This window comes from Streptococcus infantis, from assembly GCF_047460685.1.
Lineage (GTDB): Bacteria > Bacillota > Bacilli > Lactobacillales > Streptococcaceae > Streptococcus > Streptococcus infantis_AD.
Map to the genome: position 1 here is coordinate 1 of NZ_JASHFS010000009.1, position 57,671 is coordinate 57,671.

Sequence of the window (57,671 nt, forward strand, 5' to 3'; positions counted from 1 at the left end):
TTACTCAAAGTTAAGTGACGATAGCCTAGGAGATACACCTGTACCCATGCCGAACACAGAAGTTAAGCCCTAGAACGCCGGAAGTAGTTGGGGGTTGCCCCCTGTGAGATAAGGAAGTCGCTTAGCTAAAGGGAGTTTAGCTCAGCTGGGAGAGCATCTGCCTTACAAGCAGAGGGTCAGCGGTTCGATCCCGTTAACTCCCATAGGTCCCGTAGTGTAGCGGTTATCACGTCGCCCTGTCACGGCGAAGATCGCGGGTTCGATTCCCGTCGGGACCGTTTAAGATAACGTAAGTTATTTTAGACTCGTTAGCTCAGTTGGTAGAGCAATTGACTTTTAATCAATGGGTCACTGGTTCGAGCCCAGTACGGGTCATCATTGCGGGTTTGGCGGAATTGGCAGACGCACCAGATTTAGGATCTGGCGCTTAACGGCGTGGGGGTTCAAGTCCCTTAACCCGCATAATAGAAATAAGCCGGCTTAGCTCAGTTGGTAGAGCATCTGATTTGTAATCAGAGGGTCGCGTGTTCAAGTCATGTAGCCGGCATTTTTTTAATATAACCAAGAGGTCGATGCGAACGTAGTTCAGTGGTAGAACACCACCTTGCCAAGGTGGGGGTCGCGGGTTCGAATCCCGTCGTTCGCTTAGAGAGGCCGGGGTGGCGGAACTGGCAGACGCACAGGACTTAAAATCCTGCGATTGGTAACGATCGTACCGGTTCGATCCCGGTCCTCGGCATATAATGAGCACCCTTAGCTCAACTGGATAGAGTACCTGACTACGAATCAGGCGGTTAGAGGTTCGACTCCTCTAGGGTGCATTTTTTCTATTTAACTCGGGAAGTAGCTCAGCTTGGTAGAGTACTTGGTTTGGGACCAAGGTGTCGCAGGTTCGAATCCTGTCTTCCCGATTGATATTAAAAAGTAAGAACACTAGTTGTTCTTTTTAGTGTTCTTTTCTACTATTTGTCAAGTATATTAAGGGCTTTAAGTAAAAAAAGAGATGAGACAGTAGCTATTCTGAGGTTACTGTCTTATTTTTACCACTTATTGATCCATAAAAGGGCATGCTAAAAAACACCTCATCTGGTATTTTTTGAAACAAGGTGTTATAATAATACGGCCTAGATGACCTTATCGATTTTGGGTCAAAGAGTAATCGTAAAGTTTGTTATGCGTAATGAGGTAATGCATTGTTCGAATGAGACGATGTATAGAGGCAATCGCATGTGGCTTGGTTGAAGCTATTGTCGATTGTCTTTTTCGTTTCTCATAAAAGTCGGCGATATGGCAGGGATTGGTATGACTAGCTGAAGCGATGTTATGAATGCACTTGAACAAGATTTTTCTGCATAGGGATTACCTCACTTAGTAATGTGTTCCTTGGCGAGAAAGTTCCCAGATTCATAGTGTCTCAGGTCAATGCCAATAAAAGCATTGATTTGATTGGTAGACTGAAAGCGACGAATATCTCCCAATTCGCCAATGATAGATGTCGCTGTGGTTTCTGCGATGCCAGGAATTGATCGTAAGATGTCATACTCTGGTAAAGGCTGAGCTAGAGCTACCATGTCGTCTAAGACAACCTGTCTGTGCCCAGAAAGACGAAGCAATTCTTGAGCATAGTAACGAACCTCTTCAAGCATTGGGGAGATTTTCTTGACCGCACAAAAAGATTGTTTAGCGAGTTTTATAAGTTTATCAGTCAGATAAGCAATACGCTTTTCAGAGATTCGTTTGGAGGTAGATTGACAGATAATCTTACACAATTCATTTTGAGATAGGTTTAATACAAACTCTTTGCATGGAAAAGCCATCACTAAATTCCAATATTGCTCTCCAGTTGGTGTGGATAAGAGATTTTCCAATTCAGGAAAGGTGACTTGTAAGACCTTGTGTAGACGGTTTTTAGCTCTAACAATGTCTTCTGTAAGATTTTGATAGAAACGGCTTAAATCACGCAGGTGTTGATAAACTTCTTCCTGCGCATAAGTTGGTTTACGATTGAGTATAAACTGAGAATGAGCCAACTTTTCAGCGTCAATTTTGTCTGTTTTACGAACTCGCAGACTGTCCAGTTGCTTCTTAGCTTCCAGAGGATTCAGCTGTGTATAAGCGTAGCCGTATTCTTCAAGAAAGGCTCGAAGACGCCGAGAATAGACACCAGTAGCTTCAAATATAATCTCAGGGTTATGAACAGTTTTCAAGTCATTCAAAAGACGATTGAAGCCAATGGCGTCATTGAGCATAGTGTATCCATGAATCTTTTCACCGTTGACTAAAATTGCCACCTCAGAACTTGCCTTACTCACATCAATCCCAAATACTGTACGCATGATATTACCTCTTTTGTCTTGAATAATTCCGTATTTTAGTGATTTTATTTTCAATACGCGACGTCTAGCGTCCCACATACTTTGATCAAATTCCACCTAAAACAGGTGTCTTGCCAGTTTGTCAAGCGACATCTAGCGCCAAAGAGCCCTACGACTTTACAAGACACCTCTACTTTAACATAAAGAAAAAGTAGTGAGTACTCTCTCCCGTCGGAGATTTTCTCACTACTAATCTTAGTATGTTTTCTACAACAAAATAGGCTCCATAATATCTATAGGGGATTTACCCACTACAAATATTATAGAGCCACTATAAAAAGCTAGAGTTCCACAATTGGGAATATCTAGCTTTTTTGTGGCTGAGAACTATTTTGTCGCAGACTTTTTTAAATGATTTTATAGGTAGAACTATCGGCCTAAACAGAAAAGACTTGCTAAGTTTTATGAAAGTAAGTATACTAGAAGGTAACAAGCGCTTTCAGCTAGTTGCTTTGGAGTTTATTTAGAAATTGAGAGGGAGTTATGGGGACTAGAAAATTTCGACTATTGATGTCCAAGTATGGTTTTAGCATTGCGATTATTCTGATAGAATTATTTGTAGTTTTTGCAGTCATTCTTTACATGAGCCAGATTGCTCCACTTGTTTGGGTTGCTCTTGTATTTCTTGTCAGCGTGGCGACTGTTTTAGCCATTGTCAATCGTTCTATGTCTCCTGAAAGCAAGGTGACGTGGTTGATTGTCACTTTTGTCCCTGTTTTTGGCCCCTTGCTTTATATCATGTTTGGTGAGCGTCGGTTATCAAAAAAGGAATTTAAACAATTACAGGAACTTCGTTCTATCACATCTCATGAAAAGCGCGAACATAGTCTTCATCAAGACATACAGAAAACTGATAAATCTGCCTACGGGATTATCAATGCCTTATTGCATATGGACAGTAATGCAGAAGTTTATGATCAGACAGACTCACAATTCTTTTCAAATGGTAAGGAAATGTGGCAGCAGATGCTGGAGGATTTGAAGAGGGCTGAAAAATTTATTTTTCTAGAATACTACATTGTCGAAGAAGGCTTGATGTGGGATAGTATGCTCGAAGTTCTAGAAGAAAAAGCTGCTCAGGGTGTTGAAGTTAAGATGCTCTACGACGATATCGGCTGTATGGTGACCCTGCCAGGTGATTATACAGTGCATCTCCGATCTCGAGGAATTGAGGCTCATAAGTTTAATAAGGTAATTCCTCGTATGACAGTGGCCTATAATAACCGAGATCACCGCAAAATTTTGGTCATTGATGGGCAGATTGCCTATACTGGTGGCGTCAATCTTGCGGATGAGTATATAAATCAGATTGAACGTTTTGGACATTGGAAAGATAGTGGGATTCGGATCGATGGTCCGGCGACTCAAGCCTTTACAAGACTATTTCTCATGAACTGGTACATCAACCGTGGAGAAATCAGTGATTTTGATCAGTATCATTTGGAAAATCAGACACGACTAGGTGGCGGGCTATGTATCCCATATGGAAGTGGACCAAAGCCTATCTATAGAATGAAGGTGGGTAAAATTGTCTATCAAAACCTGATTAATCAAGCGGAAGATTTTGTCTATATCACCACGCCTTATCTCATTATTGATTATGATTTGACAGAGGATATCAAAAATGCGGCTATGCGAGGCGTAGATGTGAGAATTATAACTCCATTTATCCCAGATAAAAAGCTCATACAGTTAGTAACTCGAGGTTCTTATCCTGATCTTTTGTCTGCTGGTGTACGTATCTACGAGTATACTCCTGGTTTTATCCATAGTAAGCAAATGATTGTTGATGATCGATTTGCGGTTGTTGGAACCATAAATCTTGATTATCGCAGCTTGGTTCACCACTATGAAAATGCAGTTTTATTATATGAAACACCATCGATTGTAGATATTCGTAAGGACTTTGAAGAAATTTTTGAAGAGTCGCAAGAAATTTTTCCTGGAACAATCAAGCCTACCTGGTATCAAACATTAATCAAAGAAGTAGTTCAATTATTCGCCCCTATGCTTTAATTGGAAGAATTAACTGAGAATAAATGATTAGAGGGAGAGGTGGAGAACCGCCTCTTTTTCTGTAAGCAGTTTCCTTGACATCTTGTTTATTTTGCGTTATCATATGTCCATATAATATATGGGAGTCTGTGTACAGTCTGAGAGGAAGTGTTAAACTTCGACCGCACCTGATCTGGGTAATGCCAGCGTAGGGAACGAATACTTGGCCTAATTTTGCACCTTTTTCATATATGAAAGAGGTTTTTCTTTTTTTACAAAGAAAAACTGTAACTTAGAAGGAGGTTTTTATGAAAGCAAGCATTGCTTTACAAGTCTTGCCCCTGTCACAAGGGATTGACCGCATAGCCCTTATTGATCAAGTTATTGCTTATCTGCAGGCTCAAGGAGTGTCCATGGTGGTGACACCTTTTGAAACAGTCCTAGAAGGAAACTTTGAGGAACTGATGCGTATTCTCAAAGAAGCTTTAGAAGTGGCAGGTCAAGGGGCAGATAATGTTTTTGCCAATGTCAAAATAAATGTAGGAGAGATTTTAAGTATTGATGAGAAACTTGAAAAGTATCATGAGACGGCATATTAGTCTGCTAGGATTTTTGGGTGTCTTATCTCTTTGGCAGGTGGCAGGTTTCTTAAAACTCCTACCAAAGTTTATCTTGCCGACACCACTTGAAATCCTCAAGTCTTTTGTTCGTGACAGAGAATTTCTTTGGTACCATAGTTGGGCAACCTTGAAAGTAGCCTTGTTAGGTCTAGTGTTAGGTGTCTTGATAGCCTGTATCATGGCCGTCCTTATGGATAGTCTGGGCTGGCTCAATGATCTGATTTATCCTATGATGGTGGTTGTCCAGACCATACCGACCATTGCCATAGCCCCTATCCTGGTTTTATGGTTAGGTTATGGAATCTTGCCCAAGATTGTCTTGATTATCTTGACGACAACCTTCCCTATTATCGTCAGTATTCTAGATGGATTTAGGCATTGTGACAAGGATATGCTGACCTTGTTTAGTCTGATGCGAGCCAATCCTTGGCAAATTCTCTGGCATTTTAAAATCCCTGTCAGCCTGCCTTACTTTTATGCAGGACTGAGGGTGAGTGTCTCCTACGCCTTTATCACAACAGTGGTATCTGAGTGGTTGGGAGGCTTTGAAGGACTAGGTGTCTACATGATTCAGTCTAAAAAACTGTTTCAGTATGATACCATGTTTGCGATTATTATTCTGGTATCGCTTATCAGCCTTCTGGGTATGAAGCTGGTCGATGTCAGTGAAAAATATGTGATTAAATGGAAACGTTCATAGAACAATAACGTTTGAGAAAAAGAAAAGAGGAAATAAAAATGAAGAAAACATGGAAAGTGTTTTTAACGATTGTAACAGCTCTTGTAGCTGTCGTGCTTGTGGCTTGTGGTCAAGGAACTGCTTCTAAGGACAATAAAGAAGCAGAACTCAAAAAAATTGATTTTATCCTAGACTGGACACCAAATACCAACCATACAGGGCTTTATGTAGCTAAAGAAAAAGGTTATTTCAAGGAAGCTGGAGTGGATGTTGATTTGAAATTGCCACCTGAAGAAAGCTCGTCAGACTTAGTTATCAATGGCAAGGCGCCATTTGCTATCTATTTCCAAGATTACATGGCTAAGAAATTGGAAAAAGGGGCAGGAATCACTGCCGTTGCCGCTATAGTTGAACACAATACATCAGGAATCATCTCTCGTAAGTCTGACAATGTTAGCAGTCCAAAAGACTTAGTTGGTAAGAAATACGGAACCTGGAATGACCCGACTGAGCTTGCTATGTTGAAAACCTTGGTAGAATCTCAAGGTGGAGACTTCGAGAAGGTTGAAAAAGTACCAAACAATGACTCAAACTCGATCACACCGATTGCCAACGGCGTTTTTGACTCTGCTTGGATTTATTATGGTTGGGATGGAATTCTTGCCAAATCTCAAGGTGTGGACGCTAACTTCATGTACTTGAAAGATTATGTCAAGGAGTTTGACTACTACTCACCAGTTATCATTGCAAACAACGATTATCTGAAAGACAACAAAGAAGAAGCTCGCAAAGTCATCCAAGCCATCAAAAAAGGCTACCAATACGCTATGGAGCACCCAGAAGAAGCTGCAGATATCCTCATCAAGAATGCACCTGAGCTCAAGGATAAACGTGACTTTGTCATCGAATCTCAGAAATACTTGTCAAAAGAATACGCAAGCGACAAGGACAAATGGGGACAATTTGATGCGGACCGCTGGAATGCCTTCTACAAATGGGATAAGGAAAATGGAATCCTCAAGGAAGACTTGACAGATAAAGGATTTACCAACGAATTTGTAAAATAATGACAGAAATTAGACTAGAACACGTAAGCTATGCCTACGATGATGAAAAGATCTTAGAGGATATTAACCTACAGGTGACTTCAGGTGAAGTTGTCTCTATCCTAGGCCCCAGTGGTGTAGGAAAGACCACACTCTTTAACCTGATTGCAGGGATTTTAGAAGTCCAGTCTGGGCGAATCATTCTTGATGGAGAGGAAAATCCTAAGGGGCGTGTGAGCTATATGCTACAAAAGGATCTACTTTTGGAACACAAGACCGTTCTTGGCAATATCATCCTGCCCCTCTTGATTCAAAAGGTCGATAAGGCAGAAGCTATTGCCAAAGCGGATGAAATCCTTGCTACCTTCCAGTTGACAGCTGTACGGGATAAGTACCCTCATGAACTTAGTGGTGGGATGCGTCAGCGTGTTGCTTTACTTCGTACCTACCTTTTCGGGCATAAGCTCTTTCTTCTAGACGAGGCCTTTAGTGCCTTGGATGAGATGACTAAGATGGAGCTCCACGCCTGGTATTTGGAGATTCATAAACAGCTAGGCCTGACAACACTCATCATTACGCATAGTATCGAGGAGGCCCTTAATCTTAGTGACCGTATCTATATCTTGAAAAATAGGCCTGGGCAGATTGTTTCTGAAGTCAAACTCGACTGGTCTGAAGATGAGGATAAAGAAGTCCAAAAGATTGCCTACAAACGTCAAATCTTGGCAGAATTAGGCTTAGATAAGTAGAAAAATAGGGAGTTGGTGAGTATTATTCATTACCAGCCCCTTTTTCTTTTAAAAATGAAAAAATTTCGGTATAATAGTCAAAGATGGTCAAGGTTCAAAGAAAGAGGTGGCGTTCTATGAGATTTAAAAATACATCAGACCATATAGAGGCCTATATCAAGGCGATTTTGGAGCAGTCGGGTATGGTTGAATTGCAGCGAAGCCAATTAGCGGATACCTTTCAAGTCGTGCCTAGCCAGATCAACTATGTGATTAAGACTCGATTTACTGAAAGCAGAGGTTATTTAGTTGAAAGTAAGCGGGGAGGTGGCGGTTATATTCGCATTGGTCGGATTGAATTCTCAAACCACCATGAAATGCTTCGCGATTTACTGTATTCGGTAGGTGAAGAAGTTAGCCTAGCTATCTTTGAAGATGTTTTAAAACTCTTGTTTGAGCAGGATTTAGTGACTCGTCAGGAGATGAATCTATTATTAGCAATGGCGACAGACCGAGTTTTAGGCGATGATGCCAATCTTATTCGTGCCAATATGCTCCGGCAGTTATTACAAGAGGTAGATAGAAAAGGAAAATAGAACTAAATGAAATATTCAAAAGCATTGAGAGAATGTATAGAAAGTGCCTTTCTGGTCGCCAGTCATTTTGGGGCAGAATACCTAGAGTCATGGCACCTATTGATTGCTATGGCCAATCATGGTTACAGTGTAGCTGGGGCGACTTTAAACGAATTTCCATATGAGATGGATCGTCTGGAGGAAGTTGCTGTAGAGCTGACGGAAACAAAGTATAGCGATAAGGAACATTATCAGGAGCTTCCTTTTTCACACCGGTTGAAGGTATTGCTGTTGGAAGCAGAGCACGTAGCGTCTGTCGTTCATGCCAAGGTATTGGGAACAGAGCATGTTCTTTATGCTATCTTACATGATGGCAATGCCCTAGCTACTCGCATTTTAGAAAAAGCAGGATTTTCTTACGAAGATCAGAAGGATCAGGTCAAGATTGCTGGACTTCGTCGAAGTCTTGAAGCGCGTGCTGGTTGGACTAGAGAAGATTTGAAGGCCCTTCGCCAGCGTCATCGTACGGTAGCGGATAAGCAAAATTCCATGGCTAATATGATGGGGATGCCTCAGACACCAAGTGGGGGGGTGGAAGATTATACGCATGACCTTACGGAGCAAGCTCGTTCGGGTAAATTGGAACCAGTCATCGGGCGCGACCAAGAAATCTCTCGTATGATTCAAATCTTGAGCCGTAAGACAAAAAATAATCCAGTCCTAGTTGGAGATGCTGGTGTCGGGAAAACAGCTCTGGCGCTTGGTCTTGCCCAGCGTATTGCCAACGGAGATGTTCCAGCTGAAATGGCTAAGATGCGAGTTTTAGAACTTGATTTGATGAATGTGGTTGCGGGAACTCGGTTCCGTGGTGACTTTGAAGAACGTATGAACAATATCATCAAAGATATTGAGGAAGATGGAAAGGTCATCCTCTTTATCGATGAGCTTCATACTATTATGGGATCAGGAAGTGGGATTGATTCAACCTTGGATGCGGCCAATATCTTGAAACCTGCCTTGGCACGTGGAACTCTGAGAACTGTCGGTGCGACCACTCAGGAAGAGTATCAAAAGCACATCGAAAAAGACGCAGCCCTTTCTCGTCGATTTGCTAAAGTGATGATTGAGGAGCCGAGCGTGGCTGACAGTATGGCTATCTTACAGGGCTTGAAAGTAACCTATGAGAAGCACCACCATGTCCAAATTACAGACGATGCTGTCGAAACAGCTGTCAAAATGGCACATCGTTATTTGACGAGTCGTCATTTGCCAGACGCAGCCATTGATCTTTTGGATGAAGCGGCAGCAACAGTGCAAAATAAATCGAAACACGCTAAACAAGAAGAGTCAGGTTTAACACCAGCTGATAAGGCCTTGATGGACGGAAAATGGAAGCAAGCAGCTCAGCTCATTGCAAAAGAACAGGAAGTTCCAGTCTATAAAGACTTGGTGACAGAATCAGATATTTTGACCACCTTGAGTCGCTTGTCAGGTATTCCAGTTCAGAAATTGACCCAAACAGATGCCAAGAAGTATCTCAATCTTGAAGCTGAACTGCATAAACGTGTTATCGGACAGGAACAAGCTGTATCTAGTATCAGTCGTGCCATTCGCCGAAATCAATCGGGTATTCGCAATAACAAACGTCCAATTGGCTCCTTTATGTTCCTAGGACCAACAGGTGTTGGTAAAACCGAGTTGGCCAAGGCCTTGGCGGAAGTTCTCTTTGATGATGAGTCTGCTCTTATCCGCTTTGACATGAGTGAATACATGGAGAAATTTGCAGCCAGTCGTCTCAATGGAGCTCCTCCAGGTTATGTAGGCTACGAAGAAGGCGGGGAGTTGACCGAGAAGGTTCGTAACAAACCGTACTCAGTTTTGCTTTTTGATGAGGTAGAAAAGGCACACCCAGATATCTTTAATGTGCTCTTGCAAGTCTTGGATGACGGTGTCTTGACAGACAGTAAGGGTCGCAAGGTTGACTTCTCCAATACCATTATCATCATGACTTCAAACCTTGGTGCGACAGCTCTTCGTGATGATAAGACAGTCGGCTTTGGAGCTAAGGACATTCGTTTTGACCAGGAAAATATGGAAAAACGCATGTTTGAAGAACTGAAAAAAGCTTATAGACCTGAGTTTATCAACCGTATTGATGAAAAGGTGGTCTTCCATAGCTTGTCAAGTCAAGATATGCAAGAAGTAGTTAAGATTATGGTCAAACCATTGATTGCAAGCCTAGCAGAAAAAGGAATTGACTTGAAACTCCAAGCATCAGCCCTTAAACTCCTAGCTCAGCAAGGCTATGATCCAGAGATGGGAGCTCGTCCACTTCGTAGAACCCTACAAACGGAAGTGGAAGACAAACTTGCAGAACTTCTCCTTAAAGGTGAATTGGAAACTGGTAAGACTCTGAAGATTGGTGTCAAAGCTGGTCAGTTAAAATTTGAGATTGTTTAAAATTGTGAGGTTGGAACAGATTGTTTCAGCCTCTTTTTTGAAAAGTTATTGCCCAAATAGCTACTTGAATTGTGCAATTAGTTTAAGGAGTTCAAAAAGGGATTTTTCCTAATCAAGTTTTGTATGTTACGTAAAAAATTCTTATCATACAGCAATGTTTTTATAAAAAATAATAAAAAAGTCTTGACAAACAGAACAAGATAGAGTATGATATAAAATATAAAAAGTTATAAAAAGGTTGAAAAGACATGAAAAAACAGATAGCAGTGGTTTTTGGAACCTTTGCTCCCTTGCATCAGGGGCATATTGATTTAATCCAAAGAGCAAAACGACAATGCGATGCTGTATGGGTGGTAGTTTCAGGTTATGAGGGAGATCGTGGTGAAGAGGTTGGACTTACACTACAAAAGAGGTTTCGCTATATTCGTGAAGCATTTCGAGATGATGAGTTGACCTCTGTTTGTAAACTTGACGAAACCAATATTCCACGCTATCCAATGGGCTGGCAGGAGTGGTTGGATCAGATGTTGCAGGCCATTTCCTATGACCAGACTGGTGAGGAACTAATCTTTTTTGTAGGAGAGTCCGAATACCAACAAGAATTGTCAGAACGTGGTTTCGAGACTGTTCTACAGGAAAGAAAATTTGGAATTTCAGCTAGCATGATTCGTGAAAATCCAAGCAAATATTGGAAATACATCGCTCAACCTTTCCGCCGTCAGTTTACGAAAAAAGTGTTGATTATGGGAAGTGCTAGTAATGGTAAAACAACTCTAGCCAAGGATTTAGCTCGCTTTTATGATGCGCCAGTCAGTCTGGAATATGCTCGTGAGTATCAGATAAAAAATAATGTCCGAGATGATGAGCTTACCCCCAAAGATTATTATTACCTTCTTTTGGGCCAATATGACCAAACTTCCAAGTTAATCGATAGCAATGCCAATCGAGGCTTGGTCATTGCAGATACCAACTCACTAGTAACCAAGGGCTACTACGATTACTACATGGAAAGCGAAGAGCAGGAGGACTTGTCCGTAGAGACCTTTGATAATCTCTTTGTTTCCATCTTAGCCAAGGAAAAGTGGGATTTAATCCTCTTTGTGCAACCTGTTGGCTCTTATGTCAATGATGGTTTTCGCGACATGACCATGGCAGAAGACCATATCCGTCACAGTTTTTCTCAGTATTTGGATATGATGAGGGAGCAATATCTAGCCAATATCCCTCATGTTTATCTAGCTGATGACTATCTAGGAAATTATGAAGCAGCAAAAGTAGCTATCGATGCCATTTACCAAGCAGATTAGGAGAAGAAAATGAAAAAAATAACTGAAAAAATCACTCGATTTATTGAAAACTTTAAAAATGTCCACGCAGAAGCTCGTAAAATTGGTTTTGCAGGAGTTATGCGTTTGCTTTGGAAAGACCTCTTTGTGGGCCGTAGTCTTTTCCAGTGGCTCTATTTGATTGCTTTATCAAGTGTTCCTCTTATTCTGGAGTTTACACAAAACACAGAAAGTCATGACTGGATTGGTCTCTTGGCCTCTTGGACAGGGATTGTCTGCGTTATCTTAGTAGCTGAAGGTCGAGCTAGTAACTACCTTTTTGGAGCTATTAACTCTGCAATCTATTTGGTCCTAGCTATGAATGCGACTTTCTATGGTGAAGTTTTGACGACTGTTTACTTCTTTGTCATGCAGCCTATTGGTCTCTATACTTGGTTGTCTAATCGGATCAATGAGCAAGGAAAACCAGAGGAGTCTCACTTTGAAGCTAAGAAACTCGGTCTGATTGATTGGCTCAAGTACTTGGCCTTGACTGCTATCATCTGGATTGGCATGGGATTAGCCTACCAAAGTATCAGCAGTGCTCGTCCTTTCCGTGACAGTGTTACCGATGCGACCAATGGTGTTGGTCAACTCTTGATGACACGTCTTTACCGTGAGCAATGGATTTTCTGGATTGCAACCAATCTCTTTAGTATTTATCTCTGGTGGGGTGAAAACATCCATATCCAAGGAATGTACTGGGTTTATACCATCAATAGTCTAGTCGGTTGGTACCAATGGACTAAGGCTGTCAAGGAGGGATAAGATGACTGAAACGATAATCCCGGCTGGAATGACAGAAAGAGAATATTTTGAGATTCATGCGACTGAGAAGGAATTTTTAGACTGGTACTGCAAACAGGATCTTCCTCAGTATGAAAAACCGAGCGTGACGGTGGATATGGTAGCTTATTGCTTTGTGGAAGGGAAAATCAAACTCTTGCTAATTCGTCGCAAGGCCCATCCTTATCAAAACTGTTTGGCTTTGGTCGGTGGTTTTATGGATAAGAGCGAAGATGCAAGGCATGCTTGTCAGCGTGAAGTAAGAGAGGAGGTCAACCTCGACCTTCCTTTAGAAAAAATCGAGCAGTTGATGACAGTATCTACTCCAGGTCGTGATCCGCGGGGCTGGACGGTTACTATCGCCCATTTGGTGTATCTACCTAGCCGCGCACTTGATCTCGTTCAAGCTGGTGATGATGCCAAGGATGTGGTTTTTGTCGATGTTGATTTTCAGACGGGCAAGTGCTTCCTAGAGGGACTAGAGCTGGGGGAGCAATCCTTCGCCTTTGACCATTATGCCATTATTCAAGAGTCTATCAAACGAATCCAAGGCCGTCTCGACTGGAATCCGACCTTTCTCTATCTGCTAGAGGAGGAATTCACTGTCTATGAAGGAACCGAATTAGTCAATCTCATCAACCCAGGACGTCCAATCGTCAGCAATAACTTTCTCGTAAAATACGGTGAGTATGTAGAAGAAGTTGGGCTCAAACGAGTTCCTAAAAAGAAACCAAGAAAAACCTATCGATTAAAATAAAAAAGCTTGGGAGCAGAGATCGATAGCCCAAGTCTCGATTTTTTAGTTTCAGTCCTGAGAAGTTTCAACAAGTCCGATGACTGGTTGAGCTTGAGAATAGAGAAAATAAAGTTTGTGTCAAAAGTCAATTCAGCCATCGTGTCAAAGACTTATTAGTCATAAAAAAGCGAGGTCGGGATTTTTCCCGACCTCTTTTTGACTACTAAGGATGTTTATCTTTCTTTGAATTGCTCATGATTCGAATGAATAAATCCTTGTATTTATATTTTAAATAGGTTTCGTGTAAATACAATAAAGCTACATAGACAATCATGAAAATGGCAGTTAGGTAGAACAAATCAAATGTTGTTTGAGCGTAATGAGTAGCTGCCCCATAAGAAACGAAAGCATCTAAAATCACCCAAGGAAGATACTTGTAATATTTGCTTAACATAAGTCTACACCTCCAATATCTATTTCAATTTTATTATAGCCCTTCAGGAAAAAAATGCAAGCGATTACACTTTGAAATATAGCACTTTATCAGGAAGAACTTTTGTGTTTTTTAAAATTCTTTACGAATAAAAGATATAAGAGGGGTAAGAAAATAAATGTACTAAAAAATAATTCTAAAAAATTTTAGATAAATAGTTGACAGATTTAAAAACAAATATTACAATAATGTTACAAAAATATTTCTTAATATTTCAAAAATGTTACAAAGGAGCATAACATGAAAACTAAAACTTCTATCAGATTAATGGCCGTAACTGTACTCGCTTCAACATTACTATTGGGGGCTTGTGGTAATAAGAAAGAAAATACCACAAGTGATAGTTCTAGCAAGACAACACAAGCATCTTCTAGTTCTAAGGCCAGTTCTTCAAGTAAAGAGAACAAAACTCAGAAGTCCTCAAGTTCAACTTCATCAGAAAAAGCTAAGACCTCCTCTTCTGACCAGTCAGAAACTACTGCAAATCAATCCCCAACAACACCAGCACCAGCACAAGAAACAAGACAGAGCCAAGAAGCTTATAACCAACAGGCATCTTCGCAAACTCCCTCAAATCAACAAGGTTCTCAAGCACAGACTAGCCAGTCAACTTATGATCCAACTACTGACCGCAAACTTCAAGATAAGCAAGCAGAACACAACAAACGTTACAAGGGTGTTCTAACCATGGTTGATGGAGATTTCTCTGCTGCAGCTGGCAACTGGAAGGGGGCTAATGGCGAGACTATCACTGTTTCATCAGGTGGTCAATTTACAGTAGAATCTGCTGATGGTAAGAAAGAAAACTACTCGATCCAAGGCTATGCCTATACCCTTGATGATGGTAAATATAATGCCAAAATTGGTGGTGGAAAAGTCATTCAAATTACAACAGGTGCAGATGGTACTGTTTCAAGTGTTACTTTGATTAAGCCATAGACTTCAGTACAGAAACAATTTGTTTAAAATAGTTTAGTTGATAAGTACCTACAGCATTTGAAGTTGATAAGACATCATAAATGAACTCCAGAGATGAGATTAACTTAGGAGTATATGTAATTATGTCTACCTGAACTGACCGTTTTTCACTTAGTTTCTCCGAGAGAAGTGGTATAATGAATGCATTAAAGGAAAACGAGTGATGAATCAATGCCAGATAAATTAATTTTACCTCAAAACACACGACTCATGGGAGTGTTCCTGGGTTTTATAGGTGGTTCTTTGGATGTATTCTGTCATATCCAGTACCATAGTTTGGTGGCAACGCAGACAGGGAATATTCTTCTACTGATATCAGATTGGCACGATTCACATGTTATCAATACCATATTGCGATTCTGCTCGATTATATTCTTTTCCCTAGGCTTTCTTTTTGCCTTGCACATGAAAGAATATCGCAAAACAGCCTATTGGCGGGTTAAGATGCTACTTCCCTTATTTATCGGGACCCTTGTTCTTCCCTTCTTTTCCCGCTTTCCTCTATTAGAAGTTCCTTTTATTGCTTTTGGAACTGGAATGATGATGCTAACATTTACGGGTAGTTTGATTGAAGATCATCCCTATGTCATTTTTATGACCTCTGGAAATTACCGAAAAATGTTGACTGCTTTGTATCGCATCGTTAGAGGAGAAGGAGATGTTCAAGAATATCGTCGTCAAGCCTTGAACTATGGCATTGTTGTAGGCAGTTTCGTAGTGGGCGCTATTAGCTTGGCTGTATCTATGCATTTTTTCCATGAATGGTCTATTTGGATTGTCAGCTTCAATCTGTTTTTGATCATGTCCTACTATATTGCTAGAGTGAAGCAGCTCGATTTGCAAGATGAAAATATATAAAAATGGCAAATCTCTCAAATTGAGATTTGCCATTTTTGGTATGATGGCCATGTCGTACATCTGAGGTGAAAGTCCTCCGTGGGCTCCTCGCTACCAGTGAACTTTTGAGTAACTGAATTTGTCCATTCGGGGATGGATAAACTATTTCTCATTGGGAAATATGAGGCGCATAGTCACCAGCGTAGATGAGCGATTGCGAACTCGCCTACAAGTGATTATCCGGAAGTAATGGAAAAAGAAACCTAGTTAACTGTGGGTCCTACTTAAGTTAGGAATTACTAAATGGATAGCAGATAAGGTATCTGGCCGGGGTGACCACTATCAATTAGGGCTCAGAGGTCGGTACTTAAACGTGATATATCAAAACCAGTCCTCGAAAACGTGGACTGGTTTCTTACTTGGTTTACTACCTTGAACGACATGTGTTAAAAGTTAGTTGGACCGCCGTATGCCGAATGGTACGTACCGTGGTGGGAGAGGGGCTAGTCTTAGTCCATGTTCTATATGATAATATGTATTTAAATAGAAATATTTACTTCATTTTTCTAAAATTCAATGTTTACTCAGTATGAGGATTTTGAAAGATCGAGATCTAGATTTAGATACATTTTTTCTGAAGACAAATCATTTTGACCACTGAGCAAGAGATTTTCAAAAAAAGCTGTTAAAAACTCAGGACGTCGCTGTAAAATCTTTGCATTATCTAATACCAAGGCATCACGAAAATACTTGGAATGTTGCTGAAATGGTGTATTATCGATATCAAAACCAAACTCACGAAGATACTGAATCAAAAAGACTGTTACCGTCCGAGTGTTTCCTTCGCGAAATGGATGAATCTGCCAGATTCCTGAAATAAAATGCTGGATTTTTTTAACCATATCCGCCTGGGTTAGTGTCGCATATGCAACTTGTTTTTCCTGATTAAAATCATAATCCAAGGTTATTTGAATCATAGAGTAATCAGAGTATACAACACTTTCACCATTCAAAACAGGTTCATTCTTTGTGATATTGGTCTGACGAAATTGCCCCACCGGAATAGAGGCTTCAAATATATCTTGAAACAACTCCTTATGAATAGCAAGTAAGGTCGCAGGACTGAAGCTAAAGCCTCTTCGAGACAATAGTTCTACAATACGTAGAGAAACCAAGTCTGCCTCCTCTGTACTTGCATCAATGGTATGATGGTAATTTGTTGCATCTTCATAAACCTGCTCGTAAGTCAGTTCACCCCGGGCCTGTTTCTCAGCCAAAGATTCCATATAAGCTGATGGAAATAGATTATCAACCTTCTGTAGACCAAAACCGATCTGCCATAAATCACGCTTAGCTTCATAAGACAAGTTTGGATTGTCAATATTGTAAGTTGATTGCATAGAAAGATCCTTTCAATTGTTTTTCTTTAGTGACTGAATAATATGATTATCAAGATATATCTGAATAAATGGGCTAGTAAGTCTAACGCGCAGACTTATCGAAGTCATTGGCATACACCACTCTGAACTCGTTGGTCTGTTCAAATCCCAACTCAATTCCCCCAACACCTGAGAAGAAGGCTGCAATTTTGTACTTCTCAGGTCGGTTCGAACTTAGAGGATTTGTTGTGTAGTGAGCTGGTTTCTAGAAATTCTTAGCTTTATTACGATCAACTAAACTCAGTAATTTTTCAATTATCTTATCTTAAAAATATCCTGATTTATAAAACGAAGCAATGATTTCTCAGGAACTTCAAGTAACTCACTTCGGTGATTAAACTTATCTTCAAATATATAAGTCACAACATCATTTTTTAATTCAATCCAGTATCGACCGTGCATAATTGCATTTCTAATTCTTTCAACTATATAAGCTGTTCTTAAGTCTCTATGAGTTTTGATTTCATATTTATCTTTATTTGTTTGATAGTAATTATATAGTGCAAGAGGATTTTTTAAAAAGATACCTTGTACGCTAATTTTAGAATAGTTAATTTTAGGTAAATCATCATCTTCAATACGAGATGCAATATTAAACATTCGTAAAATTTCAAAAGAAAATTTAAAGCAAAGGGATTTATCAGCATCCTCCTGTAGCTCTTTTAAACTATCTATAATCTGCCCTAATCTATTGACTCCAAGATGTCTATCTCTTAAATAGTCAATCAATCGGTCATTCAACTGAATTAAGTGAACCAAAAAATTTGAAAATTCCGTTTCAAAATCAAATAAGAATTTTATTTGATTGAGAAAATCGTGTACATCGCTCCATGTGTATCTGTTTAAATAGAATTTAAGATAGTGACTTAAATCATCATCGTTAATATCTTCAATTCGATAATCTAGATTATATTTTTCAATAAATTGTTTGATTATATTTTTATCATTACTCTGCAAAATATCTGTAAATTGATTCATTGGGTGACTTTTATCGAAACCAGAGTATTTTATATTAAAATTTTTCGGGAGTGTCACTTCGTTAAATTTAGTTTCTCTTTTTTGAAAATCTACCTCAAACCAAGAGTGTTTATATGATATTCCAGAGGAGGAATAATTTGAAAAGAATTGCTGAATAAAAAGATGCAAAATTGGTTCAAAAACAAATCCAATTTCTTTAGTATGTCCGTTATCATGATTATAAATTGAAAAATTACTTAGAAACCCCGTAGAATCATTTGCATAAAAACCGTATTGCATATGTGAGTAGGCATTTCTTACTATCTTGAACTGATCCCAAACTCGTCTGTCTTCTCCATCTAGTGAGTAAAAAAATGAATCAAATTTATTAATGTGTATTTTTAAAAGATTGTTCAAATACTTCTTATAATCATTTAAAAATTGTTGTTCTCGTATGAAGAGTTTTGGATTATTCAATCTGTCAAAAAATGGTTGAAAGACAAACTTATCTTTCAAATAAACATTATAAACTTTCTCATTATTGAAAGTTAACAAGACTGCATCTAGGAATATTCTAAATCTATTTAAATCAATAATACTTAAATTATCAAATTGACCTTGTTTTAATTTGTTAATCAGATCATCTATTACAATCCCGTCATAGTATAGATTCTGATAATAATCAATCATTTCGAAATTATTATTTAAATAGTCAAGAATTGAGCCTTTTGACTCTAATATATTCAGTGGTTTATTAAACCACGACTTATAATTTTCGTAATCTTTACCCACTATTTAACCAACTTCTTCATCTCATCAATACGTGCGACAGTCGCGTCGTATTTCGCTTGGTAGTCGGCTTGTTTGTCGCGTTCTTTTTGGACGACTTCTGGTTTAGCATTGGCTACGAAGCGTTCGTTAGAGAGCTTTTTGCCGACCATATCCAGTTCTTTTTGCCATTTAGCGAGTTCTTTGTCGAGACGAGCCAATTCTTCTTCGACATTAAGGAGGTCAGCGAGTGGCAAGTAGATTTCTGCTCCAGTGATGACGCTTGACATAGCGAGTTCAGGTGCAGGGATGGTTGATGCGATCTCCAAGTGTTCAGGATTTGTGAAACGTTTGATGTAGTTGACATTACTGTTAAAGAAGACTTCCAAGTCGCTATCGCTTGTCTTAACAAGGATGGTGATAGGCTTGCTTGGTGCTACGTTCACTTCCGCACGCGCATTCCGAACAGCACGGATCAAGTCTTTGAGGCTTTCTACTCCAGTGTGGGCCGCAAGGTCTTCAAAGGCTGGGTTGACAGTTGGGTATGCTGCTGTGACGATAGAGCCTTCTGAGATTTGTCCAAAGATTTCCTCTGTCACGAATGGCATGATTGGGTGAAGAAGACGAAGGATCTTGTCCAAAGTGTAAAGGAGAACAGAACGTGTGATGACTTTCTCTTCTTCGATATCGCTATAAAGGACTTCCTTGGTCAATTCAACATACCAGTCCGCAAACTCGTCCCAGATGAAGTTGTAGAGGATGTGACCAGCCACACCAAATTCAAACTTGTCAAAGTTAGCCGTTGCTTTTCCGATTGTTTCATTGAGGTTGTGGAGAATCCAGCGGTCTGTGACGTTTCCAGCTTCCTTGTTAACAACTTTTTCGACATTGGCAGTTGCTTGCTCGAGGGTCAAGCCTTCATTGTTCATGAGGATGTAGCGAGAGATATTCCAGATTTTGTTAATAAAGTTCCATGAAGCATCCATTTTCTCGTAAGAGAAGCGCACGTCTTGACCTGGTGCAGAACCGTTTGAAAGGAACCAACGAAGGGCATCTGCACCGTATTTCTCGATAACATCCATCGGGTCAATCCCGTTACCAAGAGATTTCGACATCTTGCGTCCTTGCTCGTCACGAATAAGACCGTGGATCAGCACGTTTTGGAATGGCTGACGGCCAGTGAATTCCAATGATTGGAAGATCATACGAGACACCCAGAAGAAGATGATGTCGTAACCTGTTACCAAGGTTGAAGTTGGGAAGTAACGTTTGAAGTCTTCTGAGTCGACATCAGGCCAGCCCATGGTTGAGAATGGCCAAAGGGCAGAACTGAACCAAGTGTCCAAAACATCTTCGTCTTGAGTCCATCCGTCCCCTTCTGGAGCTTCTTCACCTACGTACATTTCCCCCTCAGCATTGTACCAAGCAGGGATTTGGTGACCCCACCAGAGCTGACGAGAGATTACCCAGTCATGTACATTTTCCATCCATTGAAGGAAGGTATCGTTGAAACGAGGTGGGTAGAATTCTACCTTGTCCTCTGTATCTTGGTTGGCAATGGCATTTTTAGCCAATTGGTCCATCTTGACGAACCATTGCGTAGATAAGCGTGGCTCAACCACGACACCTGTACGCTCTGAGTGACCGACACTGTGGACACGTTTTTCGATTTTAACGAGGGCACCGATTTCTTCCAACTTAGCAACGACTGCCTTACGAGCTTCGAAACGGTCCATACCTGCAAATTCAAAGGCCAAGTCATTCATTGTTCCGTCGTCGTTCATAACATTGACTTGTGGCAAGTTATGGCGTTGACCAACCAAGAAGTCGTTTGGATCGTGGGCAGGTGTGATTTTTACGACACCTGTACCAAATTCAGGATCTGCATGTTCATCCCCAACGATTGGGATGAGTTTATTAGCGATTGGAAGGATAACATTTTTACCGATCAAGTCCTTGTAGCGTGGGTCTTCTGGATTGACCGCAACTGCAACGTCCCCAAACATAGTCTCAGGACGAGTGGTCGCAACTTCAAGGGCGCGTGAACCATCTTCTAGCATGTAATTCATGTGGTAGAAGGCACCTTCAACGTCCTTGTGAATAACCTCGATATCAGAAAGGGCTGTGCGAGCTGCTGGGTCCCAGTTGATGATAAACTCACCACGGTAAATCCAGCCTTTCTTGTAAAGATCCACAAAGACCTTGCGAACAGCTTTTGACAAACCTTCGTCAAGCGTGAAACGCTCGCGAGAGTAGTCTACAGAGAGCCCCATCTTGCCCCATTGTTCCTTGATAGTAGTGGCATATTCGTCTTTCCATTCCCAGACTTTGTCAAGGAATTTCTCACGACCGAGGTCATAACGGCTAATGCCCTCACCACGCAAGCGTTCCTCAACCTTAGCTTGGGTGGCAATCCCAGCGTGGTCCATACCAGGAAGCCAGAGCGTGTCGAAACCTTGCATGCGTTTTTGACGGATGATGATATCTTGCAAAGTCGTATCCCAAGCGTGACCAAGGTGGAGTTTCCCAGTTACGTTTGGTGGTGGAATGACGATTGAATAAGGCTTAGCCTTTTTATCGCCTGAAGGCTTGAAAACATCTTCGTCAAGCCATTTTTGGTAACGACCAGCCTCAACCTCGGCTGGATTGTATTTAGGTGAAAGTTCTTTAGACATTATTTTTTCTCCTTTTATTTTTTTCAAATTTATAATATCTTTTTGATGGATCTAAATAGAAATATTTTAACAACCAAATCATGCCCCTTCCAATAATTAATGATAATATGAAACAAAAGAAAACAATTATAGTTGAGGCAATAAATTCAGATGTCCAATCAGCTGACAAATTTATTAGTTTGGCCAACTCTACTTTAATCTTCCATCCCCATATAATTTCAATTAACTTTGGAATAATACTCAACATTAATAAAGTAAGAAAACAATATATTTGAACTCGATAGAGGTGTCTATCCATTTTATCAGTTCTTATTGGTTTTTTCTTATATTTATTTGTATCAAACTGAGAATTTATTTCCCCGATTAGATTTGGAATTAGTATTGGTAAAAACCAGCTTAGAGCATTGATTAATTCGTTTTCAACTTGATTAAATACTGTCAACAATAATATACTCATTGTTGCAGTTAGCCATGAAGCAATCACTTCTTTTATATCTTTTGCACCATATCCAATCATATTATAAATTTGCCACCAAAAGAATGAATAAAGTACTATATATAAAATGAATGTAAGAATGTCAATTACTAAAACAGTCTCAGAATTCATAGCTTTAGAAAAAAAGTAATAAAGATAGATATAATACCACAAAAACGAAGTAATAAACATCGTGGCATATACATTCCATAGTGTCCTTCCCTTAGGAACATCTACTTTATTAACTTTTTTAAATATCTTAATTGATACTATACTTTTTATGGTAGATAATATAGATGGTAGTATTAATATTGTTAAAATACTGAACCAGTTGTTTATTTGATTTTCACTTATACCATAATTAGTTAAGAAATACTGAGATACGTTAATCAAAATTGATTCAACTAAATTCAGATTTTGTAAAAAGTAAATCAATATTCCGCAGAATATTCCATCAAAAACATTTATAAAAGCCAAGGATTCAGTACTTTTAGTAAGAAAGTCTCTAAACTTATTAAATCGATTTATATATTTAAGTGCATATATCAGTATCAATGCAAACTGGAAAATTATAACTAATTTTAAATCGATTAGGAAGAATATAATCAAAGTTGAGATAGAAATACACCAATAAGTAAGAATAGCAATTTCAGAGATCCTTCTTTTAGAGAATAATTTAAGATAAAAACATATCAAAGACAAAAAAGTTATTATCTCCAGAATAGAAAATGCAATATCCCTGTTAAAAAATAAGCTTAATAAAAATGCGGGAAGTGTTAATCCTAAAATAGATACAAGGGACAGTATAGGAAAAAAAGCAAGCGCATTCAAACATATTTTCCAAACATGAACAAAAAACTTCCTTACTCTATCATCGGTCTCAAGAAAACACATTAATTTCAAAAATTACCTCCCTCATTTAACAGTTTAAACTCTCCCACTCACTCTTCAGCAAACCATATATGAGACTGTCACAGCGGTTACCTTGAGCATCTTTGCGGTCTCTTATGCGAGCTTCAAGGGAGAAACCAAGCTTCTCAGCGACTCGTTGACTTTGGACATTGTAACCAAAACAAGTTAGTTCAATCTTGTGTAGGTTCAATTCTTTAAAAGCTAAATCAATCAAGGCACGTGCTGCTTCGGGCACATAGCCTCGGCCCCAATAGTCTGGATGCAAGGTATAGCCAATCTCCAGCACATCGTCTTCGTAGCGACGGGGGAAATCGACAGAACCAATGATTGTATTGGTCCCTTTAATCCCAATTCCATAGCCTGCTGGGAGATTGTCCTTTTGATTACGCTCGGGAAGGATATGTTCTAGGTAATAAATCTCATCTTCCAAGGTTTTGACAGGTGGAACCCCTGCTGGGTAAGAGACTTCTGGACGACTGGCATAGCCAAAGATATCCTCAGCATCCGCCACTGTACGTACTCGCAAGACCAGTCGCTCCGTTTCGATTTGTTCTGGCAGTTCAGTTCTTGTCATTCTTCTTCCTCGCTTTCTTGATGAAGCTCCCCATAGGATCGACTCGGTCATCTAGATAACGATAAACGCGCTGATGGCCATCCCCCATAAAGTAAGTAGGCGCAAAGTGGTCATTTTTAAAATGGCCCTTGTCATCTAAGAGCTCTTGGTCAGCCAGTCGCTCGAGAATTTTGGCAAAGATATGACAGATGCCATCTTCCTCGATAATCCGATCAATCTGGCAATCCAAAACGACTGGGCAAGCCTCTAAAATCGGTGCCTGAGTCCGTACAGAAATCTCGTAGTCAAGCCCTAGGTGTTTTAACTTTTCCCGATGGCTGATAAAGCCAGCCTGCTCCATTTCGAGCATGAAGTTTTCATCAGGGATGTTTACGGTAAACTGTTGATAATGCTTAATCTGGTCAGCCGCATTTTCCTCAGCACCAACCCCGATGACTAGCCAATCGCCTAGACTATAGGAGGAACTGCAGGTCGTAATATTGTGCCCAAAGTTCTGGTCCTGATATCCCAAGATGAAGATTGGAAAACCATAGTAGAGTTTACTGGTGTTAAAAGACTGTTTCATGACAACCTCCTTTGGCTAGGGGTGTAAAAGAAAAATCGTCCCTGCCATCAATCTGACAGGGACGAATGTGTTAATCCGCGGTACCACCCAATTTCGGGCAGATGCCCGCAACTCTTGTCTTTAAAACAAAAAGACATTTTTATTTCAATTTTTCATCCATTAGCAACCAGTTTTGACACATTTGTGGACTTCTCAGCACCGCCACTTTCTGTAAAATGTGGGACTCAAAACACCTCTAATGGCTATATTTTAACAAGTTTTTGACGGAAAAGCAAGGAACAAGAAAGATTACTTGAACTTAATGCCATTTTCTTTTAATTTCTTGATCGTAGCTGGACCGATTCCTTTCAAGGCAAGGAGTTCTTTTTCTGTCCAGTTTTTGAAGTCAGCAGCAGACTTGATCCCTTCATCGTAGAAAGTTTTAGCACGGTCAAGTGGAAGTCCGCCTAGGTTAGCTGCGAACTCTTCAACAGAAGTCGTAACCTTGTGGGCTTGCTCTTTAGTTACTTCTACAGCTTTTTCTACTTGCTTAGAGACAGCTTTACCTGCATCGCTTGCTGCTTTTTCAGCATGTTTTACAACTTTTTTTGTTTCTTCGACAACCTTGTTTACAGCGCTTGAAAATGCACCTGAGCGACGTAGGCTGTTTCTCAATTGTTTTTTACGTTGTAGTGTCTTTGACATCATAAAATCCTTTCAATAAAAAATCCCTGTGGCTGAACAAGGATCGAATCTCTATGGTTTTATTGTATCAACTTTCTTTAGGAATTGCAAGGCTTGATATACTGGAAATATAGGAGATATATGGGAAATTTCGCCGTAGAATGATAGACGATAATAGAAGAAAATTGAAAAATATGGTATAATGAAACGATAGATTTTTGAATAGGAATACAATCATGTTTGGATTTTTAAAAAAAGATAAAGCAACAGAAGCCCCCACAATGGTGCCCGACCACATCGGTGTTATTATGGATGGGAATGGCCGTTGGGCTAAAAAACGGATGCAGCCACGTGTCTTTGGGCATAAGGCTGGGATGGATGCATTGAGAAAGGTAGCGATTGCTGCTAGTGATATGGGTGTCAAAGCCTTGACGGTCTATGCCTTCTCAACTGAAAATTGGACACGTCCAGACCAGGAAGTCAAGTTTATCATGAACTTACCTGTTGAATTTTATGATAAGTTTGTTCCCGAATTGCATCAGAAGAACATGAAGATTCAAATGATTGGGGAGACTGATCGTTTGCCGAAGCAGACTTTTGATGCTCTTAAAAAGGCAGAAGAGCTGACTAAGTTAAATACAGGATTGATTCTCAATTTTGCCCTTAATTATGGTGGACGAGCTGAAATTACACAAGCGGTCAAGTTGATTGCACAGGATGTTTTAGATGCTAAGATCAATCCTGGTGATATCACAGAGGAATTGATTGGGGAATACCTCTTTACGGGACATTTGCCAAAAGTCTTGCGTGATCCTGACTTGATTATTCGGACCAGCGGTGAACTTCGTTTGAGTAATTTCTTGCCTTGGCAGGCTGCTTATAGCGAGCTCTATTTCACGGATGTCTTGTGGCCTGACTTTGATGAGGAAGCCTTGAAAGATGCTATCATCGAGTACAATCGTCGCAACCGTCGTTTTGGAGGAGTTTAGGAGATATTATGATACAGGATTTACAAAAGAGAACCCTTTTTGCTATCTTGGCCTTGGCTATCTTTATCCCAATCTTGGCGATTGGTGGCTTATGGCTCCAGATTGCCATGGGGGTTGTGGCTATGTTGGGAGTACATGAGTTACTGCGCATGAAGGGTTTAAATACCATGACGCCTGAAGGTCTCTTGACTTTACTAGCGACTTTTGCTCTGACCGTACCTTTGGAAAACTACTGGAAGTTTTTACCTGTAGATGGGAATGTTGTAGCTTATAGTGTCGTGATACTGATTTTACTAGGGGCAACAGTCTTCAGCAAGAACTATACTATTGAGGATGCTGTTTTTCCGATTGCCATGAGTTTTTATGTTGGCTTTGGTTTTAATGCTTTGGTCGATGCTCGTATTGCAGGTTTGGATAAGGCGCTTTTGGGACTGTGTATGGTCTGGGCAACCGATAGTGGTGCTTATCTGGTAGGAATGAAGTTTGGTAAGAGAAAGCTAGCTCCGAGAGTTTCCCCTAACAAGACCATAGAGGGTGCTATGGGGGGTATCGTGGCTGCTATGCTAGTGACTTTGATTTTTATGCTAGTTGATAGTACCGTTGCTTTACCTTATGGAATTTACAAAATGATGGTCTTTGCTATTTTCTTTAGTATAGCTGGTCAGTTGGGCGATTTGATTGAAAGTGCTATGAAACGTCACTTTGGTGTCAAAGACTCAGGCAAGTTTATCCCAGGTCATGGTGGGGTATTGGATCGTTTTGATTGCATGCTGGCTGTCTTCCCGATTATGCACCTCTTTGGCTTATTTTAAGGAAAGGTAAATAGAAATTAAATGATAGGATTACTAACATTTATCCTAGTTTTTGGGATTATCGTGGTGGTTCACGAATTCGGGCATTTTTACTTTGCTAAGAAGTCCGGGATTTTAGTTCGTGAATTTGCCATCGGTATGGGTCCCAAAATCTTTGCCCATATCGGAAAAGATGGGACTGCTTATACTATTCGTCTCCTGCCACTGGGTGGTTACGTTCGTATGGCAGGTTGGGGTGAAGATACGACAGAGATTAAGACTGGAACCCCTGCAAGTCTAACATTGGCAGCGGATGGTAAGGTCAAACGTATCAATCTCTCTGGGAAAAAGGTTGACCAGACTGCTTTACCCATGCAGGTCACTCAGTTTGATTTTGAGGATAAACTCTTTATTAGAGGCTTGGTCTTGGAAGAGGAAAAGACTTTCTCAGTTGACCATGATGCAACCATTGTGGAAGCTGATGGAACGGAAGTTCGTATCGCTCCATTAGACGTCCAATATCAAAATGCGACTGTCTGGGGGAAATTGATTACCAACTTTGCAGGTCCTATGAATAACTTTATCCTAGGAGTTATCGTCTTCTGGATTTTGATTTTCATGCAAGGTGGCGTTCGTGATACGCAAACGAACAATTTCAGTATTATTCCAGATAGCGCTTTGGCTAAGGTTGGAGTTGAAAATACGGCCCAAATCACTAAGGTCGGAAGTTATGAGATTTCAAACTGGTCAGATTTGATTCAGGCGGTCGATGCAGAAACCAAGGACAAAACAGCGCCCGTTTTGGATGTGACGGTTTCTGAAAATGGCACTGAAAAACAAGTCAGTGTGACGCCTGAGGAGAGTCAAGGGCGTTATATCTTGGGTGTCCAGCCGAGACTCAAATCAGATATCTGGTCTATGTTTATGGGCGGATTTACAAGTGCAGCTGATTCAGCTTTGCGAATCCTCAATGCTTTGAAGAGTCTGATTTTCCAACCGGATTTGAATAAGCTGGGCGGTCCCGTTGCCATCTTTAAGGCAAGTAGTGATGCTGCTAAAAATGGTCTTGAGAATGTCTTGTTCTTCTTGGCTATAATTTCCATCAATATCGGAATTTTCAACTTGATTCCGATTCCTGCACTAGATGGTGGAAAAATCGTGCTCAACATCCTAGAAGCTATCCGTCGCAAACCACTAAAACAAGAAATTGAAACCTATGTCACTCTGGTCGGAGTTGTCATTATGGTCGTCTTGATGCTCGCCGTGACATGGAACGACATCATGCGTACCTTCTTTTAAGAAATAGAGGAGTCATTATGAAACAAAGTAAAATGCTTATCCCAACGCTTCGCGAAATGCCAAGCGATGCTCAAGTTATCAGTCACGCCCTTATGTTGCGTGCTGGTTATGTTCGTCAAGTATCAGCAGGTGTTTACTCTTATCTACCACTTGCTAACCGTGTTATCGAAAAAGCTAAGAAGATCATGCGTCAAGAATTTGACAAGATTGGTGCTGTTGAGATGTTGGCTCCAGCCCTTCTCAGTGCTGACCTTTGGCGTGAATCTGGTCGTTATGAAACTTACGGTGAGGACTTGTACAAATTGAAAAACCGTGAGAAGTCAGACTTTATCTTGGGTCCAACTCACGAAGAAACTTTCACAGCTATTGTCCGTGATTCTGTCAAGTCTTACAAGCAATTACCACTGAACTTGTACCAAATCCAGCCTAAGTATCGTGATGAAAAACGTCCACGTAATGGACTTCTTCGTACGCGTGAATTCATCATGAAAGATGGTTATAGCTTCCACGCTAACTACGATAGCTTGGATGTAACTTATGATGAGTACAAGGCAGCCTATGAGCGTATCTTCACTCGTAGTGGTTTGGACTTTAAAGCCATCATCGGTGACGGTGGAGCCATGGGTGGTAAGGATAGCCAAGAGTTTATGGCTATCACACCTGCTCGTACAGATCTTGACCGTTGGGTTGTTTTAGACAAGTCCGTCGCATCATTTGACGAGATTCCTGCAGATGTACAGAAAGAAATCAAGGCAGAATTGCTCAAATGGATGGTTTCTGGTGAAGACACCATTGCCTACTCAAGTGAATCAAGCTATGCAGCTAACTTGGAAATGGCTACCAACGAGTATAAACCAAGCAACCGTGTTGTGACTGAAGATGAAGTGGCTCGCGTGGAAACACCAGGTGTCAAATCGATTGATGAAGTCGCAGCCTTCTTGAATGTTTCTGAAGAGCAAACAATCAAGACCTTGGTTTATATGGCAGACCAAGAACCAGTTGTAGCTCTACTTGTCGGCAATGACCAACTCAATGAAGTCAAATTGAAAAACTACCTTGGAGCAGATTTCTTGGAACCTGCAACTGAGGTAGAAGTGAAAGAATTGTTGGGAGCAGACTTTGGTTCTCTTGGCCCAGTAGATCTTCCAGAAAATGTTAAGATTATCGCTGACCGCAAGGTACAAGATAGCCGCAATGCTGTTGTTGGTGCCAATGAAGATGGTTACCACTTGACTGGTGTCAACCCAGGTCGTGACTTCACTGCTGAGTATGTGGATATCCGTGAAGTCCGTGAGGGTGAGATTTCTCCAGACGGACAAGGTATTCTCAACTTTGCGCGTGGTATCGAGATCGGTCACATCTTTAAACTGGGTACTCGTTACTCAGCAAGTATGGGGGCAGATGTCTTGGATGAAAATGGCCGTGCTGTGCCAATCATCATGGGATGCTACGGTATCGGTGTCAGTCGTCTCCTTTCAGCCGTTATGGAGCAACACGCTCGCCTCTTTGTTAACAAAACTCCAAAAGGTGAATACCGTTACGCTTGGGGTATCAATTTCCCTAAAGAATTGGCGCCATTTGATGTACACTTGATTCCAGTCAATGTTAAGGATGAAGACTCTCTTGAATTGACTAATCGTATCGAAGAAGCCTTAGTCAACAAAGGCTATGAAGTATTGACAGATGACCGTAACGAACGTGTCGGAGTTAAATTCAGCGATAGCGACTTAATCGGTCTTCCAATTCGTATCACTGTTGGTAAGAAAGCAGCTGACGGTATCGTAGAAGTGAAGATCAAGGCGACAGGAGATACAATCGAAGTTCACGCAGATAACTTGCTTGAAACTCTTGAAATCTTAACCAACAAATAAAATCTATAATCAGAAGAAAAACAAGACAAAAATGTAACTAGTTTTTGCCTTGTTTTTTCTTTATAATGAGAGAAAGTAAGACTCAATGAAAATCAAAGAGCAAACTAGGAAACTAGCCGCAGGTTGCTCAAAACACCGTTTTGAGGTTGCAGATGGAAGTTGACGCGGTTTGAATTTGATTTTCGAAGAGTATAAACATTAAAAGCGTAAAAAGAGGTAGTACTATGCTAAAATTTCCAAAGGATTTTGTCTGGGGTTCCTCAACTTCTGGGCCGCAGACAGAAGGACGAGTGCCTGGTGATGGCAAGGGAGATAATCTCTGGGATTATTGGTTTCAAGTAGAGCCAAATCGTTACTACAATGGTATTGGACCAGACAAAACGTCGACCTTCTATGAAAACTGGGAAAAGGATATCGAACTCTTGTTAGAAACTGGCCACACAGCCTTTCGAACTTCTATCCAGTGGTCTCGTATTTTCCCACAGGGCCGTGGGGAAGTCAACCCTCAAGGGGTGGCTTTCTACCGTCAGGTATTTGAAGCCATCAAGGCCAAGGGTATTTGCCTCTTAGTCAATCTTTATCACTTTGACCTGCCTTTTGCCCTTCAAGAAGATGGGGATGGTTGGGAAAATAAAGCAACTATTAAAGCTTATGAAGACTATGCTCGTTTCTGTTTTGAGACCTACGGTGACCTTGTGGACCAATGGATTACCTTCAATGAGCCTATCGTTCCTGTAGAGTTTGGCTATTTTTATGATGCCCATTATCCACATAAGGTGGATGCCAAAGCAGCGGTTAAGGTTGCCTATCATACACAACTGGCGAGCACTCTTGCAGTTAAGGCTTGTCATGAAGTCTTGCCTAGTTCTAAGATTGGGATTGTCCTCAACTTGACACCAGCCTATCCACGTAGCCAACATCCTGCCGATGTAAAAGCTGCTCGTATAGCTGACCTCTTCCAGGCACAATCTTTCCTAGATCCATCTGTTTTAGGAGCTTATCCAGAAGAGTTGGTGGAGATTTTAGCAGACCATGACTTATTACCAGAGTACACAGCCGAAGAGTTGGAGCTAATACGTGAGAACACCGTTGACTTCCTAGGAGTCAACTACTATCAACCTTTGCGTGTTATGGCGCCACGTTTTGCTAAGCATCCTGATAGTCCACTCTTACCAGAACATTTCTATGAACCTTACGTCATGCCAGGTCGTAAGATTAATCCACACCGCGGTTGGGAAATCTACGAGCAAGGAATTTATGACATTGCCCAAAACATCAAGAAAAACTATGGGAATATCGAGTGGATGCTGACAGAAAATGGGATGGGTGTTGAAGGTGAAGACAAATTCCGTGAAAATGGCATGATTCAGGATGACTACCGTATTGACTTTGTCAAAGGTCATCTGCGTGAGCTTCATCGTGCAATTGAAGACGGTGCCAACTGTAAAGGCTATTTGATCTGGACCTTTATTGATTGCTGGTCATGGCTCAATAGCTATAAAAACCGTTATGGTTTAGTCGAGCTTGACCTTGAAACGCAAGAACGCCGTCTGAAAAAATCAGGCCACTGGTTTAAAGAACTCAGCGATAACAATGGGTTTTAAGAACTTTGCAGTCTAACAAATGATATGAAAAAACCATTGGACCTCAACTCTTTTCGAGTTTTTCCAATGGTTTTTCTTGTTCTTATAATAGTCCAATAAAGAGTAGTAGAGCTGATAAACCAATAAAGGTTAGAGTTGCAAGACCACGTTGGCCTGGATTGTATATCTTTCGTTCTCCTCGAACTGGGAATACGATAGCTAGTAATGCGCCACCGACAGCTCCACCTACGTGTCCAGCAAGGCTAATACCAGGCATAAAAACACTACCTACTAGGTTGATAACTAAGAGGGAGAGGTAAGATTGACCGAGCTGTTGCAGATAGGGATTGCGTGAGGCATAACGGAGAACGACAATAGAAGCGAACATACCGTAGAGGGCAGTTGAAGCACCTGCAGTAATGGCATTGGGACTAAAAACGAGGACAAAGAGATTTCCCATCATACCTGATAGAAGGTAGATAAAGAAAAACTGTTTGGAGCCAAAGATTTGTTCCATCTGACGTCCCAAGAAGTAAAGGGATAGCATATTGACTAAAAAGTGCTCCAAGCCAATGTGGACAAAGGTTGCCGAAAATAAGCGCCAGATTTGTTCAGGCATGGCCTTGATAGCAGGAGGATAAACAGCTCCAAACCGATACAAGGTAGCTGCACTTGTGTAATTGAAACCGCTGGTTAGAAACATGATGATAAAAACTAGGGTTGTCACGAGGAGAAAGAAGCTCGTGACAGGATAACGACGATCAAAAATCTCTTTCATAGATGAGTACCTCCTCAACGGGAATATCATGTGTATCAGGATGGAAATCCTGAATCTGACAAGGATAAAGTGTACTAATGGTGTGACCAGTAAAATGCTCCAAGTAGCGGTCGTAGTAGCCACCTCCATAGCCAACTCGATAACCAGAGGGATTGAAAGCTAAACCAGGAACATGGATCAAGTCAATCTGAGAGGGCACAAAGACAATAGCTTCCCCCTGCGGTTCAAGAAGTCCAAAAGAATTTCTTTCGAGTTTCTCTGGTTCATATAGAACAAAGTCCATTTTTCCATGTGGATAGGTTTTGGGAATGAGGAGTGTCTTCCCATCTTTTTGAGCTTGTTCGATCAGTTCAGCTGTCTGAAATTCATGAGGAAAAGACAGGTAAGTGGCGATAGTCTTTGATTCTTTATAAAAAGGATGTTGAAAAAACTGATCTGTGAGCCAATAATTTATGCTCTGCTTTTCTTCTTTGGATAGAGACTTGAGTTCTTGCAAGACCTGCTTGCGTAAGCTTTTTTTCATAGTTTACTCCGCAGCTTTCTTGGCTAAAAAGCTTGATACAGCCTCGACACCGATTGCCAGAGCTTCTTCCTTAGGACTCATCTTTGGATGGTGAAGAGCATAGGGACTATCAATTCCAAGCCAGAACATGACACCAGGAATCTTGGAGAGAAGATAACCAAAGTCTTCTCCTGTCATGGCAGGTTCGATGTCGATTAATTCAATTCCCTCTTTTTCATCAAAGAAGGTCATCAATTCACAGGCTAGTTCAGGGTTGTTTTCGACTGGCAAATAGCCTCCCTGTTTGAGTTCAATCTCTACATCCATGTCAAAGGCAGCTGCTACACCTTCAGCGATAGCTTTGACACGTTTTTGAACCAAAAGACTCATATTGTGTGTAAGAGCTCGAATGGTTCCATGCAGGAAAGCTGTATCAGCGATGACATTATTGGTTGTACCAGCTTGAAAAACACCGAAAGTGACAACAGCTCCCTCGATAGGATCGACATTACGGCTGACAACTGACTGGACTTGGGTCACAAAATAGCTAGCTGCAACCAGAGCATCGTTTGCTTCGTGTGGAAAGGCAGCGTGTCCGCCTTTACCCTTAAAGCGAATCTTAACTTCACATGTTCCAGCAAAGAGTGTATGGGTATTGGTCGCAATCTGTCCAACTTTTAAGTCAGGACGGATATGAAGTCCATAGAATTGATCAGGCAACCAGTCACCAAAAGCATCATCTTCATACATGAGCATACCACCTGCTTCGTTTTCCTCGGCAGGTTGGAAGAGAAAGAGGAGATTGTTTTTGGGTTGGTTTTCTAGAGCACGTTCGAGACTTCCAAGGGCAATGGTCATGTGAAAATCGTGTCCACAAGCATGCATGCGGTCGGGGTGCTGAGAGGCAAAAGGAAGACCTGTTTGTTCAACGATTGGAAGTCCATCGATGTCTGTCCGCCAACCGATAGTACGTTCTGGGTGACTTCCCTGCAAGTAAACTAAAATACCTGTTCGCCAAGTACGAATCTGAACAAAATCCTTACCAGCTGTTAATGTTTCAATGACATTGAGTAAATAAGCGTGAGTCTTGAATTCTTCTAAACCGATCTCAGGAATTTGGTGAAGATCGCGTCGAGTTTGAATCAAATCTAACATAGTTAATTTCCTTCTATTGATACGAGAAAGAGGCTGGAAATATTTCCGCCTCTGTTACTAATTACAAGGTGCGAAGCGCATCCTCTAGCGCTGTTTTTTGTTGGGTTTGGCTATCGATTTCCTTGATAACACGAGCTGGGACACCTGCTACCACAACATTTTCAGGAACATCTTGAGTGACGATAGCGCCTGCTGCAACAACAGAACCACTACCGATTTGAACACCTTCGATAACTACAGCGTTAGCACCGATGAGAACATTGTCACCGACACGGACAGGTTCAGCACTAGCTGGCTCGATAACGCCTGCAAGAACAGCACCTGCACCAACGTGGCTATTTTTACCGACAATAGCGCGTCCACCAAGGATAGCTCCCATATCAATCATAGTGCCAGATCCGATTTCTGCACCGATATTGATAACAGCCCCCATCATGATAACAGCGTTGTCGCCAATCTCAACCTGGTCACGGATGATAGCACCTGGCTCGATACGCGCATTGATATCACGTTTATCAAGGAGAGGCACAGCAGAGTTGCGAGCATCTTGTTCAACAACATAGTCCTTGTTTTCTGTAAGTCCTTCAAGAAGTGGAGCGATATCTTTCCAGTCTCCAAAAAGAACATTCCCAAGCTTGATAACAGAGGCAGGGATAGCTCCAGCAAGTTGCCCCTCAAAGGTCACTTTTACACTTGTCTTTTTCTCAGCATTTGCGATAAATTGGATAATTTCTTGTGCATTCATTTTTGTAGCAGTCATAGGTGTCTCCTCACTCTTTGTAATGCTTACTATTCTACCAAAAAAGGCTTCAATTTTGAAGCCTTAAGTGTTAAAAGAAGGTGTTTAATTCTTGGATTTAGATTCTTCGATGGACAAGAAAACCATAGGAACGATAATCAAAATCATGGCCAGTACCAAGAAACTATCCAGAACCATGCCAAGGAAAAGAACGCTTAGAATAGCAGAGGATAGCGGTTCGCTTGCGCTGACGACTGACACCACCAAGGGAGAAACGAGAGAGACAGCCTTCATCGATAGGAAAAAGGCAAAGGCAGTTCCCAAAAAGGCAATAGTCAAACAAATACAGATACTGATGGCATCAACCTGGAAGCTAATCTTATAAACAGGGTAGAGAAAATTACTAAAAAGGCCCGCGATAATCATTCCCCAACCAACAGTTGGCACAAATCCGTATTTTTTTGCAAAGCGTTGGGGTAAGATGACATTGAACATAACACCTAGGGCACTGAGAAGACCTGTCAGTAAAGCAAGAGGAGTGATGGATAGCTTAGCCAAATCGCCTTTGGTAGCCATCAAAAAGACCCCAAGCATAGCAGTCAGAACATAGAAGATCGCTTTTTTAGAAGCTTTTTTTTTGTAGATAATGCGGTTGTAGATAAGAATGAAGACAGGACTGATAAATTGTAGGATGGTTGCAGTTGTAGCGTTGGAGTACTCCACACAGAGATAAAAGAAAAATTGTACGGAGAAGATCCCTAAGATAGCATAGGCGAGAAAAGGAAGGTAATTGTTTCGATTTTTCCAGATTTCGAAGAGCTGGGACCGGAGTTTAAGACTAGATAAGACGATTACGAAACCACCTGCGACGAGTAGACGCATAGAAGTAATCCACCCTGAAGATACTTGATAATGTGAAAAAAAGTACTCTCCTAAGATTCCACAGATCCCCCAGATCAAGCCAGATAGGAGAGAATAAATGGTTCCCTTAAAAATATTCTTTTGATATTTATTCATGTTGCTATTGTACCATGAAATGAAAAAAGAAAAAAGAGAGTGGAGAAAAATCATTTCTTTCCCACTCTCAATGATTGTGCTAGTTAGCGCTGTTGATTGCTGCTTCTATTATTGGAACTAGAGCTACTGCTCACGTTACTATTAGAAGTATTATTACGATTATTATTGTTACTACTATTGCTATTGTTTGATGAGGAAGAAGATGCTTTAGGCAGACTTCCTAAAATGGTGTTCCAAGCATTTTGGTAGTCTGCATCGCTTCCACCAATAGCGAATTTATAAGTGGTAGTCGGAGCACCATTTTGGTTAGCCCAGTAACTTGTTACCATTTCACCAGTCACATTAATCTCTTTACCATTGATAGTAACCTTACCTGGTTTTTGACCAGTTGATTTGAGGACTTGTGATGAAGTGACACTTGAATCGAGTTTGAAACGTTCTGAACCCCAAGAAGAAGGGGCTGCTTGTTGAATGGCATTTACCAGATGAGCCATGTATTTTGCATTACGGTAGTGTCCTGCACCTTTGCCAAGTGGTCGGTTATCATCGTGACCAAGCCAACCACCAAGGGTTAATCTTGGAGTTGAAAGCATGAGCCACATATCGCCATCTTCATTGGTCGTACCAGTTTTACCAATCCAGTCAGCACCTGCCAAACTTGGGTTGATTGCAGCAAGATCGCTCTGGAAGCTTGAAGTCACTTGGGAAGAAATCACATCTCTTAGTAAGCTCTGCATAATGGTTGCAGTTGCTTTAGAGTAGACTTGTACAGGTTCGTCTTTATGCTCATAGATAACCTCGCCGCTGGTCTTCTCGATTTTTGAAATCATGTATTTCTTATGGTAAACACCATTGTTAGCCAAGGTTTGGTAGCCATTTGTATGTTGGGCTACAGTGACATCGATTCCTCCCCCCATAGGAAGACTTTCAATGCCATATTCTGGAATCTCGTAGCCCATTTTTTCCATGTAGGAACGGACATCAACTCCTTTTTGAAGAAGTAACTGATAGGTCCAGTAGGCTGGGATATTCCAAGAGTAATTCAGAGCTTCTTTCAGACTCATCATGGCAGTACCAGAACTATTGACATACATGATAGGATTTCCGTTAGAGAAGTTAGTTGGGTAGTTAGATAAGATGCTTGCACTTCCCATCAAACCTTGGTCAATCGCAATACTGTAGGCTAGGATTGGTTTAGTAGTTGAAGCAGGAGACCTTTTAGTGTTAAAGGCGTGGTTGTTTTGATTACTTTGGTAATCACGACCACCGACAAATCCTAAAATGGCGCCTGTTTGGTTATCCATCAAGACATTTCCGACTTCTGGTTGACCAGTATCATCATCGACAAGGTAGCCATAGTTTGCAACTGCACCTTGCATGGCTGTATGGATAGCTTTATCAATTGTAGTTGTGATACGGTAACCACCATTTTGAATCTCTTTTTCAGCCAATTCATGATAAGATTTTTGGATAGATTCGTTCTTTAGTTCTGGTGCAGAAACGTTATCTTTTTTGACCAGATAATCGTACATGAGGTTCGTCGCCTCATCAAGCGCAGTGAAGTAGAGGAAACCTTTAGCAGTTACGTTGACATTTTCTGCTGGCAAGAAGTCTTTCTTAATATCGTACGCTTTATAGGTTTCGTAATCTTCTTGGCTAAGAACTCCAGTTCTGTACATATTGTAGAGAACATCTTTTGAGCGCTTGATTCCAAGTTCAATATCTTCTTCGCTCTTCATCTCACCAGTAGACTCATAAGGTGAGTAGGAAATGGGGCTTTGTGGTAAACCTGCTAGGAAAGCTGCTTGAGGAATGGTTAGTTTGCTAGCATCCACTCCGAAAATTCCAGTTGCAGCCTGCTGAGCACCTGCGATATTTTGTCCCTTGTTATTGCGACCAAAAGGTGCAACATTTAGATAGGTAGTCAGGATTTCATCCTTATTCATAGCACGTTCTAGGGCTAGAGCATCTACGATTTCACTGGCTTTACGAGCAAGCGTAGGAGCATCACCAACTACTTGTTGTTTGATGAGCTGTTGTGTTAGGGTAGAACCACCACTCGAAGAACCAAGGCCGATAAAGTTTCCTAGACTGGCACGAATGACCGCTTTAGGAACGACACCATTGTGCTCTGCAAAGTGTTCGTCCTCGGTTGCAACGATAGCTTGCTTGAGATTCTCTGAGATGGCATCGGATGCGACAGATGTTCGCAAAAGATCGCTCTCGATAGCCCCAATCATAGAACCATCTGCATAGCGAATCTCAGAAATAGATGAAATATTGTTGACATGTTTAACCAAATCCTCTGTTTGAGGGACACTAACTTGATCAAAGAGAGAAACAGCATATCCCAAAACAACCCCAGTCCCGAGGAGGCCGCCAATAAAAGCTAGGATGAAAAGTGTGTTAAAAGTTGCTTTTATTCCAAGTAAAATCTTGGCCCAAATAGTCCAAATGGTTAGTTTTGTTTTGACTTTCTTATTTTTATCTGGATTTTTTTTGGAAGTTGTTAATTTTAGAGACCGAAGTAAGGCCAGTCCTTTTTGTTTGATTCTTGTTACATGTTTGTTCATAGAATTCCTCACTCTTTATTATTATACCATAAAAGCATCTCTTGCAAGAAATTAGGCTTAGAATGGGGGTTAGATAGGGATTGGTTCTTGGGATTTAGACATCAAAAAAGCCAGATTTAAACTAAATCTGACTGTTTGGTAAATTGTTTATTTTTCTCCTGAAAGTTCTTTTCCAAGATCAATCAAGTAGTCCTTCAAGTGGTCTTTGACTTGTGGATGTTTAAGGGCGTATTCGATGGAAGTCTTCATGAATCCAAACTTGTCTCCGACATCGTAACGTGAACCTTTAAACTCACGAGCAAATACTCGTTGGGTTTTGTTGAGAGTATCGATAGCATCTGTTAGCTGGATTTCATTTCCTGCTCCTGGTGTTTGATTTTCAAGAATACCGAAAATCTCAGGTGTGAGAAGGTAGCGACCGATGATGGCTAAATCACTTGGTGCATCCTCAGGAGCTGGTTTTTCAACGAAGGTTTCAACGCTGTAAAGACCGTCATTTCCTTCACCCTGAGGAGCGATAACACCGTATGAAGAAACTTCTTCGTGTGGGACAGGCATTACGGCGATAGTAGAAGCATGAGTCTTCTCATAATCATTCATGAGCTGCTTGGTCAATGGCACAGCTTTGTCATCAGTGATATCCATGAGATCATCTCCAAGCATAACCACAAAGGGTTCGTTTCCAACGAAAGCCTTGGCTTGTAAGACGGCATCTCCGAGTCCACGTGGGTGTGTTTGACGGATGAAGTGAAGACGCATACCAGTTGTTTCGTCAACTAGTTTCAAAAGGTCGGTTTTTCCTTTTTCCTTGAGGTTGTATTCTAGTTCAAAGTTTGAGTCGAAATGGTCTTCGATAGAACGTTTTGACTTTCCTGTTACGACAAGAATGTCCTCAATTCCAGACTTAAGAGCTTCTTCAACGATGAACTGGATGGTTGGCTTATCGACGATTGGCAACATTTCTTTGGCCAAAGCTTTAGTAGCAGGTAGGAAACGAGTTCCAAGTCCTGCAGCAGGGATAATGGCTTTTCTAACTTTTTGCATCATGAGCTTCCTTTCTAACGGTGACTAAGACCACTCGTTCTCTGCCTTGAACTCATTGCTCATGAGTTCAGAAACGGCATCCTTAATATTAACATTTTCATAAATAACTTGGTAAATGGCTTGGGTGATTGGCATATAAACTCCAAGTTCTTGCGCTAATTCGTAAGCAGCTTTGGTTGTTGAAATTCCTTCGATGACCATTCCCATGTTGGTTTCGATATCTGCCAAGGCTTCTCCACGCCCAAGAGCATCTCCAGCTCGCCAGTTACGTGAGTGGACAGAAGTTCCGGTAACGATTAAATCTCCAACCCCAGAAAGTCCACTGTAAGTTAATGGATTTGCTCCAAGTTTAACCCCCAGACGGGTAATTTCTGCCAGCCCGCGCGTGATAATAGCAGCTTTTGCATTATCACCAAATCCAAGTCCATGGAGGGCACCTGCACCAACAGCGATGATATTTTTAAGAGCACCAGCTGTTTCCACTCCGATAACATCCGTATTGGTATAAAGGCGGAAGTAGTGGTTGCTAAAGAGTTTTTGAACATATTGAGCAGTTTGTAAATCTTTAGAAGCAGCCGTAATCAAGGTAATATCACGTACAATCGTTTCTTCCGCATGGCTAGGACCAGATACAACCACAACTTCACTACGCAATTCTTCAGGGATTTCTTCTTCTAGGATAGTTGAAAGACGTTTGTGGCTATTGGGCTCGAGGCCTTTTGAAGCATGCATGACAACCACTTTATGATCCAAAACAGCAGCCACTTGTTGAGCTACCAATCTGGTCACCTTGGTTGGCACCACAAACAAGACAGCATCAACCCCCTTCAAGGCTTCTGCCAAATCATGATAGGCAACAATTTTTTCGTCTAATACAGTATCCTTAAAATAGCGTTTGTTAGTATGTTGTGTATTAATTTCATCAATTTGATCAGGAATATTTCCCCAGATACGTACTTGGTGTCCGTTGTCATTTAAAACTTGTGACAAGGCAGTACCCCAAGAACCAGGCCCTAAAACAGCGATGGTTTGTTTGTCCATATTTCCCTCCTTCTGAGAAAGCACTTTCCTATATTCTACCATAAAAAGGACTATCATGCATCTATATTATTTAATAAGAATTATTTGAATGGTAAATTATATAAAGTGGAGAAATTTGAGAAACTATCAGTAAAAATGTCTAGTATTTAAAGGTTAAAACGATAAAAAAACACGAAAAGAGGAACAATATTTTTCCTAAAAATGGTATAATAGGAGCATCACGAAAATTGGAGAGACAGCATGAGTTTTTACAATCATAAAGAAATCGAGCCTAAGTGGCAAAAATACTGGGCTGACCATCACACATTTAAGACAGGAACAGATGCTTCAAAACCTAAGTTTTATGCATTGGACATGTTCCCTTATCCATCTGGAGCGGGTCTTCACGTAGGACACCCAGAAGGCTACACAGCAACTGATATCCTCAGCCGTTTCAAACGTGCCCAAGGCTACAACGTCCTTCACCCAATGGGATGGGATGCCTTTGGTTTGCCTGCAGAGCAATACGCTATGGATACAGGAAATGACCCGGCGGAATTCACAGCAGAAAACATTGCCAACTTCAAACGCCAAATCAATGCGCTTGGCTTCTCTTACGACTGGGATCGTGAAGTTAATACTACAGATCCGAACTACTACAAGTGGACGCAATGGATTTTCACTAAGCTTTACGAAAAAGGTTTGGCTTATGAAGCTGAAGTGCCAGTAAACTGGGTTGAGGAACTGGGAACAGCTATCGCCAACGAAGAAGTGCTTCCAGATGGAACATCTGAGCGTGGAGGCTATCCAGTTGTCCGTAAACCAATGCGCCAATGGATGCTTAAAATCACTGCCTATGCGGAGCGCTTGCTCAATGACTTGGATGAGCTTGATTGGCCAGAGTCTATCAAAGATATGCAGCGCAACTGGATCGGTAAATCAACTGGTGCCAATGTCACTTTCAAGGTGAAAGGGACTGATAAGGAATTCACAGTCTTTACGACACGTCCAGATACCCTTTTTGGTGCGACCTTCACTGTTTTGGCTCCTGAGCATGACTTGGTAGATGCTATCACCAGTCCCGAACAAGCTGAGGCTGTAGCGGACTACAAACACCAAGCCAGCCTCAAATCAGACTTGGCTCGTACAGACCTTGCCAAGGAAAAAACAGGGGTTTGGACTGGTGCTTATGCTATCAACCCTGTTAACGGTAAAGAAATTCCAATCTGGATTGCGGACTACGTTCTTGCTAGCTACGGAACAGGTGCTGTTATGGCTGTACCTGCTCATGACCAACGTGACTGGGAATTTGCTAAACAATTTGACCTTCCAATCGTAGAAGTGCTTGAAGGAGGCAACGTTGAAGAGGCTGCCTACACAGAAGATGGCCTTCATGTTAATTCTGACTTCCTAAATGGATTGAATAAAGAAGACGCCATTGCCAAGATTGTGGCTTGGTTGGAAGAAAAAGGCTGTGGCCAAGAAAAGGTTACCTACCGTCTTCGCGACTGGCTCTTTAGCCGTCAACGTTACTGGGGTGAGCCAATTCCAATCATTCATTGGGAAGATGGAACTTCGACAGCTGTTCCAGAAAGTGAATTGCCACTTGTCTTGCCAGTAACCAAGGACATCCGCCCTTCAGGTACTGGTGAAAGCCCACTGGCCAATTTGGCAGACTGGCTTGAAGTGACTCGTGAAGATGGTGTCAAGGGTCGTCGTGAAACAAACACCATGCCACAATGGGCTGGTTCAAGCTGGTACTACCTCCGCTATATTGACCCACACAATACTGAGAAATTGGCTGATGAGGACCTTCTCAAACAATGGTTGCCAGTAGATATCTATGTGGGTGGTGCGGAGCATGCCGTTCTTCACTTGCTTTATGCTCGTTTCTGGCACAAATTCCTCTATGACCTCGGTGTCGTTCCAACTAAGGAACCATTCCAAAAACTCTTTAACCAAGGGATGATTTTGGGAACAAGCTACCGTGACCACCGTGGAGCTCTTGTGGCGACTGACAAGGTTGAAAAACGTGACGGTTCCTTCTTCCATGTGGAAACAGGAGAAGAGTTGGAGCAAGCACCAGCCAAGATGTCTAAATCTCTTAAGAACGTTGTCAACCCAGACGATGTGGTGGATCAATACGGAGCCGATACCCTTCGTGTCTATGAAATGTTCATGGGACCACTCGATGCTTCCATCGCTTGGTCTGAAGAAGGTTTGGAAGGAAGCCGTAAGTTCCTTGACCGTGTTTACCGTTTGATTACAAGTAAAGAAATCGTTGCGGAAAACAATGGCGCTCTTGACAAGGTTTACAATGAAACCGTTAAATCTGTCACAGAGCAAATCGAGTCTATGAAATTCAACACAGCCATTGCCCAACTCATGGTCTTTGTCAATGCAGCAAACAAGGAAGACAAACTCTATGTAGACTACGCCAAAGGCTTTATCCAATTGATCGCCCCATTTGCACCTCACTTGGCAGAAGAACTCTGGCAAACAGTCGCAGCAACAGGTGAGTCTATCTCTTACGTAGTTTGGCCAACATGGGACGAAAGCAAATTGGTTGAAGACGAAATCGAAATTGTCGTTCAAATCAAAGGAAAAGTTCGTGCTAAACTCATGGTTGCGAAAGACCTTTCACGCGAAGAATTGCAAGAAGTGGCTCTGGTTAACGACAAAGTTAAAGCAGAGATCGATGGCAAGGAAATTGTGAAGGTGATTAGTGTACCTAACAAACTCGTTAATATCGTTGTTAAATAAGAAATGAATCCTTCAGAGTAGAATCTGGAGGATTTTTGTAGATTACCTGAGAGATGTGATATACTATTCACATCTTTAAACTTATAAGAGTAAGACAAGGAGAAAGCTATGCCAGTAAATGAATATGGTCAGATGATTGGTGAACCTGTAGACGACACACCTGGAGTCTTGCCTTCACTTGTACGGATAGAAGGACAGTATACGATTATCGAAGCTCTGTCAGTAGAAAAGCATGCGGAGGATTTGTTAACTGTTTATGGTCCAGATAGCCCTCGTGACATGTGGACCTATCTCTTTCAACCACCAGTAGAAAATCTCGAAAAATTAATCGTCGCTTTAAAGCAGATGCTTGAGCGCAAGGATCGCTTCTATTATGCGATTATCGATAAAGTGACTGGAAAGGCGCTGGGGACTTTTTCTCTCATGCGTATTGACCAAGCTAATCGCGTGATTGAAGTTGGCGCGGTGACCTTTTCTCCGGCTCTCAAACAGACCAGGATGGGAACAGAGGCCCACTATTTGCTAGCTCGTTATGTCTTTGAAGAGCTTAACTATCGCCGTTATGAGTGGAAATGTGATGCGCTAAATCTACCTTCTAGAAAAGCAGCAGAACGTTTGGGCTTTATCTACGAGGGAACCTTCCGTCAAGCTGTTATTTATAAAGGGCGTACTAGAGATACGGATTGGTTGTCTATGATCGACAAGGATTGGCCAAGGGTTAAGGCTCGTTTTGAAGCATGGTTGAAGCAAGATAATTTTGATGAAAATGGACAACAGATTAAATCTCTACGAGAATGTTAGGAAGGTTTGCTATGATTAAGATTACAAAAGAAACATCTGTTTCACTTGATGACGTTTTGCATCTCTACCAGGCAGTTGGTTGGACAAATTATACAAATCAGCCCCAAATGTTGTCCCGGGCTCTGTCTCATTCACTAGCCATTTATCTAGCGCGTGATGGTGAGGAAATCGTTGGTCTAGTTCGCTTGATTGGAGACGGTTTTTCTTCGGTTTTTGTCCAGGATTTGATCGTTTTGCCTACCTATCAGCGCCAAGGGATTGGTAGTCACTTGATGAAAAAATCCTTAGCTGATTATAAGGATACCTACCAAGTACAACTAGCGACAGAACAAACAGAAAAAACCTTGGAATTTTATCGTTCTCTGGGGTTTGAAACCTTGTCTAGCTTCCAGTGTACGGGCATGATTTGGGTGAATCGAAAAAAATTACAATAATTTTTTTCTCTTAAGCTAACTTTAAGTCTTCTTCTGTATCATGTAACCATTAAATAAAGACCTCCTAATACTCTTCGAAAATCTCACCATACTTCATTAGAGTCGACTTACCTAACTTTAGTTATGCTTGCGTCGCTCTGCCTAGTTTGATTTCGATTTTCATTGAGTAACCTTTATTTAATAGAAATTCTAAACTTTTTTTCATCATAATCTCCTAATAAAGTCACCCAATTTGGTGGCTTTTTGTTATGTGACTTTCAGCGATATTTCATTTATATTCGTTGTTTTGAACAAAAGTAAAAGTTCGTGTCAAGGATAACGCGGATATCCATATAATACAAAGATCGCCGAATCTTCTATTGTTTAGAAGCTTGATGCCTTTAAAATTGGTGTTATTAAATTTTTTAATGACCTACTTGAGATCCTGATAAAAAGTATCTGATTTATCGTGGTTTTATCAAAAGGTATCGAAATATGACTCTGTTTGAAAGAATTGAATTTTTCAAAAAGAAGATTGTCGAGGAAATCTCGCGTAAAAATATACTATCTAGTGAGGAGGTAAGGCTATGAGAAAAATACTTTTCTTGATTAAAATCTATATCTAGTATATAATCAATCTATATCGTATAGATTGGAGATATATCATGGCTATAAGCGTATCGAAACAATACAATTTCAAACTAAATGAAGCTACTATGGAGCAAGCTAGAAATATTATCAAGGAAAAGGGCATGACAATGACAGATGCTATTTCTTTATTTGTAGAGCAAATAGTCTTAGAGCAAGATTTGCCTATTAAGACGGCCGAAGATTTGCATAGAGAGCAGTTGATTGCTGAATTACAAGCTCAATCTGAACGTGCCTTGAGAGAATATGAGGCAGGCGAAGGAGCTTCTCTAGACAATGTGAGGGCACGCTATGGCTTATAAAGTGATCCTTTCAAAAGAAGTTGAACAAGCTATCGACAATATACACGAATATATAGCTACGGTACTTTTATCCCCTCAATCTGCGAAAAAAACTGTAGCAAAAATTTTAGATGGCTTAAAGAGTCTAGAAGTCTTTCCTGAAGCTGGTTTTGATGCTGATGTGAAAATCGGTGTAAAGATTAATAGTAAGTATCCTACACGAGGAAAAATTATAGATCAATACGTTTTGCTTTACTTTGTTGATCAGACACAAAAGACTGTTTTTCTCTCCCATTTATTTCATACCAAGAGTGACTATGTTACCTTACTACAAAAAGACAATAAAAAAAGTTCAAAATCTTAAGCTAACTTTAAGTCTTATCCTGTATCATTTAGTTATTAAATAAAGACCTCCTAACTTTATTTAATGGAAATCCTAAAACTTTTTTCATCATAATCTCCTAATAAAGTCACCCAATTTGGTGGCTTTTTTCTTGTTTGCTTTTAGCAATTTTTAATTAGTATTTATTATTTTTGAACAAAATTAAAAAACTAGAAATTCTTAAGATAACTTTAAGACTTTTCTTGTATCATGTAATTATTAAATAAAGACCTCCTAACTTTATTTAATAGAAATCCTAAACTTTTCTTTTTCATAATAATCTCCCTAATGAAGCCACCAAATTCGGTGGCTTTTTTGTTTGTAGGCTGGATTTTTGCTATAATAGGAGCATGAGTAGAATTTTAGATAATGAAATCATGGGTGATGAGGAGCTGGTAGAACGTACCCTCCGTCCCCAATATTTACGTGAATATATCGGTCAAGATAAGGTCAAGGATCAGCTTCAAATCTTTATCGAAGCAGCAAAAATGCGTGATGAGGCGCTGGACCATGTTCTTTTGTTTGGTCCTCCAGGTCTCGGGAAAACAACCATGGCTTTTGTCATTGCCAATGAACTGGGAGTCAATCTCAAACAAACGTCTGGTCCCGTTATCGAAAAAGCCGGTGATCTGGTAGCGATTTTGAATGACTTGGAGCCAGGAGATGTTCTTTTTATTGATGAGATTCACCGCTTGCCTATGTCGGTGGAAGAGGTGCTTTACAGTGCTATGGAAGACTTCTACATCGACATCATGATTGGTGTGGGGGAAGGTAGTCGCAGTGTCCATCTGGAATTGCCACCTTTTACCTTGATTGGTGCGACGACACGAGCAGGGATGCTTTCAAATCCTCTTCGTGCCCGTTTTGGGATTACTGGTCACATGGAGTATTATGCCCATGATGACTTGACAGAGATTGTCGAGCGGACGGCAGATATCTTTGAGATGGAAATTACACATGAAGCTGCTTCGGAGTTGGCCCTCCGTAGTCGTGGAACTCCTCGTATCGTCAATCGTCTCCTCAAGCGCGTGCGCGACTTTGCCCAAATTATGGGCGATGGCTTGATTGATGATGTGATTACGGATAAGGCTTTGACCATGCTGGATGTAGACCATGAAGGTTTGGATTATGTAGACCAGAAAATTCTCCGTACCATGATTGAAATGTACGGTGGCGGTCCTGTCGGTCTAGGAACTCTTTCGGTGAATATCGCCGAAGAGCGTGAGACGGTTGAGGATATGTACGAACCTTACCTGATCCAGAAGGGCTTTATCATGCGAACTCGTTCAGGACGGGTCGCGACAGCTAAGGCTTATGAACATTTGGGGTATGAATACATTGAAAAATAAGGCTGAAATCGTAGACTCTTTCAGAAAAAATCCTGATATGATGGCTATTCTGACTATCATCCGTGACTTGGAGTTGAAAGATTCCTGGTTAGCAGCTGGTTCGGTCCGAAATTTTATCTGGAATCTCTTGTCAGATAAGCCATCCTTTGACCGTGAAACGGATGTGGATGTGATTTTCTTTGACCCAGATGTGAGTTACGAAGAAACGCTGGCTATAGAAAGCAAGTTGAGAGAGGACTTTCCCCAGTATCAGTGGGAGCTGAAAAATCAAGTCTATATGCACCAACACAGTCCCCACACACCTCCGTATAGAAATTCCTGCGATGCCATGAGTAAGTATCCTGAACGTTGTACGGCAGTAGGACTGCGCTTGCAAGCTGACGCAACTTTAGAGCTCTTTGCTCCTTATGGTTTGGAGGATATTTTAAACTTTCAAGTTCGTCCAACTCCTCATTTCTTAGAAAATCAAGACCGAATGAAGCTCTATCAAAAGCGTTTATCTAAGAAAAACTGGCGTGAAAAATGGAAAAATCTCACATTTAAAAATACTTAAGGAAACTTTAAGATAGGAGTTGTATACTTATCTCATAAGTTAAAAAGACCTTAACTTATACTCCTAAAACTTTTTCATAATAATCTCCCTATAAAAAAATTAAGTCGCCCAAAGACTGGCTGACACTCAGCACTCTAAAACAATCTGAGTTCATGCATCTTATAAGAGAGTTAAAAGACGGTTCAAATGAGCCGTCTTTTTCATATATTCAATTATCGTTCACTAAATGAAACTTTAAAATTATACATTGTGCAATTAGGATTTTTGCAAACTTTTATAACTTTACCACGGGCGTCGTCTGCCGCGTAGAACCAAAGAACCTCGTGGCATTTTGTACATTTTTCAGTCATATCAAAACTCCTATAGTTTATTACCGCAATGACTACACCGTTCTGGTCGGTCGCTTGTTTTTCGCCCGCAAGTTGGGCATTCAATAGTTGCTGTAAGAATTTTTTTAACTTGTTTAATCATAATGATTACCATCCAGATTTCTTTTGACAAGTTCCATAATCACACCTATGGTAAGAAAGATTGTGGTAAATAGCTTCTTTACACCAATCGCATTTATTACCACTTAAAGCACGTTCACAAGCACAATACCATTCATTAGAGTTTCCCATAATAAAAACCTCTTTCTATTTACAATATTTTATAGCACAATACCGCAATCTTGTGCTAATTCTTCTAATGTAAGTCCAGAATACCGTCGTAAGTTCGAAAGCTCCTTCTCGATTTCCAGTCTTCCACCCGAAGAATCAACTCTCCACTGCAAAATTGACTCCATAGTTCGAATACTTGCTTCAATTGTCTCTAAAGTTTCTTGAAGAGATTCTCTTTCTTGAGTTAGACTGATGTATTGTTCACGGTCTGCCGAAGCCATTCGTCCACCCAGCTCGTTAATATCAGCCATTACTTCTAAGCGAATTCTTTTCGATTTCTCAAGAATTTTCATTGCTAATTCTTGTTTTTTAGTGTATTTATCAATGGCAGATTTTCTATTAAACCAGAAAATTCCACCAGCAATTGCAATTACCAATATGAAAAAAGCCATATTTTCTCCTTAATAAAACCTCTAAGTATTTGTAGCACATTAAAAATCGTATTTATTTTAATACGAAATACCTCCTTTTTTATTTTCACTCAAAAATCCCTGCTACAATAGGGGTTGAGCTTGTTTTAGTGAATGGTCGTCAACTAAAACAATGAAAAAATAAAAATGCCAATTCAACAAGGTAACTAAAACCTTATTAAATCAGCATTTTAAATATTTTTTATTGATAACTTTGATTGTTTTAACAAACGACCGTTTGCTAAAACTGTTGATAGGTTTAATGTACTATTTTTCTAAGGATTTGTCAATTGATTATAGGTAATTTCTTCTATTTATTTGAATACCATTGCGCTTCAGCACATTATAAATAGTTGCGGTGGAAATACTCAGCTGATTCGCAATCTTGCGCACAGGCAATTCTTTTCGTAGGTATTGCTCGATTATTTGTTTTTCGGTATCTTTAGGCAACCCTTTATTGCCAAGCTTTACACCTTTTTCTTTCGCTTTACGTAGGCCGTCTTTAGTGCGTTCAGAAATAGCTTGAAGCTCCCATTCTGCCACATAACCCAACATCAAACAAAAGAATTTTCCAGTTAAAGAATCTGTTTCAATATTTTCATGAATTGATTGAAGATGAATACCATTTTTAGTTAAATCTTCAATAATAACAGAGAGGTGAAGCATCTTTCTTGTAAGTCTATCCAATTTATATACGACAAAATTTGTTTTAACCCCTTGTTTAGCATAATTTTTAGCTAATTTTAACGCCTTATCAAGTTGGGGGCGGTCTTGATTTCCACCAGAATCTTTTTCGATATAGAGCTTGTCGCAAAAGCTGAGCGCCTCTTTTTGAACAGATAACCCCAATTCTTGCCGATTATCTGTCGAACTGACACGAGCATAACCGATAGTTATGGTTTTAATATTTTCTAATTTGTTCTTGTGATGATTTGTCAAAATTTCTCCTTTCCTTACTATTGTAGCAGGGTATCTAAATTATAGAAAATTCAGACAATAATTAAAAAAGAGAAATACTTTTAAAGCAAACCGCGTTTTATTTGCTATTATCAACACTTTTTGATATACTGAAAACGTATACAAATCTTTAAAAATGTTGACTCAGTGCCAAACGTGTGGTATACTGATATAGTTATTTTATTTTTTTAAGATGACCTAGATTTTTATATATTATATAAAAATAGTTCTTTGTCACTTATTTACAATTTTATTTTTCAAAAAATTGACAAAATAAAAAATCATCTAAATATTGGCGTATCTAGATGATTCGAACGTGATAAGTGTAATGATAATTTTGCTTAACGACGCTTTTTGTGATACTTCTTGCGTCGTTTTCTTTTATCTTCATGTTTTCTCTTTTCTCTCATTAGTGGGCTTGACTTGTTATGTATATGTTGATAATACATAAAACCAACCGTCAAGCAAATTACAATCAGTGCTAAGATAGCAGATATAGCCAAAACTAAGTAATCTGGTGGTATTGCTATGAGAGTTTCTTTTAGATTATTCCCAATATCAATCTTAGAGTCGTTAAAAACTGAAATAATAGTACTAACCAGCTTAACATCCTCTGTCTTAAGCTCTAAATTTTGAGTTTTTTCCTTAGCTGATAATAAAGCCAATTTAAAATTTTGTTTAGTCATAATGTGACCTCCTTTTTAGGAAAGAAACACTACACCTATCACGAGCATAAAATAATAGACAGAACACCCTACAAGAAACATAGATGTGTACAATTCAAATCCTTTCGTTAATAGTTGTTTACTATAGTTGAAGATTCAAACTTGCACATCTTCTGATTCTCTATAGTCTGTCCTGCCTTAATATTTTTTATGGTAAACTTATTATAGTCTTTTTTATTTCGATTGTCAAATTAAATATCACTACACCCCAATAAAAATTTTAAAAAATATTTTCTTGTTCAACTAGACAAAAGAATATCAGCTCATTTTTCTCTAAATTTTCACTCATTCCAACAGTAAAATCAGTTTTGTCTTGTGTTGTGAAAGCTCTTTTTTCTAAGTAATTTACAACATTTTCTGTTAAGGTTATCATATCTTTCATTTTCGAAACGGTATAGTCATAACTGGCTTTTACAGATAAAGCGAAACTTTTAACAATAAAAATTTTATTAATAGCTTCTTTGGGTAAAAATCTATCCAAAGCTTTATAAAAGTCCATTTCAGATTGGCAAAATCCAGTAATTAAAGTTAGTTTGGGGCTGTTCTCAAAATTTTTTTCAATAAACTGTGTAATTCGTTCGTTGATAGTTTCGTTTTGAATTATTAAACCATTTTGGATAATTGGCATTTTGGAAATAGAATCTTGAATCAAAACTTTTAAAGTGGGTGAAACGAGATTTTTATTATCGTTTAACGCTTCAGGCTTATATAAATCAAAATAAAAAATCTGTTGTTTGCTTTTTAAAGATTCCTCAATAGCTTTTCTATGTGAATATGACGTTAATAGAATCTCATTTTCAAGATACTTAAAAATGTGCTGGTTAATGATTTGTGCTTGTCTTAATTCCTCTGAGTTTTTGGAAGGAATATTCGAAAGATTCACCAAGAAAATCAAAAGAGTTGCTAAGTAAAGTTCAGCTTCTTGGCAATGATTAAGTAATTCTATTTTTTCGCTACCAAACACAACGGTAGCTTTTTTGGCTTGGTTTAAAAGAGCTGATTTGATTTTAAAAACAGCTTGCTTATAATCGAAGGTTTCATCACGGTTTAAATCTTTAAAAATATCTGCTATCCTTTGAGATTGAAAGCCTAAATCACTAATCGGCAAAGCTTCGCGGTAAAATTCTGGAATTTCTTCGTCTCCCGTAAAAAGGCGATTACTAGAAACACGGTTAATTTCTGGAATAAATGAAATTTTAGAGTTATTTTCACTCACTAATCTATTCAAAATACTATTGACGAAATCTTCTTGATTTCGTTTTTTCTTTTCAGATTTTTGCAAAATATAGCAAAACCATCCTAATCTAAATTCGGTCATACGATTTCTCCTTGAGATTTCTGAGATTTTTTACCTGATGAATGAGATAAAAATATTCGCTACACTATAATCATAAACAAAGTCGACAATGTTTATAACATAAATTATACCAAAATCAAAGGAGAAATCTCATGAATCATATTCAAAAATCAACCCCAAAAGTAGACCTTCCTCAACTTGTTAACCCCTATCAGTTGGAAGTGGCTAAAACACTGAGTGAAGCGATGGCAGATAATCAAGCCTTGGAGCTTCTCGCTAGCGATATTTTATATAAAGTGGGCAATCTGGCGCTTACTCAGTCTGAAATCCTCAAAAATACGCCAGAAGCTAAAGACTACACCGAGTATATTCTTAAAGCGTTCACTTATTACGCTACTGAGAAACTGAAATGAGGTAGCTTTATGATGGATTACTTTATAGCTTTTATGATTATCGTTGTTGTTATATTTATTTGGGATTGGTTCGAAAAACCAAAACCAGAAGACAAAAAGCACTGTAGTGAAGAAGAAAACGCCCTGGCAGAATTTCTGGAAAAACGGCAAGAAATCAATCAACTTTTCTTGGTTGCTAAAGCAGAAATGCGAAAAATTTCAAGAAAATAAAAGGATTGTTTAGACTAGACAAACGGTCAAAATATGTTCAAATATACTACTGTTTCATTGCCTAAAATTCATTCCAATCGCTCTAAAAACTGAAGGTAGCGAAATTTAACTTTTTACCAATTTTCTTGTATAAATAAAGGCAGAAAGGAGACCAGCTATGAAAAAACTAGTGGCTTATATTCTTGGATTTGTTGCTTGTGCTTGGCTTATTAACTGGGCGGTGAAACTAATTCTGGAAGTTTGGTGGTTCTTGGTTTTGACGACTGCGGCTGTTTTCATCGGCTGGTTTACCTTTCGGATTATTAAATCTAAAGAATGGAGGTAAATATGAGACGTAAGTTTGAAGCCTTATCTTGGAGCGAGTTTCACTGGCAACGGCCGTTTGAGATAGATGATGTGAAATCTATGTTGGGTCAACTGGTGGGACTAAGTCGGCGCAAAGCGGTTATTTTTGAAATTCGATTATCTAAAAATCGCGTGCGCTATCTATTAGGAACAGAAGAACAAGACAAGCGACATATCAGCCAACTAATTCAATCACACCGAGCTATTCAGTTTTCAAGAGTCACAAAGCGTGAAAAACTTTCGGTTGCACGGTTAGTGAATATCAAAGAATCTCACTATGCTTTAAAAACGGACTCTGCAGAAAACATGATACGTTCAAGCCTCGCAATTTCAAAAATACTTCAGCCAGATGAGACAGTGGTTGTTCAGTTGGTCATTGGTGCAGGCTCACCACCTCGCCCACAGCCAAAAGACCTACCTAACTTATCTGCTAAATGGTATCAAGTGATTACGAATAATATTCCTGAGCTTTCCGAAAATTCCAAAAAGCTGATGAAACAAAAATTAAATCAATCTACTTTTAAGTGTGAAATTCGTCTTGGTGTCCAATCTCGCAGTATTTTGCGAACAAAGGAATTTCTTACCAGCCTGCTTAGTAGTTTTCGCATGATGGAATCAAATGCAACCATTGAATTAAAACCGTTAGCTATCCAAAAACTTAATCAAGCGCAACCCTCCTGGTCTTTCCCATATAGTTTATCCGTCTCAGACTTAGCTTGTTTCATGCTTTTACCTATTGGGGAAGAAAATATTGCAGGTGTGCCAAATGTTCACCCTAAATTAGTAACTCCACCTTTGGGCTACAATATTAATCGGAAGATTCAGCGAAGTCTAGCGCAAACTGTTGAATCCGAATCCAGACCAATCCAAATTTCAGCGCAAGCTGGCAAAAAGCACACCGTTTTTCTCGGTTCAACTGGTTGCGGGAAAACCACCGCCATGACTCACTTGATTTTATCAGATATAAAATCTAAACATCATAGTGTAGTTGTGGTGGATGCCAAAGGTCAACTCACTCATGAACTTTTAGAGCGTACACCAGATGAACACGATGAAGATATAGTAGTCATCTCACCCACTGCCAAACGAGTTGTTGGTATAAACCCTTTTGAACTCACAAAACACGGTATTGAACCTGAAGTAATTGCAGATTATCTACTGGAGCTATTTAAAGGACTTTATCCTGAACATTTTGGAATTTACTCACTGGATATTCTATCGCACAGTTTTTTAACTCTGGCGCGCATTCCAAATACCTCCTTAGTGATGTTACCGAGCTTACTTACTAATCAGTCTTTTCGAAATAAACTATTAAGAGAGTTAAAAGACCCAATCGGGCTGGAAAATTTCTGGAACTGGTTTGAACTGCTTAGTGAAGCTCAACGTCACCAGATGTTAAACCCCATTTTGAATAAATTCCGACAGTTTTTGCTTCGTCCGCAACTTCGGGCAATGTTGGGACAAACTAACCCAAATTTCAGTCTTGCAGAAATCTTCAAAAGTCGAAAAATCGTATTGATTCCACTAAATAAATCGGTAATCGGTTCAGAATCTGCGAAACTAATAGGTAGTCTTATTACTTCTATGCTCTGGATGTTAATTTTGCGCCAGTCTTCGGTTGAGCAAAGCAAACGCCAATCGGTCTTTATCTATATTGATGAAACACCGAGTTTCTTAGGAATCCCCAATTCTAACTTAGATGAAGCACTTTCTCAATCTCGCCAATTTAATGTTGGCTGGAATATCGGCTTCCAGCATCTTGCACAGATGTCGCCCCAGTTAAAAGCTGGAATTGAATCTAATGTTGCGAATAAAATTGTTTTTGGCTTAAATCTTGATGAAGCACGCGAAATGGCAAAATATACTCTGGAGATTGATAAAGAAGATTTTTACAGCTTACCACCATTTTGGGCATATATCAGAACAGAAATCTCACCTAATACCTACCGCTGGCTTATTGGTAAGACCTACCCACCTAAACTAAAAATTAGAGATAGTCGTGTGCCATTTTTGAATAGCTTGAGCCGATACGGACAAGATATTTCAGAAATTGAAAGCCAATTTGAAAACTACATTTTTGAAAAATCTGCTTCGAAAAATGAAAATTCTAACCCAAAATTAACAGATTTAGGGCGTAAAAAGCGTTCCAATCGCTCTTCGAATCGTGTTGATGAAGAAAATTCTTCCGCCCCTGACAAATAAAGGTTTTTAGGATTTTTACTCACACGACTTACTCCGTAACTAAGCACATTTTACGGGAGCACACTTTTAAATTTTAATGGAGAACAAAACAGATGAAATGGAATTACAAAATAGATAATGACACGCAAATTCTTTACTTTTTAAGTCAAGCTAGATATGCTACCACCAACCAACTAGCCAGACTCTTTTTTGCCAGTAGCGTGAGAGCTGACACCGCAATTCGCCGAACTAATTTTGCGCTTCAAAGTCTGAAGAAAGCTGGATTAGTTTCACACTTAAAACGGCGAATTGGTGGCGCACGCCGTGGCTCTGCTTCTTATGTCTGGCAAATTACTTTTCAAGGGCTAAAGCTCCTTAAAAGTCAAGATGACAGTATCACATTACGTTATAAAAATCAATATGAGCCAACTCAGCACCACGTTGAACATACTTTGGCGATTACGGAAGTTTTTATTGAGACGCTGGAGGCCGTTCGAGATTCAGAAAAACTGTCGCTTGAAATCTTTTCCTTTGAGCCGAACTCTTGGCGGAGCTACCAAAAACTCTCTGGTATAGGCCGAACTTTAAAGCCTGATGCTTATTTAGAGTTAGTTAATCACGATTACGAAGACCATTATTTTCTGGAAATAGACCGAAGCACGGAAAGTCTTGCGCGTATTGTGAACACTTGTAAAAAATATATCGAATACTACCGTTCAGGTATTGAACAGCGCCAAAAGCAAGTTTTCCCCTATGTTTTGTGGGTTGTGCCAGATGACAAGCGCAAACTGGCGATTTCGAAAGTCATTCAGAATGAACTATATAATTTTTGGGAATTATTCACTGTCATAACGCTTGAAGAATACCCAGATTATATCAAGGGAGGAATAGATAATGAATCAAAAGAATCAAGATAGAGACTCAAACCAGCCTTCACGCACCGCCGATGAAATTTGTCGAATTGGTCGAACGACTTACTTAATCCGTCACCGTTTTACTGAAAATCGCAATCTTGAAAATGTCCTAGAAAGGTTGATTTTAAGCGATAAATCCCTGTTTTAACAGTAGTAAAATGGTATAATAGAAGTATAAGGTGTGTGAACTCCAAAAGGAGAAAAACACATGAACAGAACTTTGACAATTTCAGATTATAGACAAGTAGATACTTCGAAGCTTTCAGATATTACGGTGGTTTATTGTCGTTTAAGCCAAGACGATGGACTGGATGGAGATAGTAACTCAATTATCAATCAGAAGAAAATTCTGATTGATGTAGTTGCAAGAGAAAATCTCCCTAATCCTATCTTGTTTGTCGATGATGGCTTTAGTGGTACAAATTTTGACCGTCCAGCTATTTCGGAAGCCTTGCGTTTGGTGGAAAATCGGCAAGTTTCAAACTTTATCGTTAAGGATTTGAGTCGTTTGGGGCGGTCTTATATCAAGGTTGGTCAACTAACGGAAATCACCTTTCCTGGTTTTGACGTCCGCTTCATCGCCTTAAATGACGGTGTGGATTCAAATAAGCCTAATGAAACTAATTCTATTTTCTTGCCAATCAAGAGTTTAATGGACGAAATGTATGCAGCAGATACCAGTAAGAAGATTCGAGCGGTTGTGCAAGCTAAAGCCAAAGCTGGCGAGCGAGTAACTACTAACCCACCTTACGGCTATCTCAAAGATTCAAACAATCCTAAAAATTGGATTATTGACCCAGTTGCCAGTGAAGTTGTGAAACGGATTTTTCAGGAAGCGAAAAGTGGAAAAAGTCTCTCAGAGATTGCGAAAGGGTTAGAAAATGACAAAATTTTTAAACCAGACCGCCACCGAATAGAAATTGGTTTGAAGTCGATTTCCTCCAGTTCAAATGTGGAAACTTTGCCTTATTTTTGGATACGAGAAACTCTGAGTGCGATTTTAAGTCGTGAAGAATATCTTGGACATACTGTCAATCTTCGAACACGGACAAAATCTTATAAAGACAAGCGTAAGGTGGATAACTCAAAGGAGGATTGGTTAGTTTTCAAAAATACTCATGAAGCGATAATTGACCAAGAAACTTTCGATATTGTTCAAAAAATGCGAAGTCATAAGCGTTCAAATAAACGGTATAAAAATCGGATTGGTCACGAAAACTTGTTTGCGGGATTAGTTTTTTGTGGAACTTGTGGGCGAAAACATTATTTTTGCCCACAAGAGAAAAACGGACTTAATCATGACCATTATAAGTGTTCTGGTTACCGTAAGCCGATTGATGGTTGCGAAAATCCCCACTACATTCAAAAATCCGCCTTGATTGAGATTGTGAGTGACAAGCTCCGCCAAACCATTCAGGAAATCCACTTCGACCAAGAAGCCTTTTTGAAAAAGTTAGAACAGCAAAGCCAAGCTCAATTCAGTAAGGATAACAAACGCCAGCGCCAGCAACTTCAAAAAGATGAATACCGCTTCAACGAAATAGACCGAATTATCCAACAGCTCTATGAAGATAATCTACTTGGTAAAATTTCAGATGAACGCTTTGTGAAACTAAGTCAGAGCTATGAAGAAGAACAGGAACAACTTCAAACTTCCATTTCTGACTTAACTGAAAAACTCGCCAAACAACAAGAAGATAACCTTAATATCTCCAAGTTTATGGCGAGAATTTCCAAATATACAAAGTCACCAGAACTAACCGTTGAGATAGTGAATGAGCTGATTGACAAGATTGTGATTCATAAACCAACTGGCACGAAACGCAATCGTATTATTCAAATTGACATTTATTACAATTTCATCGGAAAACTGAACAACGAGAAAAGCGAGCCAACCGACTTGGCTCGCTACAGAACGAAGACAAACGTCATTTTTGGCGTTTGTCTTTTTCTCTTTTCAAAAATAGTTTGTCTTATCATCTGATATTCCATTCAAAAATCGGATTTAGAACAAAATAAAAAGGGATATTCCCTATCCATTTCACCAGTTTTTTGATATTTAAACACGCCAAAGTAAGCCCAACCTGATCCTCCATTTTGGACTTTCCTTTCTCTCTAGTGTATCTCAAATTATGGTACTCCTTAGCCGTCCCAAAGAGTCGTTCAATTGTTTCTTTGCGCTTCTTATAGAGCTCTTTCATTTCTCTTTGGTGACGAATCTCCTCACAAAATTCAAGGGCATCTTTCCAGACATGTCTCGTTACTACTTTTTGATGATTTTGGCTTTGGGTACAAACGGATAATAAAGGACAGGCAACACATACTTTGGGATTACTCTTATACTCACG

The 57,671-nt window shown here is 40.0% G+C and carries 52 protein-coding genes, 9 tRNA genes, 1 rRNA gene, 3 pseudogenes and 1 riboswitch (1 of these 66 running past the window's edge); of the genes and pseudogenes, 42 read left to right on the forward strand and 23 right to left on the reverse strand.

Translation table 11 applies throughout. The features are described 5' to 3' along the window. Positions 1–10: 10 nt before the first annotated feature. The 10 genes from rrf to QM917_RS05465 all read left to right on the forward strand — a co-directional run bounded on the left by rrf (position 11) and on the right by QM917_RS05465 (position 911). A 5S ribosomal RNA gene (gene rrf, locus QM917_RS05420) occupies positions 11–126 on the forward strand. 4 nt (positions 127–130) lie between these two features. Next, positions 131–203 (forward strand) — tRNA-Val (locus QM917_RS05425). Between the two features lie 2 nt (positions 204–205). Further along, positions 206–278, forward strand: a tRNA-Asp gene (locus tag QM917_RS05430). Between the two features lie 24 nt (positions 279–302). Then, positions 303–375 (forward strand) — tRNA-Lys (locus QM917_RS05435). Positions 376–380: 5 nt separating this feature from the next. After that, positions 381–462: transfer RNA gene (locus tag QM917_RS05440), tRNA-Leu, on the forward strand. Positions 463–474: 12 nt separating this feature from the next. Further along, positions 475–547, forward strand: a tRNA-Thr gene (locus tag QM917_RS05445). 27 nt (positions 548–574) lie between these two features. Further along, positions 575–646 (forward strand) — tRNA-Gly (locus QM917_RS05450). Positions 647–653: 7 nt separating this feature from the next. Then, positions 654–739, forward strand: a tRNA-Leu gene (locus QM917_RS05455). An 8-nt stretch (positions 740–747) separates the two neighbouring features. Continuing rightward, a tRNA-Arg gene (locus QM917_RS05460) sits at positions 748–821 on the forward strand. Positions 822–837: 16 nt separating this feature from the next. Then, positions 838–911, forward strand: a tRNA-Pro gene (locus tag QM917_RS05465). A gap of 223 nt (positions 912–1,134) precedes the next feature. Here the strand turns inward: QM917_RS05465 and QM917_RS05470 are convergent. Continuing rightward, a pseudogene (locus QM917_RS05470) lies at positions 1,135–2,336 on the reverse strand (IS110 family transposase). A 522-nt stretch (positions 2,337–2,858) separates the two neighbouring features. Here QM917_RS05470 and cls point away from each other — a divergent pair. From cls to QM917_RS05520, 10 genes are all read left to right on the forward strand, one after another. Next, positions 2,859–4,391, forward strand: coding sequence for a cardiolipin synthase (gene cls / locus QM917_RS05475; RefSeq protein ID WP_153225250.1), 1,533 nt, complete (start codon positions 2,859–2,861; stop codon positions 4,389–4,391). 108 nt (positions 4,392–4,499) lie between these two features. Next, positions 4,500–4,602: riboswitch (TPP riboswitch) on the forward strand. A gap of 76 nt (positions 4,603–4,678) precedes the next feature. After that, the gene (locus QM917_RS05480; protein ID WP_153225251.1) at positions 4,679–4,969 is read left to right on the forward strand and encodes an MTH1187 family thiamine-binding protein; all 291 of its coding nucleotides are present in this window, start codon (positions 4,679–4,681) and stop codon (positions 4,967–4,969) included. Next, positions 4,932–5,690 (forward strand): ABC transporter permease, encoded by a 759-nt coding sequence (locus QM917_RS05485; protein ID WP_194251833.1) that lies wholly within the window; start codon positions 4,932–4,934, stop codon positions 5,688–5,690. Before QM917_RS05480 ends, QM917_RS05485 begins: the two co-directional genes overlap by 38 nt. 38 nt (positions 5,691–5,728) lie before the next feature. Beyond that, a complete protein-coding gene (locus QM917_RS05490) occupies positions 5,729–6,736 on the forward strand; it encodes an ABC transporter substrate-binding protein (RefSeq protein WP_153225253.1) in 1,008 nt (335 codons plus the stop codon). After that, the gene (locus QM917_RS05495) at positions 6,736–7,464 is read left to right on the forward strand and encodes an ABC transporter ATP-binding protein (RefSeq protein ID WP_414285172.1); all 729 of its coding nucleotides are present in this window, start codon (positions 6,736–6,738) and stop codon (positions 7,462–7,464) included. The genes QM917_RS05490 and QM917_RS05495 overlap by 1 nt, the downstream gene beginning before the upstream one ends. Before the next feature lie 116 nt (positions 7,465–7,580). Continuing rightward, entirely contained in the window at positions 7,581–8,039 is a 459-nt protein-coding gene (locus tag QM917_RS05500) for a CtsR family transcriptional regulator (protein ID WP_373115866.1), read from the forward strand. A gap of 6 nt (positions 8,040–8,045) precedes the next feature. Further along, positions 8,046–10,478: an ATP-dependent Clp protease ATP-binding subunit gene (locus QM917_RS05505; protein WP_414285173.1), complete on the forward strand. Its 2,433-nt coding sequence runs from the start codon at positions 8,046–8,048 to the stop codon at positions 10,476–10,478. Positions 10,479–10,726: 248 nt separating this feature from the next. Further along, positions 10,727–11,785 carry an AAA family ATPase gene (locus tag QM917_RS05510; protein ID WP_414285174.1) on the forward strand — a complete coding sequence of 353 codons (1,059 nt, stop codon included), beginning with the start codon at positions 10,727–10,729 and terminating at the stop codon, positions 11,783–11,785. A gap of 9 nt (positions 11,786–11,794) precedes the next feature. After that, positions 11,795–12,571, forward strand: a complete 777-nt coding sequence (pnuC, locus tag QM917_RS05515) for a nicotinamide riboside transporter PnuC (protein ID WP_414285175.1) — start codon at positions 11,795–11,797, stop codon at positions 12,569–12,571. Position 12,572: 1 nt separating this feature from the next. After that, complete coding sequence (locus QM917_RS05520) at positions 12,573–13,346, forward strand: NUDIX domain-containing protein (protein WP_414285176.1); 774 nt, start codon at positions 12,573–12,575, stop codon at positions 13,344–13,346. 202 nt (positions 13,347–13,548) lie between these two features. Here QM917_RS05520 and QM917_RS05525 read toward each other — a convergent pair whose 3' ends face one another. Next, positions 13,549–13,779 (reverse strand): hypothetical protein, encoded by a 231-nt coding sequence (locus tag QM917_RS05525; protein WP_049549587.1) that lies wholly within the window; start codon positions 13,777–13,779, stop codon positions 13,549–13,551. 279 nt (positions 13,780–14,058) lie between these two features. Here QM917_RS05525 and QM917_RS05530 point away from each other — a divergent pair, with 279 nt between their 5' ends. The 3 genes and pseudogenes from QM917_RS05530 to QM917_RS05540 all read left to right on the forward strand — a co-directional run. Next, positions 14,059–14,757 carry a hypothetical protein gene (locus tag QM917_RS05530; protein ID WP_248034959.1) on the forward strand — a complete coding sequence of 233 codons (699 nt, stop codon included), beginning with the start codon at positions 14,059–14,061 and terminating at the stop codon, positions 14,755–14,757. 210 nt (positions 14,758–14,967) lie between these two features. Next, positions 14,968–15,654, forward strand: coding sequence for a YoaK family protein (locus QM917_RS05535; protein WP_414285177.1), 687 nt, complete (start codon positions 14,968–14,970; stop codon positions 15,652–15,654). 112 nt (positions 15,655–15,766) lie between these two features. Next, positions 15,767–16,091 (forward strand): annotated as a pseudogene (locus tag QM917_RS05540) (group II intron maturase-specific domain-containing protein); the annotation flags it as partial. Between the two features lie 126 nt (positions 16,092–16,217). On the opposite strand, the gene QM917_RS05545 reads toward QM917_RS05540, so the two are convergent. From QM917_RS05545 to QM917_RS05580, 8 genes and pseudogenes are all read right to left on the reverse strand, one after another. Next, the gene (locus QM917_RS05545; protein WP_414285178.1) at positions 16,218–17,033 is read right to left on the reverse strand and encodes a Fic family protein; all 816 of its coding nucleotides are present in this window, start codon (positions 17,031–17,033) and stop codon (positions 16,218–16,220) included. An 85-nt stretch (positions 17,034–17,118) separates the two neighbouring features. Beyond that, positions 17,119–17,259 (reverse strand): annotated as a pseudogene (locus QM917_RS05550) (DNA cytosine methyltransferase); the annotation flags it as partial. 68 nt (positions 17,260–17,327) lie between these two features. Continuing rightward, positions 17,328–18,821: a hypothetical protein gene (locus QM917_RS05555; RefSeq protein ID WP_414285179.1), complete on the reverse strand. Its 1,494-nt coding sequence runs from the start codon at positions 18,819–18,821 to the stop codon at positions 17,328–17,330. Next, positions 18,821–21,472 carry a valine--tRNA ligase gene (locus QM917_RS05560; protein WP_414285180.1) on the reverse strand — a complete coding sequence of 884 codons (2,652 nt, stop codon included), beginning with the start codon at positions 21,470–21,472 and terminating at the stop codon, positions 18,821–18,823. The genes QM917_RS05555 and QM917_RS05560 overlap by 1 nt, the downstream gene beginning before the upstream one ends. Then, entirely contained in the window at positions 21,465–22,841 is a 1,377-nt protein-coding gene (locus QM917_RS05565; RefSeq protein WP_414285232.1) for a beta-carotene 15,15'-monooxygenase, read from the reverse strand. The genes QM917_RS05560 and QM917_RS05565 overlap by 8 nt, the downstream gene beginning before the upstream one ends. A gap of 25 nt (positions 22,842–22,866) precedes the next feature. Further along, a complete protein-coding gene (locus QM917_RS05570; RefSeq protein ID WP_414285181.1) occupies positions 22,867–23,433 on the reverse strand; it encodes a GNAT family N-acetyltransferase in 567 nt (188 codons plus the stop codon). Beyond that, positions 23,420–23,998, reverse strand: coding sequence for a flavin reductase family protein (locus QM917_RS05575; protein ID WP_414285182.1), 579 nt, complete (start codon positions 23,996–23,998; stop codon positions 23,420–23,422). Before QM917_RS05575 ends, QM917_RS05570 begins: the two co-directional genes overlap by 14 nt. A 288-nt stretch (positions 23,999–24,286) precedes the next feature. After that, positions 24,287–24,682, reverse strand: a complete 396-nt coding sequence (locus QM917_RS05580) for a helix-hairpin-helix domain-containing protein (protein ID WP_414285183.1) — start codon at positions 24,680–24,682, stop codon at positions 24,287–24,289. 215 nt (positions 24,683–24,897) lie between these two features. Between QM917_RS05580 and QM917_RS05585 the strand changes: the two genes are divergently transcribed. The 5 genes from QM917_RS05585 to QM917_RS05605 all read left to right on the forward strand — a co-directional run bounded on the left by QM917_RS05585 (position 24,898) and on the right by QM917_RS05605 (position 31,215). Then, complete coding sequence (locus QM917_RS05585) at positions 24,898–25,650, forward strand: isoprenyl transferase (RefSeq protein ID WP_075231150.1); 753 nt, start codon at positions 24,898–24,900, stop codon at positions 25,648–25,650. Between the two features lie 8 nt (positions 25,651–25,658). Next, entirely contained in the window at positions 25,659–26,462 is an 804-nt protein-coding gene (locus QM917_RS05590) for a phosphatidate cytidylyltransferase (RefSeq protein ID WP_153225267.1), read from the forward strand. A gap of 21 nt (positions 26,463–26,483) precedes the next feature. Then, positions 26,484–27,740, forward strand: a complete 1,257-nt coding sequence (gene rseP, locus QM917_RS05595) for an RIP metalloprotease RseP (RefSeq protein ID WP_414285184.1) — start codon at positions 26,484–26,486, stop codon at positions 27,738–27,740. A 17-nt stretch (positions 27,741–27,757) separates the two neighbouring features. Further along, the gene (locus QM917_RS05600) at positions 27,758–29,611 is read left to right on the forward strand and encodes a proline--tRNA ligase (protein WP_414285185.1); all 1,854 of its coding nucleotides are present in this window, start codon (positions 27,758–27,760) and stop codon (positions 29,609–29,611) included. A 224-nt stretch (positions 29,612–29,835) separates the two neighbouring features. After that, entirely contained in the window at positions 29,836–31,215 is a 1,380-nt protein-coding gene (locus QM917_RS05605) for a glycoside hydrolase family 1 protein (RefSeq protein ID WP_414285186.1), read from the forward strand. Between the two features lie 82 nt (positions 31,216–31,297). On the opposite strand, the gene QM917_RS05610 is transcribed toward QM917_RS05605, so the two are convergent. The 8 genes from QM917_RS05610 to QM917_RS05645 form a co-directional block, all read right to left on the reverse strand. Beyond that, positions 31,298–31,972: a rhomboid family intramembrane serine protease gene (locus QM917_RS05610; RefSeq protein WP_414276554.1), complete on the reverse strand. Its 675-nt coding sequence runs from the start codon at positions 31,970–31,972 to the stop codon at positions 31,298–31,300. After that, complete coding sequence (locus QM917_RS05615; protein WP_414276553.1) at positions 31,956–32,495, reverse strand: 5-formyltetrahydrofolate cyclo-ligase; 540 nt, start codon at positions 32,493–32,495, stop codon at positions 31,956–31,958. The genes QM917_RS05610 and QM917_RS05615 overlap by 17 nt, the downstream gene beginning before the upstream one ends. A gap of 3 nt (positions 32,496–32,498) precedes the next feature. Continuing rightward, entirely contained in the window at positions 32,499–33,629 is a 1,131-nt protein-coding gene (locus QM917_RS05620) for an N-acetyldiaminopimelate deacetylase (protein ID WP_414285187.1), read from the reverse strand. A 61-nt stretch (positions 33,630–33,690) separates the two neighbouring features. Beyond that, a complete protein-coding gene (gene dapD, locus QM917_RS05625; RefSeq protein ID WP_248034990.1) occupies positions 33,691–34,389 on the reverse strand; it encodes a 2,3,4,5-tetrahydropyridine-2,6-dicarboxylate N-acetyltransferase in 699 nt (232 codons plus the stop codon). 84 nt (positions 34,390–34,473) lie between these two features. Then, the gene (locus QM917_RS05630) at positions 34,474–35,385 is read right to left on the reverse strand and encodes a DMT family transporter (RefSeq protein ID WP_281335661.1); all 912 of its coding nucleotides are present in this window, start codon (positions 35,383–35,385) and stop codon (positions 34,474–34,476) included. 83 nt (positions 35,386–35,468) lie between these two features. Further along, positions 35,469–37,958 (reverse strand): penicillin-binding protein PBP1B, encoded by a 2,490-nt coding sequence (pbp1b, locus tag QM917_RS05635; protein WP_414285188.1) that lies wholly within the window; start codon positions 37,956–37,958, stop codon positions 35,469–35,471. A gap of 147 nt (positions 37,959–38,105) precedes the next feature. Continuing rightward, the gene (gene galU / locus QM917_RS05640; protein ID WP_414285189.1) at positions 38,106–39,002 is read right to left on the reverse strand and encodes a UTP--glucose-1-phosphate uridylyltransferase GalU; all 897 of its coding nucleotides are present in this window, start codon (positions 39,000–39,002) and stop codon (positions 38,106–38,108) included. 24 nt (positions 39,003–39,026) lie between these two features. Beyond that, positions 39,027–40,043, reverse strand: coding sequence for an NAD(P)H-dependent glycerol-3-phosphate dehydrogenase (locus QM917_RS05645; protein WP_414285190.1), 1,017 nt, complete (start codon positions 40,041–40,043; stop codon positions 39,027–39,029). 240 nt (positions 40,044–40,283) lie between these two features. On the opposite strand from QM917_RS05645, the gene leuS reads away from it, so the two are divergent. The 7 genes from leuS (at position 40,284) to QM917_RS05680 (ending at position 47,212) form a co-directional block, all read left to right on the forward strand. Beyond that, positions 40,284–42,785, forward strand: a complete 2,502-nt coding sequence (leuS, locus tag QM917_RS05650) for a leucine--tRNA ligase (protein WP_414285191.1) — start codon at positions 40,284–40,286, stop codon at positions 42,783–42,785. Positions 42,786–42,893: 108 nt separating this feature from the next. Continuing rightward, positions 42,894–43,586, forward strand: coding sequence for a GNAT family N-acetyltransferase (locus QM917_RS05655; protein ID WP_414285192.1), 693 nt, complete (start codon positions 42,894–42,896; stop codon positions 43,584–43,586). An 11-nt stretch (positions 43,587–43,597) separates the two neighbouring features. Beyond that, positions 43,598–44,020 carry a GNAT family N-acetyltransferase gene (locus tag QM917_RS05660; protein ID WP_414285193.1) on the forward strand — a complete coding sequence of 141 codons (423 nt, stop codon included), beginning with the start codon at positions 43,598–43,600 and terminating at the stop codon, positions 44,018–44,020. A gap of 644 nt (positions 44,021–44,664) precedes the next feature. Next, complete coding sequence (locus QM917_RS05665; protein ID WP_045762742.1) at positions 44,665–44,949, forward strand: type II toxin-antitoxin system RelB/DinJ family antitoxin; 285 nt, start codon at positions 44,665–44,667, stop codon at positions 44,947–44,949. Continuing rightward, positions 44,939–45,292 carry a type II toxin-antitoxin system RelE/ParE family toxin gene (locus tag QM917_RS05670; protein WP_414285194.1) on the forward strand — a complete coding sequence of 118 codons (354 nt, stop codon included), beginning with the start codon at positions 44,939–44,941 and terminating at the stop codon, positions 45,290–45,292. The genes QM917_RS05665 and QM917_RS05670 overlap by 11 nt, the downstream gene beginning before the upstream one ends. Before the next feature lie 368 nt (positions 45,293–45,660). Then, positions 45,661–46,659, forward strand: a complete 999-nt coding sequence (gene ruvB / locus QM917_RS05675; RefSeq protein WP_414285195.1) for a Holliday junction branch migration DNA helicase RuvB — start codon at positions 45,661–45,663, stop codon at positions 46,657–46,659. Then, positions 46,640–47,212: a nucleotidyltransferase family protein gene (locus QM917_RS05680; RefSeq protein WP_414285196.1), complete on the forward strand. Its 573-nt coding sequence runs from the start codon at positions 46,640–46,642 to the stop codon at positions 47,210–47,212. Before ruvB ends, QM917_RS05680 begins: the two co-directional genes overlap by 20 nt. Positions 47,213–47,861: 649 nt before the next feature. Here QM917_RS05680 and QM917_RS05685 read toward each other — a convergent pair. From QM917_RS05685 to QM917_RS05700, 4 genes are all read right to left on the reverse strand, one after another. After that, on the reverse strand, positions 47,862–48,263 hold the full coding sequence (locus QM917_RS05685; RefSeq protein WP_414285197.1) for a hypothetical protein: 402 nt from the start codon (positions 48,261–48,263) through the stop codon (positions 47,862–47,864). A 312-nt stretch (positions 48,264–48,575) separates the two neighbouring features. Beyond that, complete coding sequence (locus tag QM917_RS05690) at positions 48,576–49,220, reverse strand: recombinase family protein (protein WP_414285198.1); 645 nt, start codon at positions 49,218–49,220, stop codon at positions 48,576–48,578. A 359-nt stretch (positions 49,221–49,579) separates the two neighbouring features. After that, a complete protein-coding gene (locus tag QM917_RS05695; RefSeq protein WP_414285199.1) occupies positions 49,580–49,924 on the reverse strand; it encodes a hypothetical protein in 345 nt (114 codons plus the stop codon). Between the two features lie 259 nt (positions 49,925–50,183). Continuing rightward, positions 50,184–51,281 carry a hypothetical protein gene (locus QM917_RS05700; RefSeq protein WP_414285200.1) on the reverse strand — a complete coding sequence of 366 codons (1,098 nt, stop codon included), beginning with the start codon at positions 51,279–51,281 and terminating at the stop codon, positions 50,184–50,186. A 131-nt stretch (positions 51,282–51,412) separates the two neighbouring features. Here QM917_RS05700 and QM917_RS05705 point away from each other — a divergent pair, with 131 nt between their 5' ends. The 7 genes from QM917_RS05705 to QM917_RS05735 all read left to right on the forward strand — a co-directional run bounded on the left by QM917_RS05705 (position 51,413) and on the right by QM917_RS05735 (position 57,307). Then, positions 51,413–51,673 carry a hypothetical protein gene (locus tag QM917_RS05705; RefSeq protein ID WP_414285201.1) on the forward strand — a complete coding sequence of 87 codons (261 nt, stop codon included), beginning with the start codon at positions 51,413–51,415 and terminating at the stop codon, positions 51,671–51,673. Positions 51,674–51,682: 9 nt separating this feature from the next. After that, on the forward strand, positions 51,683–51,883 hold the full coding sequence (locus QM917_RS05710) for a hypothetical protein (RefSeq protein WP_414285202.1): 201 nt from the start codon (positions 51,683–51,685) through the stop codon (positions 51,881–51,883). A gap of 157 nt (positions 51,884–52,040) precedes the next feature. Further along, positions 52,041–52,208 (forward strand): hypothetical protein, encoded by a 168-nt coding sequence (locus QM917_RS05715; protein WP_414285203.1) that lies wholly within the window; start codon positions 52,041–52,043, stop codon positions 52,206–52,208. 2 nt (positions 52,209–52,210) lie between these two features. Continuing rightward, positions 52,211–54,430: a type IV secretory system conjugative DNA transfer family protein gene (locus QM917_RS05720; protein ID WP_414285204.1), complete on the forward strand. Its 2,220-nt coding sequence runs from the start codon at positions 52,211–52,213 to the stop codon at positions 54,428–54,430. Between the two features lie 92 nt (positions 54,431–54,522). Next, on the forward strand, positions 54,523–55,326 hold the full coding sequence (locus tag QM917_RS05725) for a replication-relaxation family protein (RefSeq protein ID WP_414285205.1): 804 nt from the start codon (positions 54,523–54,525) through the stop codon (positions 55,324–55,326). Beyond that, a complete protein-coding gene (locus QM917_RS05730; protein WP_414285206.1) occupies positions 55,304–55,471 on the forward strand; it encodes a hypothetical protein in 168 nt (55 codons plus the stop codon). The genes QM917_RS05725 and QM917_RS05730 overlap by 23 nt, the downstream gene beginning before the upstream one ends. Before the next feature lie 60 nt (positions 55,472–55,531). Then, positions 55,532–57,307, forward strand: coding sequence for a recombinase family protein (locus QM917_RS05735; RefSeq protein ID WP_414285207.1), 1,776 nt, complete (start codon positions 55,532–55,534; stop codon positions 57,305–57,307). Here the strand turns inward: QM917_RS05735 and QM917_RS05740 are convergent. After that, positions 57,300–57,671, reverse strand: partial view of an IS1182 family transposase gene (locus tag QM917_RS05740; RefSeq protein WP_414285208.1) — the final stretch only. It continues 1,014 nt past the right edge of the window; only the last 372 of its 1,386 coding nucleotides appear in the window; the start codon falls outside the window, past its right edge; the stop codon is at positions 57,300–57,302. The genes QM917_RS05735 and QM917_RS05740 overlap by 8 nt on opposite strands.

Coding starts and splice junctions, on each gene's coding strand:
- leuS (WP_414285191.1), top strand. CDS start 40,284: ATGAGTTTTTACAATCATAAAGAAATCGAGCCTAAGTGGCAAAAATAC.
- QM917_RS05715 (WP_414285203.1), top strand. CDS start 52,041: ATGAAAAAACTAGTGGCTTATATTCTTGGATTTGTTGCTTGTGCTTGG.
- galU (WP_414285189.1), bottom strand. CDS start 39,002: ATGCAAAAAGTTAGAAAAGCCATTATCCCTGCTGCAGGACTTGGAACT.
- QM917_RS05660 (WP_414285193.1), top strand. CDS start 43,598: ATGATTAAGATTACAAAAGAAACATCTGTTTCACTTGATGACGTTTTG.
- QM917_RS05485 (WP_194251833.1), top strand. CDS start 4,932: ATGAGAAACTTGAAAAGTATCATGAGACGGCATATTAGTCTGCTAGGA.
- QM917_RS05705 (WP_414285201.1), top strand. CDS start 51,413: ATGAATCATATTCAAAAATCAACCCCAAAAGTAGACCTTCCTCAACTT.
- QM917_RS05575 (WP_414285182.1), bottom strand. CDS start 23,998: ATGAAACAGTCTTTTAACACCAGTAAACTCTACTATGGTTTTCCAATC.
- QM917_RS05590 (WP_153225267.1), top strand. CDS start 25,659: ATGATACAGGATTTACAAAAGAGAACCCTTTTTGCTATCTTGGCCTTG.
- QM917_RS05610 (WP_414276554.1), bottom strand. CDS start 31,972: ATGAAAGAGATTTTTGATCGTCGTTATCCTGTCACGAGCTTCTTTCTC.
- QM917_RS05615 (WP_414276553.1), bottom strand. CDS start 32,495: ATGAAAAAAAGCTTACGCAAGCAGGTCTTGCAAGAACTCAAGTCTCTA.
- pnuC (WP_414285175.1), top strand. CDS start 11,795: ATGAAAAAAATAACTGAAAAAATCACTCGATTTATTGAAAACTTTAAA.
- QM917_RS05600 (WP_414285185.1), top strand. CDS start 27,758: ATGAAACAAAGTAAAATGCTTATCCCAACGCTTCGCGAAATGCCAAGC.
- QM917_RS05725 (WP_414285205.1), top strand. CDS start 54,523: ATGAAATGGAATTACAAAATAGATAATGACACGCAAATTCTTTACTTT.
- QM917_RS05730 (WP_414285206.1), top strand. CDS start 55,304: ATGAATCAAAAGAATCAAGATAGAGACTCAAACCAGCCTTCACGCACC.
- QM917_RS05695 (WP_414285199.1), bottom strand. CDS start 49,924: ATGACTAAACAAAATTTTAAATTGGCTTTATTATCAGCTAAGGAAAAA.
- QM917_RS05670 (WP_414285194.1), top strand. CDS start 44,939: ATGGCTTATAAAGTGATCCTTTCAAAAGAAGTTGAACAAGCTATCGAC.
- QM917_RS05570 (WP_414285181.1), bottom strand. CDS start 23,433: ATGACAAGAACTGAACTGCCAGAACAAATCGAAACGGAGCGACTGGTC.
- QM917_RS05535 (WP_414285177.1), top strand. CDS start 14,968: ATGCCAGATAAATTAATTTTACCTCAAAACACACGACTCATGGGAGTG.
- QM917_RS05510 (WP_414285174.1), top strand. CDS start 10,727: ATGAAAAAACAGATAGCAGTGGTTTTTGGAACCTTTGCTCCCTTGCAT.
- QM917_RS05620 (WP_414285187.1), bottom strand. CDS start 33,629: ATGTTAGATTTGATTCAAACTCGACGCGATCTTCACCAAATTCCTGAG.
- dapD (WP_248034990.1), bottom strand. CDS start 34,389: ATGACTGCTACAAAAATGAATGCACAAGAAATTATCCAATTTATCGCA.
- QM917_RS05520 (WP_414285176.1), top strand. CDS start 12,573: ATGACTGAAACGATAATCCCGGCTGGAATGACAGAAAGAGAATATTTT.
- cls (WP_153225250.1), top strand. CDS start 2,859: ATGGGGACTAGAAAATTTCGACTATTGATGTCCAAGTATGGTTTTAGC.
- QM917_RS05735 (WP_414285207.1), top strand. CDS start 55,532: ATGAACAGAACTTTGACAATTTCAGATTATAGACAAGTAGATACTTCG.
- QM917_RS05630 (WP_281335661.1), bottom strand. CDS start 35,385: ATGAATAAATATCAAAAGAATATTTTTAAGGGAACCATTTATTCTCTC.
- QM917_RS05525 (WP_049549587.1), bottom strand. CDS start 13,779: ATGTTAAGCAAATATTACAAGTATCTTCCTTGGGTGATTTTAGATGCT.
- rseP (WP_414285184.1), top strand. CDS start 26,484: ATGATAGGATTACTAACATTTATCCTAGTTTTTGGGATTATCGTGGTG.
- QM917_RS05585 (WP_075231150.1), top strand. CDS start 24,898: ATGTTTGGATTTTTAAAAAAAGATAAAGCAACAGAAGCCCCCACAATG.
- QM917_RS05530 (WP_248034959.1), top strand. CDS start 14,059: ATGAAAACTAAAACTTCTATCAGATTAATGGCCGTAACTGTACTCGCT.
- QM917_RS05605 (WP_414285186.1), top strand. CDS start 29,836: ATGCTAAAATTTCCAAAGGATTTTGTCTGGGGTTCCTCAACTTCTGGG.
- QM917_RS05655 (WP_414285192.1), top strand. CDS start 42,894: ATGCCAGTAAATGAATATGGTCAGATGATTGGTGAACCTGTAGACGAC.
- QM917_RS05680 (WP_414285196.1), top strand. CDS start 46,640: ATGAATACATTGAAAAATAAGGCTGAAATCGTAGACTCTTTCAGAAAA.
- QM917_RS05490 (WP_153225253.1), top strand. CDS start 5,729: ATGAAGAAAACATGGAAAGTGTTTTTAACGATTGTAACAGCTCTTGTA.
- QM917_RS05710 (WP_414285202.1), top strand. CDS start 51,683: ATGATGGATTACTTTATAGCTTTTATGATTATCGTTGTTGTTATATTT.
- QM917_RS05580 (WP_414285183.1), bottom strand. CDS start 24,682: ATGTCAAAGACACTACAACGTAAAAAACAATTGAGAAACAGCCTACGT.
- QM917_RS05720 (WP_414285204.1), top strand. CDS start 52,211: ATGAGACGTAAGTTTGAAGCCTTATCTTGGAGCGAGTTTCACTGGCAA.
- QM917_RS05700 (WP_414285200.1), bottom strand. CDS start 51,281: ATGACCGAATTTAGATTAGGATGGTTTTGCTATATTTTGCAAAAATCT.
- QM917_RS05480 (WP_153225251.1), top strand. CDS start 4,679: ATGAAAGCAAGCATTGCTTTACAAGTCTTGCCCCTGTCACAAGGGATT.
- QM917_RS05645 (WP_414285190.1), bottom strand. CDS start 40,043: ATGGACAAACAAACCATCGCTGTTTTAGGGCCTGGTTCTTGGGGTACT.
- QM917_RS05685 (WP_414285197.1), bottom strand. CDS start 48,263: ATGGCTTTTTTCATATTGGTAATTGCAATTGCTGGTGGAATTTTCTGG.
- QM917_RS05495 (WP_414285172.1), top strand. CDS start 6,736: ATGACAGAAATTAGACTAGAACACGTAAGCTATGCCTACGATGATGAA.
- QM917_RS05505 (WP_414285173.1), top strand. CDS start 8,046: ATGAAATATTCAAAAGCATTGAGAGAATGTATAGAAAGTGCCTTTCTG.
- QM917_RS05545 (WP_414285178.1), bottom strand. CDS start 17,033: ATGCAATCAACTTACAATATTGACAATCCAAACTTGTCTTATGAAGCT.
- QM917_RS05665 (WP_045762742.1), top strand. CDS start 44,665: ATGGCTATAAGCGTATCGAAACAATACAATTTCAAACTAAATGAAGCT.
- pbp1b (WP_414285188.1), bottom strand. CDS start 37,958: ATGAACAAACATGTAACAAGAATCAAACAAAAAGGACTGGCCTTACTT.
- QM917_RS05500 (WP_373115866.1), top strand. CDS start 7,581: ATGAGATTTAAAAATACATCAGACCATATAGAGGCCTATATCAAGGCG.
- ruvB (WP_414285195.1), top strand. CDS start 45,661: ATGAGTAGAATTTTAGATAATGAAATCATGGGTGATGAGGAGCTGGTA.
- QM917_RS05560 (WP_414285180.1), bottom strand. CDS start 21,472: ATGTCTAAAGAACTTTCACCTAAATACAATCCAGCCGAGGTTGAGGCT.
- QM917_RS05565 (WP_414285232.1), bottom strand. CDS start 22,841: ATGTGTTTTCTTGAGACCGATGATAGAGTAAGGAAGTTTTTTGTTCAT.